The sequence below is a fragment of the Brevundimonas sp. GW821-FHT02A10 genome (genome assembly GCF_059422025.1).
Genome location: NZ_JBWKWC010000003.1, coordinates 444504 through 499925, shown reverse-complemented (window position 1 = coordinate 499925; position 55422 = coordinate 444504). Strand labels below are relative to the sequence as shown.

Sequence of the window (55422 nt, the reverse complement as noted above, 5' to 3'; positions counted from 1 at the left end):
GGACAACGCCTTCGACGTCCAGGACCTGCAGCTGGCCGATCTGGTCGAGCGCGAGGGCCGGGCCCTCGTCTATGTCGCCTCCAAGTGGGATCTGGAAGAGAACCCGCAAGCCCGTATGGCCGAGCTGAAGCGACTGGCGGACGACAAACTGCCCCAGCTGAAGGGTTCGCCCTTCGTCGCCCTGTCGGCCCATTCGGGACGTGGCGTCGAGCGGCTGATGCCGGCGGTGCTCAAGGCGCACGAGACCTGGTCGGTCAAGGTCAAGACCAAGGACCTCAACGACTGGCTGTCCATGGCCACCCAGAGGCACCCGCCGCCCGCCGTGGACGGCAAGCGCATCAAGACCAAATACATGGCCCAGACCAAGGCCCGGCCGCCGACCTTCGTGCTGTTCGCCAGCCGGGGCGGCAATCTGCCGGACCACTATCTGCGCTATCTGACCAACTCGATCCGCGAAAGTTTCGATCTGCCCGGCGTGCCGATCCGGCTGACCGTCAAGGGCGGTTCGGAGAACCCCTATGCGGCGGGCGGCGCCAAGTCGGGCCCCGAGCGCTACAAGGGCGACGCCAAGACCGCGCCGCGCAAGGTGCGCAAGAAGGAAGAGGAGGAGTCCCGTCTGCCCGGCAAGGCGCTGGAGCAGAAGAAGACCCGCGTCGCCAAGCCGCGCGTCATCAGCGGGGTGAAGGCGTCCTCGTCCAAGAAGGCCGGCTCGTCGGTCGCGATCCAGAAGGGCGCGCGCGGCGGGGCGAGGCAGGTCTCGCGTTCGGGCCGTATCCGAACGGGCCAGAAGCACGCGCCGAAGAAGTAGGGGCTGACATGATTCCGATCGTCGCTGCGATACTGCTGTCCGGCCAGGCGATCGAGGATTTGCCGGCCGACTGTTCAAAGGCGATGACGACCCCGGAGATCAACGCCTGCGGCTTGCTGGACGGCCAGCGTGAGACGGCGCGGATGGAGCGTTATCTCGCTGCTGCGGAAACGCGGGCGCGGGATCTGGATAAGGCCTCCGAGTCCGATCGGCAGCGGTCACATCTGGAGGTCTATCTTCAAACCAGTCAGAAGGCCTGGGAGGCTTACGCCGCTATCGTCTGTGACGGCGTCTACGACCAGTGGAAGGGCGGGACGATCCGCAACGCCATGTATCTGGGCTGCCAGACGGAGATGACGCGCGAGCGGACCCGCGTGATCTGGCGGGACTATCTGACCTACGCCGACTCCACGCCTCCGATCCTGCCGGAGCCGACCGATCCGGCCACGGATGCGCCCTCGACCAACGAGTGATTCAGGCTTCACCTTGCGGTTGACCACTGTTCAACCGTCGGCAAGATGAGCCGGTCAGTGGAGGGCTTATGGGTATCTCGTCGGGTTTGATCGCGGTCGCGTTTCTGGCGGCCGGGTGGCAAGAGGCTGGGCCACCGCCGCCGGCCTGTGTCGCACCGCAGGTTCCTCCGGTCGAACGGACGGTGAAGCCCACGCGTCCCGTGACGCCGTCGTGCGTGAATGAGGCGACCCATCGCCATACCTGCAGCAACCGGGTGATCAACGCCTATGAGGCGGCGATGGACGCCTATGGCGTGGCTTTCGATACCTATATCGCGACAATCAACGCCTATGTGCAGAAGCTCAGCGTCTATGCCCAGGCCGCCAACGACTATGGCCAGTGCGAGCAGAAGATCGTGGTGCCGACGCGGATCATCGAGCCCTGACGCTCATTCGGCGAAGGTCACATAGCCTTCGGGCGAGATCGGCCAGGCGGGGTTGAAGGCGATTTCCCAGGCGTGGCCGTCGGGGTCGGCGACATAGCCGTTGATCCCGCCCTGGGGCGGCTCTTCGGCCGCGCGCAGAATCCGACCGCCCGCTGCCGCCAGCCGGTCCATCAGTGGCGCGACGGCGTCCTTCCCGCCGACGTTGTGGGCCAAGGCGAAATCGCCTGACGTATTGGCCACAGGCCGCGCCGAATCCTTCGCCAGGGCCGTTCGGAGCCAGGTTCCCAGGACGAAGCCGTTCATCTGGTAGAAGACGACCTCACCATTGTCGAAAACGGGCGTCCAGCCGAAGCCCCCGGCGTAGAACCGCTTGGACCGGGCCACGTCGTCGATCCCGAGCGTGACGACAGACATCTGTTGTTGCACGGCTTCTCTCCCTTGAGCCCGATCAACGGGTGGATCAGCGCGCCTGTTCCCGCGCAAGAGCCGGCGTTTCGGGAACGATCCGCCCGCCCGCCCAACGGTCTTCGCCGCGTCATCGGCTTATGACGGAATAGCCATCGACCTGTGTTCGAAGTGAAGTCTGACCGCCCTAGGAGCGCCTTGTTGCACTGCACCAAGAAGGGGGCTTCTCATGCGCAATTTCCATTCGGTCCGTGGCTTCGCGGCCGGTCTTCTGGCCACCAGCGCCCTGTGCGCACCGGGTCTGGCCTTCGCCCAGCAGGTGGCGCCGACGCAGGACGCCGAGGCCTCCCAGGTCGATGAGATCGTGGTCACCGGCCAGCGCGCCGCCGTCCGCGCCGCCATCGCCGTCAAGCGCGCCGAGTTCGAGGTCATGGACGCCGTGTCGTCCGATGACATCGGCAAGCTTCCCGACCACAACACCGCCGCCGCCCTGCGCCGTATCCCGGGTGTCTCGGTGCAGGAAGACCAGGGCGAGCCACGTTACCCGGTCCTGCGCGGCCTGACCTCGACCTACAACCGCACCACCATCGACGGCGCCATCGTCGCCTCGGTCGACGAGAGCGCCCGCACCGTGCCGCTGGACATCGTTCCCTCGGTCATGGCCGGCCGGGTTGAGGTCATCAAGACGGTGACGCCCGAAAACGACGGCAACGCCATCGGCGGCGTCATCAACATCACCACCCGCAGCGCCCTGGACGTGGGCCGGCCCTTCTTCAACGGCATGGCCTCCTACGGCGTCTATGAGCAGCACGGCGACGTCCGCAACGACGATCCGTCCTACCGCCTCAGCTTCGCAACCGGCACGACCTTCGGCGCCAATGACGAATGGGGCGTGGTCGTCGGCGCCAGCCACGAACAGCTGGACTACGACATCCCGCAGATGGAGGTCGCCGACCCCTCGGTGCGCGAATACACCGCCGCCGGCGCCCCGACGACCTCAGGCGCCACGAACGGCAACGGCATCCAGGTGCCTACCCAGGCGCGCCTGTTCTGGTACAACAACACCAAGACCCGCGACGGCGTGAACGGCAAGATCGAGTGGCGTCCGAACGCCTCCTTCCACTGGGAGGCCTCGGGCCTGTGGGCCCATATGGAGGACGACGAGGAGCGGATCGAATACCGCATCGAGCCCGTCGGCAACGTCACCAACCAGACCGCCACCAGCGGCACCTTCGCCAGCGGTCGGGGCATCATCGGCCTGAATCAGCCGATCACCAAGCGTGAGATCAGCCTGGCCCGTACCGCCTTCCAGTGGGATGCGACCGACCAGTGGGCGATCGACGGCTCGCTGGTCTATTCGCACGCCAAGATGGAGCAGCCGAACACCTCGGTGACCTTCACCACCCGCGACGCCCAGGCCGCCAACTACGGTTTCAGCTATGACACCTCGGGCTTCTTCCCGGTGTTCACGCCGCGCACGACGGGCCTGACGACCGCCTCGAACTACTTCCTGACCCAGTACCGCGACACCTTGGTCCAGTCGTTCGAGAACACCACCCAGGTCAATCTGAACGCCGCCTTCGACGACGGCGGCGCCGACCGCAACCTGAAGGCCAAATTCGGTCTGGCTCTGCGCACCAGCGACCGCGACTATCAGAACGCCCGCACCGACTACGCCAACACAGCCTTCAACTTCGACTCGGTCGACCGTCCCGGCCCGACCGAGCTGATCCACGGTAATCTGGTCTGGGCCCGGATCGACGTCGCCTCGACCTACGACTACTTCAACGCCAACCGGACCTCATTCACCACCTCGGTGGCGGCGCGGACCGGCGACTATGATGTGAGCGAGGATGTCTCGGCCGGTTTCGGTCAGGCCAGCTACCGGATGGGCAATCTGACCATCCTCGGCGGCGTGCGCTACGAAAAGACCGAGGTGGAATCGCACGCAACCCAAGTCAAGACCACAGCGGCGATACCAGCCACCCCGACCACTCCGGCCGTTCCAGCCTCCACCACGGTCACTCCGGTCTCGAACGCAGGTGACTACGACAACTGGCTGCCGAGCGTTCACGTTCGCTGGGATGTGCTGGACAACGTTACCGTCCGCGCCGCCTGGACCAACACCATCGGCCGCCCTAACTACGCGTCGTTGGCCGGGGCCGAAAACGTGTCCGTGAACGGTGGAATCTACACCATGTCGCGCGGTAACCCGAACCTGCAGCCGCGCGAGAGCGAGGGTTTCGACCTGTCGCTGGAGTACTATCCGACCGACGGTCTGATCTCGGTGGCGGTCTTCTCCAAGGACATCAAGAACGAGATCTTCACCTCGACGTCGCAGGAGCAGATCGAGATCGACGGGCTGGTCCGCGATGTGACCGTGTCGACGCCACGCAACGCCAGCGGCGCCACCATTCGCGGTATCGAACTAGCCTTCCAGCAGGAGCTGTCCATGCTGCCGGCGCCGTTCGACGGCTTCGGCGTCAGCGCCAACGCCACCTTCCTGGACACCGACTTCGTTTTCATGACCAACAACGGCACGGTGGAGCGTCACCACTCCCTGTTCCTGCAGCCCGGCACGACGACGAACGAGTCGATCTACTACCAACGCGGTCCGTTCGAGGCGAAGATCTCGCACAACTACATCGGCGGCTTCCTGGAGACGGTGAACGACACCATTCCCAACGCCGACCAGTTCTGGAAGGGCCGCCACCTGTACGACGCCTCGGTCAGCTGGCGCACCGACCGCGGCGTCACCGTCTTCTTCGAGGCCCAGAACCTGTCGAACTCGGACCGCCAGGAAAACACCGGGCCGGGCGAGCGCTACCTGCAGGAATCGGCGGAATATGGCCGGACCTTCTGGGTCGGTCTGTCGGCCGCCTTCTGAGGAAACGGACGATGATCGCTTCGGCCCTTTTCGCCCTGGTCCTGTCGGGAGCCGTGCAAGCGGCTCCCACGCCTGCAGCTCCGGAACATCCTCCCATCCCGCTAGAGGGACAGGCGGAGACCCTGCGCCGTTATGACGCCCACGCCAGTCAGGGCGTCGCCGTGGGGCCGAACGACGTCTATGCCGTGTCGAACTTCACCCTGGCCCGTTTCGACAAGACCACGGGCGAGAAGAAGGCCGAGTGGGTGGGGGAGCGTAGCCGCTACCCCCACATCAACTCCTGCACCCTGATCGCGGTGGAGCGGGTCCAGCAGCTGGTCTGCGCCAGCTCCAATTATCCGGCCGTGCCGCACGTTTCGACGGTGGAGTTTTTCGACCCGGTCGACCTGCATCACATCCGCAGCGTGGCTCTGGGCCTCGGGACCGGTTCGGTGACCTGGGTGGAGCGGCACGACGGCTTCTGGTGGGCCATGTTCGCCAACTATGACGGCCGGGGCGGCGAGGCTCCGCGCGACCATCGCCACACGACTCTGGTCAAGTTCGACGACCAGTGGCGGCGGCTGGAGGCCTGGGCCCTGCCGGCCTCCATCCTTGAGCGGATCGCGCCGATGAGCATTTCGGGCGGCGGTTGGGGACCGGACGGGCGGTTGTATCTCAGCGGCCATGATCTGCCGGAGCTCTATGTCGTCGCCATCCCGAACGGCGGCGGCGTGCTGGAGCACGTCGAGACATACGGCATGGAGGCCGAGGGTCAGGCCATCGACTGGGACGAGAGCACGCCGGGCATGCTGTACGGCATCACCCGGTCAAGCCGCGAGATCCTGGCCATGCGGGTTCCGCTGCGCTGATCAGCGCCTGCCCAGCCGGGCGAGGACCGCGTCGCGGTAGCTGCGGCTGATCACCAGTTCGGCGCCGCTGTCGAGGGTGGCGCGCCAGGCGCCGTCGGCCAGCGGGCGCAGCTCGGCGACGTGGGCCAGGTTGATCAGGGTCGAGCGGTGGGCGCGGGCGAAGCCGGCGGGCGCCAGCCGCGCCTCCAGCTGCTGCAGGGGCTCGCGGAGCAGGCCTTCCTGATCGCGCCAGTGGACCACGGCGTAGTTGCCGGCAGAGGACACCCATTCGATGTCGGCGGGCAGGACCGGCGCGCGGCCGCGTCCTACCGAGACGATCAGGGGCGTGGGCGCGTCGGGTGCGTGGGCGGCAATGGCCTGTTCGCTGCGGACAGCGTCGAGCGCGCGCCTGAGGCTTTCCATCTCGCGCCGTTGAAGGTCCGTGCGCCGCCACCAGGCCGCGGCCAGCCCGGCCGCGACGACGGCGGTGTAGAGCAGGATGGCGACCGGCAGACGGTCGATGGCGCGGTTCAGCACCTCACCGAACGACCAGTCCGCGCCGCGCATAGCCCTATCGACAGCGGTCGCGGTCAAAGCGGCGAGGGGCACGATGGGAATGGCGAGGACCGTCAGGACTCCCATTGTCCGTGGCTGATCGCCCATCAGCTTCAGGATCGCCCAGACCATCAGCCCGACCGCGACCCAGGGCGAGAACAGCAGGGCCGCCCAACCGGTGGACGCCGCCAAGCCGAGACCGAAGTCGCGCCTGAGGAACCAGGCCGCCGAGACCGTCGTCGCCCCATAGCTATAGGCCGCGAAGGCGCCCAGCAGGACCGCGAAGGGCAGGCGCAATCTCATGCCGGAACGGGGGCCCGGCGCTTGCGGACCAGCAGGGTGACCAGCCAGATCAGACTCAACGACTGCAGGACGACCGTCGGCCAAAGGGCGCTCCAGGGCGAGGGGACGAAGGTCAGGAAGTTGCCGGCGAACGCCGACCAGACCGCACTATAGGCGCCCAGCATCTTCCAGAGATGCTCATAGGTCCACAGCTCCGGGCTGAAGGGCCAGTCCAGAGGTCGCGCGAACCGCCACAGGTCCCAGCCACCCAGCGACAGCGACCCATAGGCCAGGGCAATCAGGATCTGGGGCGGCGCGTCGCCTCGACCCGTAAGGGCCAACCAGATGGTGAGACAGCCGATGCCGACGGCGCCGAGCGTGGCGACCCAGTCGATCGGACGGGCGCGGTCGGTGGCGCGCAGGTCCGGCCGCTTGCGCCCCAGCACGCGCAGTCCGGAGAACAGCCCCAGCGACGCCGCCGAAGACAGGGCGAGGAAATAGGCGTTGGGCCTCAGCGCCGTCATGCCCCAGGCGCAGACCAGAAGCGTGGTCATCAGCACTGCGAACACCCGGCCCGACAGCCGATGCAGCCGCGAGCCCTTGCGGGTGAGGATCGGCATGACGCCGATCAGGACGGCGCAGAAGCCGGTGCTGATGTGGACGATCAGGAGCGGGAGGAAAGGATCGGGAAAGGTCATGCCCGACCCGTGCGGCGTCGCCCCGCGTTCGCCCAGTCCGAAGGGACGAACGGCGGCTCTCCGGGACGAAGGTCGCCCTAGACCAAGGCCTCGCCCGAAATGCCCTCGCGCCATTCCTTGAACGACACGGTCAGGGGCGGGGTCAGGTCGGCGCGGGCCAGTTCGACGATCAGGGGGGCGAGCTCCGACGGATGGGGCACGGTCTCGGGGTCTTCGCCGGGGAAGGCCTGCCCACGCATGGCGGTGCGCATCCGGCCGGGGTCGAGGACGGAGACCCGCATCGGGGTGGATTCGATCTCGTCGGCCCAGGCCTTCATCATCGCCTCGGCGCCGGCCTTGGTCGCGGCATAGGCGCCCCAGAAGGCGCGGGGGGTGGTGGCGAGGCTGGAGGTCAGGTGGATCACCCGTCCGGCGTCCGACAGGCGCAGCAGGGGCTCCAGCGAGCGGATCAGGCGGAAGACCGAGGTGAAGTTGGTCTTCTCGATCTTGGCCCAGCCGCGCGGGTCGAGATGGGCCACGGGCGTCAGGCCGGCGGCGCCGAGGGTGGCCGCGGCGTTGACCCAGATATCCAGCTTGCCGAAGCGCTCGAAAATGGCGCCGCCCAGCCGGTCGATGCCGCCGCCGTCGACCAGATCGAACGGAACGAGGGTCGCGTGCCTGCCGGTCTCGCGGAAGATGTGGTCGTCCAGCTCCTCCAGCCCCCCTTGGGTCCGGGCCGTGGCCACCACGTGGGCGCCGGCGCAGGCGAGGGCGAGCGCGCTCTCGTAACCGATCCCGCGCGAAGCCCCCACGACGAGGGCGATGCGGTCTTTCAGAGGCTGGGCAGAAGTCATGGCGCGCTGATAGCGCGGCGGCGCTTCAGGCGAAAGTCAGAACCCCGGCCCGGGCTGCCACAGGCTGAAGCTGAAGCCCTGGTCGTCGCAGACGGTGCAGGACAGGCCGGTGGCGCTTTCGGCCGGGATCGCGGCCTTGCCGCCCAGTTCGATGACGCGGGCGCAGGCCGCCGTGATGTCCGGAACCTTGAAGTAAAGGTTGGTCTCGCTGGCCGGGTGCTCAGCCTTCACGAAGCCGAACGCCGGATCGCTGTCGGCGACATGGGCATAGGTCGACTTGGAGGCGTCCTCGTCGAAGGTCCAGCCGAACAAGCCGCTGTAGAAGGCCTTGGCCTTGCCGATGTCGGCGGTGTCGAGCGTGAAATAGCCGAGCTGAACCTGCGCCATGATCGTCCTGTGCTTAAGCTTGCCCGGCTTAAGCGCTCACCAGCAGCGAAAGTTGCCGACCGACGGCGTCGCGGCCGCCTTCCTCGATTTCCCGGTCCACCAGACGGGTGGGGTAGTCGCCGGTGAAATAGTGGTCGGTGAACTGCGGGGTCTGGCTGTTGCGGCCGGTCTCACCCATGGCCTTGTAGAGGCCGTCGACGGACAGGAAACCGAGCGAGTCGACCTCCAGCATCTCGCGCATCTCTTCCATGGTCTTGTTGGCGGCGATCAGCTGGTCGCGTTCCGGCATGTCGATGCCGTAGAAGTCGGGCCACAGGATCGGCGGGCTGGCCGAGCGCAGATGGACCTCGGTCGCCCCGGCCTCGCGCACCGCACGGACCAGCTTCACCGAGGTGGTGCCGCGCACGATCGAGTCGTCGATCAGGACGACGCGCTTGCCCTCGATCACGGCCCGGTTGGGGCTGTGCTTCATGGCGACGCCCTTCTGGCGTGCGCCCTGGCTGGGCTGGATGAAGGTGCGGCCCAGATAGTGGCTGCGGATGATGCCCATCTCGTAGGGGATGCCGCTGGCCTGGGCGTAACCCAGAGCGGCGGGCACGCCGGAGTCGGGCACCGGCACCACGACGTCGGCGTCGATCGGGAACTCGCGTGCGAGGCCTTCGCCCATGCGCTTGCGCACGCCGTAGACCGAGCGGCCGTTCACGACGCTGTCGGGGCGCGAGAAGTAGACGTATTCGAACAGGCAGGGGCGCGCGGCCCGGGCCGGGAAGGGCTTGATCGAGCGCAGGCCCTCATGGTCGATCACGATGACCTCGCCATGCTCGACGTCGCGCACGAAGGTCGCGCCGATGGTGTCCAGCGCACAGGTCTCGGAGGCCAGCACCCAGGCCTCGCCGATCTGGCCCAGCACCAGCGGGCGGATGCCCAGCGGGTCGCGGGCGCCGATCATCTTGGTGCGGGTCTGGGCGACGAGAGCGTAGCCGCCCTCGATGCGCGCCAGGGCGTCGATGAAGCGGTCGACGATCTTGGCCTTACGGCTGCGGGCGATCAGGTGGAGGATGACCTCGGAGTCCGAGGTGGACTGGAAGATCGAGCCCTCGCCGACCAGCTGGTTCCGCAGATAGTGGAAATTGGTCAGGTTGCCGTTGTGGGCGATGGCAATGCCGCCCTGGTCCAGGTCGGCGAACATCGGCTGGATGTTGCGCAGGAAGCTTCCGCCGGCGGTGGAGTAGCGGGTGTGGCCCACGGCGGCCGGTCCGGGCATCCGCTCCTTGAGGTCCGAGCCGCCGAAGGCCTCGCCGACATGGCCCATGTGGCGTTCGGTGTGGAAGCGGGCCTCCTTGACCGCGGCGATCCCGCAGGCTTCCTGACCGCGATGCTGCAGGGCGTGCAGGCCCAGCGCCACGATGGAGGAGGCCTCGTCGTTCGAGGCGCCCCAGACGCCACAGACGCCGCATTCCAGGCGCGGATGGTCGTCATCCGCGTCTCGATGGTGCTCCCGGTGAACGACCGGGGAGGCGATGACGTGATCAAGGCTGCTCATCGTGGGGCTCCGATGATAGCGGGAAATTCAGGGGGCGGCGGCGTCGGGCGAAGTATTGCCTGTTTGGGGCTTACGCAAGGCGCCATCGTCGGAAAATCCTCTGCGGACAGAGGAATCGACGACGGGCGACAGGGCGTCCGCGCCCCGGCCGATGCCGGGCAGGATGATCTGAATGGCGCGGGCGGCGCCGGCGCTGACCGGACGCAGGGCCGCGTCCTGCAGCCAGCGCGGCGTTTTCTCGCCCGGCATGGCCGCGACGATGACCAGATGGATGGCCCCCAGCAGCACCAGCGACCGGCCCGCGCCGACGAAGACGCCGATGAACCGGTCCACGCCGCCCAGCGTCGGATGCGCCTGCGCCCGCTTGGACAGCATCGACCCGAAGATGCGGATGCCGAAATAGATGATCAGGAAGCCGGCGACCGCGGCGAAGATGGTGCCGGCCCAGTCCGGGTTGATCAGGGCCCGCCCGATGCGCGAGGTCAGGGGCAGGCTGACCAAGGCCAGGAAGGCCGCCAGGATGAAGCTAAGCAGGGTGATCAGTTCGCGCGTAGCCCCGCGAACCCAGCCGGCGGCGGCCGAGGCGAGGATGACCAGGATGGCGAAGGCGTCGAAGCCGGTCACGTCAGCGGGCGATCCTCAACAGGCACAACTGCCTAATACCTGTTCTCCGAGATTCGTTCGACGGCTTCCGTCAATCGGCTGACGCCTGTGACCAGAACGCCATCCCCCTTGACCGTCAGCGGATGGGACAGGACGTGGTCGAAGCCCAGTTTCTGGGCCTCGCGCAGGCGGGCTTCGGCGCGGCCGACGGCGCGGATTTCGCCCGACAGGCTGATCTCACCGAAGACGACGCAGCCCTGAGGCAGGGGGACGCCGGTCGCCGAGCTGATCAGGGCCGCCGCCGCCGCCAGATCGGCCGCGGGTTCGTTGATGCGCAGTCCCCCGGCGACGTTCAGATAGACGTCCTGATCCCCGAAACCGAAGCCGCAGCGGGCCTCGAGCACCGCCAGCACCATGGCGAGGCGGCCTGTCTCCCAGCCGATCACGGCCCGACGCGGCGTGCCATAGGCGGATTTGGACACCAGCGCCTGGATCTCGACCAGCACGGGCCGCGAGCCCTCGATGCCGGCGAAGACGGCGGCGCCCGGCGCGCGGTCCTTGCCTTCGCCGAGGAACAGGGCCGAGGGGTTGGAGACCTCGCGCAGGCCGGTGTCGCCCATCTCGAACACCCCGATCTCGTCGGTGGCGCCGAAGCGGTTCTTGCCGGCCCGCAGGATGCGGAAGGGGTAGCCGCGCTCGCCCTCGAAGCTCAGGACGGCGTCGACCATATGTTCAACCACGCGCGGTCCGGCGACCTGGCCGTCCTTGGTGACGTGGCCGACCAGGACGACGGCGGGGCCGCCCGCCTTGGCCATCCGCACCAGTTCACCGGCGCAGGCCCGAACCTGGGTCACCGAGCCCGGTCCTGCCTCATGGGCGTCGGACCACAGGGTCTGGACGGAATCGATGATGACGATGTCGAACTTCTCGCGCTTCAGCGTGCCGAGGATGTCGCGCAGGGCCGTGGCAGAGGCCAGGGCGACCGGCGCCTTCTCCAGTCCCATTCGTTTGGCGCGCGAGCGGATCTGCTCGATCGCTTCCTCGCCGGAGATGTAGGCCACGCGGGCGCCCGCGAGGGCCGCCCGACCGGCAACGTCCAGCAACAGGGTCGACTTGCCGACACCCGGGTCGCCGGACAGCAGCAGGGCCGAGCCCGGCACCACCCCGCCGCCGCAGACGCGGTCGAACTCGGTCACCCCGGTGATGATCCGCGGGGGTTCCGGCGCTTCCGACATCAGGGATTCGAACTGCAGGCCCCGGGTCTTGGAGGCGCTCAGCGGCTTCATAGCGCCGGGAGGGGCCGCGTGGCTCTCCTCGACGATGACATTCCACTGGTTGCAGGCGTTGCACTGCCCCGCCCATTTGCCGTGCACCGCCCCGCAGGACTGACACACATAGATCGCACCGTCTCTCGCCATGGACCCGGCTTACAGGAGTCGGTCTCGATGGGGCAGGGGGCTCACGGCGGCCTGCGACCGTTCCTGACGTCCGCTTTGCGGAACCCATCTTCAGCGCCCGAGCTTATCCGGAGAACCACAGTTTCCGGAGCGCCTCATGACCGACAATCCTCCCGCTATCGACCCATCCGTGATCGCCCGCGTGAAGGGGATTCTGCTGAACCCAAGGGCGGAATGGGACATCATCGATCGGGAGTTCGCGACGGTCCCGACCCTGTTCAGCCGCTATGCCATGCTTCTGGCGGCCATCGGTCCGGTGTGTGGCTTGATCGGTTCCGTGGTCTTCGGCCACGGCGATGTCATCGGCGCCCTCGTCGGGGCGGTCGTCGGCTACGCTTTGTCGTTGGCCGGGGTCTTTCTGCTGGGGCTGGTGATTGAGGGGCTGGCGCCCAATTTCGGCGGGACCAAGGACCGGCTCGCAGCCATGAAGGTCGCGGTCTATTCGGCGACGGCCTCATGGGTAGGCGGGGTGTTCAGCCTGATTCCGATGCTGGGCATTCTCGGCCTGATCCTGGCCCTCTATGGGCTCTACATCCTCTATCTGGGCCTGCCGGTCCTGATGAAGACGCCGCAGGACAAGGCTCTTGGCTACACCGCCGTGGTGATCGTCATCGCCATCGTCATCTGGTGGATCATCTTCGCGGTCGTCGGCGCGGTGATGGCCAGCTTCCTGATCGGTAGCGCCGTCGCGACCGGCGCGGTCTACTAGCCGAGGTAGGCGCGCGGCACCCGGGGCATGACCGAGGTCAGCATTTCATAGCTGATGGTGCCCGCCGCCTTGGCCGCGTCGTCGACGAGGCGGTTGGCGCCGAACAGTTCGATGGAATCGCCGACGGCGACGTCCAGGCCGGTGATGTCGACCGCGATGACGTCCATCGACACCCGGCCGAGGATGCGACGCGTCTCGCCGGCGACCCAGACCTGTCCCGAGCCGCTGGTCCCGGTCGCGCGGATCAGGCCGTCGGCATAGCCGGTGGCGCAGGTGGCGACGCGCACGGGCGCATCGGCGATGAAGCCGCGCGAATAGCCGACGCTCTCGCCCGCCGGTACGTCGCGGGTCTGGAGCACCTCAGCGGTCAGGGTGGCGACCGCAGCGATGCGCGAATCCGCCTTGGCCTCAGGGCCGCCGCCGTACAGGCCGATGCCCGGCCGGACCACGTCGAACTGGAACTCCGGGCCGAGGAAGCAGCCGCTGGAGTTGGCGAAGGACCGGGTCACGCCGGGATATTTCAGGGTCGCGGCGGCGAAAGCGTCGCGCTGGCGCCGGTTCATAGGCTCGGACGGCTCATCGGCGCAGGCCAGATGGGTCATGACCAGCGCAAGCCCCTCGAAGGGTTCGGGCGCTTCCTCCGGACGGAAGCCAAGGCGGTTCATGCCTGTGTCGATCTGCAGGCCGCAGGGGCCCCCGCCGACCGCCGCCCAGGCCGCCTGCTGCTGTCCATGATTGATGACGGGCCGGATGCCCGCTGCCTTCAGCGTCGCCGCCTGATCGCCGTGGCAGCCGTCCAGAACATAGATGACCGGCTCCGGCCCCAAGGCCTCGCGCAGGACGATTCCTTCTGTCCCGCGCGCCACGAAGAAGGTCCGCGCCCCCTCGGCCATCAGCCGCGTCGCCACGGCCGCGGCGCCCAACCCGTAGCCGTCCGCCTTGACCACCGGATGCACCGGCAGCCCGCTGACCCGACCCAGGGTCTGATAGTTCCGCGCGAGGGCGTTGAGGTCGACGGTCAGGCGGGCGGGGGCGTGCATGGCCGCCTTATGCCGCAAGTCGCGGCCGTCATCACTCCGGAATGTCGCCGAAGCTTGAGCCATACCCCTTGGCCAGGTTGCCGAAGCGGGTGGTGTCGGCATCGAAGCTGAGTTTGACGATGCCGATGGGGCCGTGGCGCTGCTTGCCGATGACGACTTCGGCCTGGTGCTGCAGGACGTCCATGTCCTCCTGCCACTTGAGGTGCTCTTCGGTGCCTTCGCGCGGCTCGGTCCGGCCCAGGTAGTAGCTTTCGCGGTAGACGAACATGACGCAGTCGGCGTCCTGCTCGATCGAGCCCGATTCCCGCAGGTCGGACAGCTGGGGCCGCTTGTCCTCGCGCTGCTCGACCTGACGCGACAGCTGGGACAGGGCGATGATCGGGACGTTCAACTCCTTGGCCAGGGCCTTGAGGCCGCCGGTGATCTCGGAGACTTCCTGCACCCGGTTCTTGTTGCCGTTGCCTTCGCCGACGGTGATCAGCTGAAGGTAATCGACGATGATCAGGTCGAGGCCCTGTTCCATCCGCTTCAGGCGGCGGGCGCGGGCGGCGAGCTTGGAGATGGCCAGACCGCCGGTGGCGTCGATGTAGAGCGGGCTTTCGCCGATCTCGATGGCCGCGTCGCGGATGCGGCCGAAGTCCGAGGCGTCGATCTCGCCCTTGCGCAGCTTGTCGGACGACACGCCCGAGGCGTCGGCCAGAATCCGCATGGCCAGCTGTTCGGCGCTCATTTCCAGCGAGTAGAAGGCGACGACGCCTCCGGAGACGGTCTTGCGGCCGTCCGGAGTGGGCTCCCAGCGATAATTCCTGGCCACGTTGAAGGCGATGTTGGTCGCCAGCGCCGTCTTGCCCATCGAAGGACGGCCCGCGAGGATCAGAAGGTCGGAGGGGTGCATGCCGCCGAGTTTCGAATCCAGGTCGTCGAGGTGGGTGGCCAGACCGGCCAGCTTGCCCTCGCGCTGATAGGCCTCGCCCGCCATCTGAACCGCCCCGGCCAGGGCGTGGGAGAAGGTCACGAAACCGGAAGAGGGTGCGCCGCTCTCGGCCAGCGAATACAGGGTCAGTTCGGCCTGTTCGATCTTGTCGATGGCCGCCGTCTCGGGGTCCGGCGCGTCCTTGATCATGTCGCCGCCGATGCGGATCAGGTCGCGGCGCAGGGCCAGGTCGTAGACCACGCGGGCGTAGTCGGGCGCATTGGCCCCCGGAGGCGCCCGGTCCATCAGATCGGCCAGGTAGCGCAGACCGCCGAACTCGGCGAAGGCCGGGTCCTGTTTGAACCGTTCCATCAGGATGGTCGGCTCGGCCAGCATCCCCTGACGGATGTGGTCCTCGATGGCGTCATAGAGCCGCTGGTGGAAGGGCTCGTAGAAATGCGTGCCCCGCAGTCGGTCGGACAGGCGCTCGAAGATGGCGTTGTCGAACATCAGCGCGCCGAGCAGCGCCTGCTCGACCTCGAGGTTGTGCGGCAGGGACGGGACGGCGACCGTATCGGGGAAGGGGGCGTAAGCGTTCATTGTGTTAACGCCTTACCCGTCGCACGCTCCTGCGACATGCTCGGACGTCCCCGCATCCGTGGACAACCCAAGCCCTTCTGGGGACAGGGTGAAAATATCCAATCCTGTCAGAGAACGGAGCTTTCCGAAGGGCGGATCCTTGCGGCCAGGCCTTAAGGAAGAGCCCTTATGCCGGACAGGGATAGCGTTCGGCCATCCATTCGCGCAACGCCTGGGTGACGCTGATCTGGCTGCGACGGGCGGCGGGGATGGCGTTGAACCGGCCCAGGATCTCATTGGCGTTGAAGCTGACCTTCTCGGGCATGCAGGTCGCAGGTCGGCGGCCTGCGGTGCGGGCGGCGGTCTGTTCGGTGCGCACCGTCTGCACGGCGTCCCTGAACTCGTTCATCAGCCGACGGGTGTCGGAACGCAGCAGGGCGGTGGGGTTTTGCGGGATGCGGCTGGCCGTCGTCAGGAACTCCTGCACCGTCATGGCGCTGGCGGCCGTAGCGATCAGGGTCATGGCCAGAGCCAGGCCGGCGACACGTTTAAACATTGGACTTTCCCCTCGATCCGACGGTCAAGCTTGGCGGGACTTCGGTGGCCAAAGGATGACTGAAAACCGCCGAAACGGAAGCGGCTCAAACGAAAGCGGCGCGGGGATCGCTCCCCGCGCCGCGTCCGTCTGGCGTGTCGATGGCCCTAGAAGCTGTAGCTCAGGCGGCCGTAGAAGAAGCGGCCGTTGAAGCCATAGGGCGAGTATTGCGGGAAGCCGACCGAGCCGGTCGTGCCGTTGATCGCGGCCGGCGTGAAGATCGGATACTCGTCGGTCAGATTGTTGACCCCCACCGCTGCGGCGACGCCCCAGGGCAGCTGGTAGCGGCCTTCCAGATCCAGCAAGGTCGCGGAGCCGGTGGAATAGTCGAGGCTCGCCGCGTTGTTGGCGATCAGGACGCTGTCGTAATAGGTCGCCTTGGCCGTGACCCCGAACCCGCCGTAGGTCCAGTCAAGGCTGCCGAGAACCTTCCGTTCGGGCGTGCCTTCCTCGAAGGCCCGGACGTTGGCCCGGTCAAACAGGAAGCCCGGGGTCGTGGCGATCGTGGCGCCGCCCGGAATGGTGATGGTCGGGTTGGACGGCGTGCGGGTGACATCCGTGGTGTTGAAGTTGGCCGCGACCGTGAAGTCGAAACGGCCGAGGGAGTCGGTCGGAAGACGGTAACGCCCCACGATATCCACGCCGCTCGTTGTCGTATCGACGCCGTTGAGGAAGAAGCGGGCCGCGCTGATGCCGAAGGTCGAGGTCAGATAGGCGTTGATCGCCGCCGCGGTGGCCGCCGACTGGCCGTCGCGCGAACCGGTCCCGCCCAGATTTTCCGAATAGACGATCCGGTCCTGGATCTCGATGCGGTAGGCGTCGATCGTGAGTTCGAAGCCGCCGCCGCGCACCACGAAGCCGGCCGAGTAGTTGGTCGACATCTCGGGCTCAAGCGGCTTGGCGCCCAGGGCGATCGCGGTCGGCGAATTGACGCGGAAGGTGCCCGCCTCGATCAGGGAGGTGCCCGCCGTCGTCGTCGTCAGGTTGGTTGAGGTGTAGCTGAAGTACTGCTGCTGGAGGGCCGGCGCCTTGAAGCCGGTCGAGATGGCGCCGCGAACGGCGAAGAACGGATTCGCATCGAAGCGCGCCGACAGCTTGCCCGTGAGGGTGTCGCCGAAGTCGGAATAATCTTCGTACCGCACCGCGCCGCCCAGGGTGAACTGCTCGCTGAACTTACCCTCCAGGTCGGCGTAGACGGCCCAGTTGTGACGGTCGACGTCGATAGCCGTCGAGGGGCTGAAGCCCGGGAACCCTTGGGAGCCAAGGGCCGCGCTCAACGGGCCCTTGTTGTAGGAAGCGGCTTCGCCTGGCGTCATGCCGAAGCTCTCACGACGGTATTCGGCCCCGATCGCCAGGTTGAGCGGCTCATAGAGGCCCACCTCGAGCGGCCTGACGGCGTCCACGCCAATGGTCAGCTGGTCGTAGTCGAGACCGCCCGCCTGGAAGAAGGTCTGGGACGCGGCGCCGTAGGAGGCGTTCAGGGAGTTCAGGACGGTGTAGGCGAGTTCGTTGCGCCCCCAGCCCACCGAGACATCGACGTCGAAGCCCGCCGCCTGACCCTTGACGCCGCCGTACAGGTTGTAGTCGTCAATCTCGGCCCCGATCACGGGGGTGAAGCCGTTCGGATAGATGGCGGCGACGTTACGGGCGTCGTTATAGGGACGGGCCGTGGCCGCCGACTGCGAATAACGGTGCTGATAGCCGCCGAAGCTATAGGCTTCCCAGCCTGCCGACAGCGGTGTGCCGGCGTTGTACCAGATCGAGCCAGACTTCAGCTTCGGGTCGCCGAAGCGCGCCAGAACCGTGGTCGAGGATCCGCCGTTGACGGCCGCCGGGGCCGCGTAGTCGGAGCGGTTGGTCGGGTCGCGCTGCTGCAGTTCGCCCGAAACAGTCAGGAAGCCTTCCGACCCCAGGGGCAGGCCGACCCAGCCGGCGATCGAGGTCGTCTCGCCGTCCTTGCGGCTGTGCGAGCCGCGGGCCGTATCGAAATCGGTGTCGTAGACGCCATAGTTCAGGGTCAGGCCGCCGCCATGGTTGGCCTCGCGAAGGCGCAGGTTGATCACGCCGGCGATGGCTTCGGAGCCGTACTGGGCCGAAGCGCCGTCGCGCAGCACCTCGGTCGAGCCGAGCGTGACGGTCGGGACGGTATTGAGGTCGAAGGCCGTCGAACCCCGTCCGATCGCGCCGTTGACGTTCAGCAGGGCCGCGATGTGGCCCCGAATGCCGTTGATGAGCACCAGGGTCTGGTCGGGGGCGAGGCCGCGCAGGGTCGCCGGACGGACGTGGTCAGAGCCGTCCGAAATGGCCGGACGCGGGAAGCTGATCGACGGCGCGGCGGCGGCCAGGGAGGCGGCCAGCTCGGTTCCGGTGCCCGAGCGTTGCAGGGTCTCGCCCGAGATCACGTCCACCGGCGCGACGGTGTCGAGCCGCGAACGGCCCGCCACGCGGGTCCCGGTGACGACCACCTCCTCGACCGTGGAGGCCTCGTCCTGGGGCGTCGCCGTCTGGGCGGAGGCCACGAGCGGGCAGGCCAGCAGTGCGCCGGCGGAGGCGAAAGCCAGAAGGAGAGTGCGGGATGAACGAACGTGCATGATGCGCCTGGAAACCGAGGAAAGGGCCGACGTGTGAGCGCCGGGTGTGATCGCCTGATCCCTGGATCCGGCGGAAGGCCGGGATGTTTCCCTTTGGTCGGTCTACGGAGGAGGTTGCCGCAAAATCCTTGCTGCAAGCCCCCAAATGCCGCTCTTGAGAACAAGCTGATTGCGCCCGTGTGTGCGGTCAAGCACGTCTTAACCGCTTCTCTTCAGCACGTTGCATATTTGACATATCGATGACATGCATCGGGCGATGAAAACTCCGGCGCCGTCTGGTCGGCCGGTTTTCCCTTTCGGACCAAAGTTATAGGCGGCGGTCCAGCGACTGCAGGGCGCCGGGCAAAGAAAAAGGGCGCGTCCCGAAGGACGCGCCCCTGATCTTTCAACCGTCAGGTCGATCAGGCTTCGGAGCCGAGACCGTCCTGTTGGCCGGCGCCGCCCTCGACCATGTCGCGGGCTTGTTCGGCGGCGGCTTCACGATCTTCGTCGTAGGCCGACTTGATCACGTCCTCGCCCTTCGCCTGACGTTCGGCTTCTTCGGCCGAACGGGCGATGTTGATCTTGACCGTGGCCGAGACCTCGGGGTGCAGGCGAACCAGCACCTCGTGGACGCCCAGGGTCTTGATCGCGGTGTTCAGCACGACCTGCGAGCGTTCGACCTTGCCGCCTTCAGCCTGAATGGCTTCAGCGACGTCGCGACCGGCGACCGATCCGTACAGTTGACCGGTTTCGCCGGCCGAACGGATCATGACGTAGAACTGACCGTCGATCTTGTCGGCGACCTTCTGGGCCGCGTCCTTGTTCTTCTCGTTGCGCGCCTCGATGGCGGCGCGGTCGAGCTCGAACTTCTCCAGGTTCTTCGACGTGGCGCGCAGCGCCTTGTCGCGGGGCAGGAGGAAGTTGCGGGCGAAGCCGTCCTTGACAGTGACGACGTCGCCGATGGCGCCGAGGTTATCGACGCGTTCCAGCAGAACGACCTTCATCTTACTTCACCACATAAGGCAGGAGGGCCAGATAGCGGGCGCGCTTGATGGCCTTGGCCAGTTCGCGTTGCTTGATCTGGGAAACGGCGGTGATGCGCGAGGGCACGATCTTGCCGCGTTCGGAGATGTAACGCTGCAGCAGCTTCACATCCTTGTAGTCGATCTTCGGCGCGCCTTCACCCGAGAACGGGCAAACCTTGCGGCGACGATAGAACGGACGGCGGCCGGCGGCGCCGGAGCCCGCGGGCGTGCCCGGGACGTTACGGGGAGCAGTGGTATCGGTCATGTGATCTGATCCTTACGCTTCGACCGCGGCGTCTTCACGCGCGGGACGATCGCGATCGCGTTCACGCTCGCGTTCACGGCGGGCCAGCAGCGGCGACAGTTCCAGGTCGAGTTCCTCGACGCGGACGGTCAGCCAGCGCAGCACGTCTTCGTTGATGCCCAGCTGACGCTCGACTTCGGCCATGGCGGCCGGAGGCGTGTCGATGGCGAGCAGGGAATAGTGCGCCTTGCGGTTCTTCTTGACCCGGTAGGTCAGGTTGCGCAGGCCCCAGTATTCGATCTTGGCCACGGTGCCGCCGCCGGCGACGATGAGGTCCTTGATCGTGTCGTTGAGGGCTTCGGCCTGTTGCGCGCTGATATCCTGGCGCGTCATGACCGTGTGCTCGTAAAGAGCCATTCGTCAGTCTCCCTTGTGGGGCGTCGGCGCCGACGGACCGGGTAAGTCGCGTCTGCGATGGCTCCTGAAGCGGCGGCCGGGATGACTTCCCGAACCCTTTGGCGTTCCGCATCAGGACCGAAGCCCTGGAAAGGCGGGGCGTATAGGGGAAAAGGGACGTGAGGGCAAGCGTGGCGCGGCTCGGCTTGCCCTGAGGGAATGATCGGCCTACGCCTCCGCTCCTGATTCAACGGCCCTACGGACGGTTCAATGACCCTCGCCCTTCTGTTTCCCGGACAAGGCAGCCAGTCGGTCGGCATGGGCGCGGCCCTGGCCGAGGCCTTCGCCAGTGCGCGCGACGTCTATGCGGAGATCGACGAGGCGCTGGGCCAGAACCTGTCGCAGCTGATGCGCGAAGGTCCCGAGGACCAGCTGACCCTGACCGAGAACGCCCAGCCGGCCCTGATGGCCGTGTCGGTGGCGGCGGTGCGGGCGCTGAAGGCCGAGTTCGGTGTGGACGTCACGGCGGCAAGCTTCGTCGCCGGCCACTCGCTGGGCGAATATTCGGCCCTGTGCGGCGTGGGCGCGATCTCGCTGGCTGACACCGCCCGTCTGCTCAAGCTGCGCGGTCAGGCGATGCAGCGCGCCGTGCCGGTGGGGCAGGGCGCCATGGCCTCCCTGATCGGTCCCAAGACGGATCTGGCCCTCGCCGAAGAGGCCGCCAAGGCCGGTTCGGAAGTCGGGATCTGCGTCGTCGCCAATGACAACAATGCGGGCAATATCGTCATCTCGGGGGACAAGGCCGCCGTCGATCGCGCCATCGAGAAGGCCAAGGAGCTCGGCGCGCGGGCCATCCCGCTGAACGTCTCGGCGCCCTTCCACTGCCCCCTGATGCAGCCCGCCGCCGATGAGATGGCCACGGCTCTCGCCACCGCCACCATCCTCGCCCCGGCTGTGCCGGTCGTCGCCAATGTCACCGCCGGACCGGTCACCGACCCGGAGATGATCCGTCGCCTGCTGGTCGAACAGGTCACCGGCCGCGTGCGCTGGCGCGAGAGCATGATGTGGATGGCCGCCCCGGTTAGCGAGAATGGGGGAGGGGTCACCCGCTTCGCCGAGATCGGTTCGGGCAAGGTCCTGACCGGCATGGCCAAGCGCATCGCGCCCGACGCCGATGCCGTCGCCCTGAACACGCCGGAAGAGCTCGAGGCGTTCGCGCAGTCGCTGGGCTGAAGGTCTTGATCCGGGGCGGCGCGATCCTTTGGGGCTGGGCGGCGAGCATCGTCCTAGTCTGGTTTCTCGTCGCGCTGGCTCTGGGGCAGCCGTTCTGGGTGCGCCAGCACTCTGTCGACCTGACGGCTTTCGGAGCGTTCAAGGGCCAGACCCTGACCCTGACCGATAGCTGGAAGCTGCTGGCCTCGCAGTGGCTGCATGTGAAGTTCGCTCACATGCTGTTCAACGCCGCGATCGTCGGCCTCGTCGGCGCCGCCCTGACGCGGCGGCTGGCCTGGCCGCTCGTTCTGGCGCTGGGAATAGTCGGCGGCGCCTGCGGTCAGCTGGCCTCAGCCCTGGGGCAGCCGGACGCCTATGTCTCCGGAGCGTCCCAGGCCTATCTGGCGCTGTGCGGCGCGGGGTTGCTGGTCATCGGCTGGAAGCGCCCGGGCTGGTGGGCCGCCGCCGTGGGGCTGGTGGTCAGTATCGGTCTGGATGTGGTCGTCAGCGGCCATTCGGGTATCAAGCCCGGTCATTTTGTGGGGTTCGTCGTCGGTTTGATCGCCGGCGGCGTTCTTCTAGTCTTGGATAAACATCGCTCCGGACGGGCGATTCTTCGGAGGAACTGATGTTCAATCTCACCGGCAAGACCGCCCTCGTCACCGGCGCCACGGGCGGTATCGGCGGGGCCGTCGCCCGCGCCCTGCACGCGCAAGGCGCCACCGTCGTCCTGTCGGGCACGCGCGAAGCCGTGTTGGCGGATCTGGCCAAGGAACTGGGCGAGCGCGCCCACTTCGCCACCGCCAATCTGTCGGACGCCGAGTCGGTCGACAATCTGGTCAACGCCGCCGAGGAAGCCGCCGGCGCGCCGCTGGACATTCTGGTCGCCAACGCCGGTATCACCAAGGACGGCCTGCTGATGCGGATGAAGGACGAGGACTTCCAGTCCGTCCTGACCGTCAATCTGGAAAGCTATTTCCGCCTGTCGCGCGCCGCGATGAAGGGGATGATGAAGCGCCGCGCCGGTCGCATCATCGCCGTCACCTCGGTCGTCGGCGTCACCGGCAACCCGGGCCAGACCAACTATGCGGCCTCCAAGGCCGGGATGATCGGCTTCTCCAAGTCGCTGGCCCAGGAAGTCGGTTCACGCGGCATCACGGTGAACTGCATCGCGCCGGGCTTCATCGCCTCGCCGATGACCGACGTCCTGAACGACGCCCAAAAGGACGCCATCATGAAGAACATCCCGATGGGCCGGCTGGGTCTGGGCGACGAGATCGCCGCCGCCGCCGTCTATCTGGCCTCCGACGAAGCCGCCTACGTCACGGGTCAAACCCTGCACGTGAACGGCGGGATGGCGATGATCTGACCGATCAAACGATGTAATCGCCCCTTTCCAGCCTGTGCGGCTGTGCTAAAGGGCGGCGCAACCGCTTGCCGCGTGGCCCGTTAGGGTCTTGCACAAGCGTCGCCGTCGTGAGACGGCAGGATTTGAGACAACAGCCGCTTCTCGCGGCCTCATAAGGCAGAGACACCCATGTCCGACACCCTGGAACGCGTCCGCAAGATCGTCATCGACCACCTGGACGCCGATCCGGACAAGGTCACCGAAAAGGCCAGCTTCATCGACGACCTGGGCGCCGATTCGCTCGACAACGTCGAACTGGTCATGGCCTTCGAGGAAGAATTCGACATCGAGATCCCGGATGACGCCGCCGAGCACATCCAGACCGTCGGTGACGCCGTGAAGTTCATCTCGGAAAAGACCGCCGGCTAAGCCCGGCGTCCTGACCCCGAAAGGGGCGTGGACGACAGATCCGGCCGCCCGATGCTCCCAGTGGAGCGCGGGCGGCCGTTTTCGTTTGGACCCGGATAAAGCGGTGATCGGCGCTCGCCCTAGCGAGTCGGGCCCGCGCTCACTATGATTTACGGCTTGAGTCTCAACAGTCATGGAGCGCAGGGCATGCGCCGCGTTGTCGTCACCGGCCTTGGACTGGTCACCCCCCTGGGCTGGGGCGTCGAACACACCTGGAAGGGCATCGTCGAGGGACGTTCGGGCATCGGTCCGATCACCACCTTCGATACCGAAGGCTATGGCTGCACCATCGCGGGTGAAGTGCCCAGCGTGGACGGCCGTGGTCAGGGCGGTCCTGACGTTCCGGGCAGCTTCGATCCCGATCAGGTCATGTCGGCCAAGGACAGGAAGCGCGTCGACGACTTCATCCTGTTCGGCATCGCCGCCGCCGACGAGGCCCTGAACGACGCTGACTGGCATCCCGAGTCCGACGAGGACAAGGAACGGACCGGTGTCATGATGGGCTCTGGCATCGGCGGCCTCGGCCCCATCGCCGACACCTCCATCATTCTGAAGGAACAGGGACCCCGCCGGGTCAGCCCCTTCTTCATCCCCTCGGCCCTCATCAACCTGACCTCGGGCCAGATCTCGATCCGCCACGGGCTCAAGGGTCCGAACCACGCGGTGGTCACCGCCTGCGCCTCGGGCGTCCACGCCATCGGCGACGCGGCCCGGATGATCGCCTTCGACGACGCCGATGTGATGGTGGCGGGCGGGGCGGAAAGCTCGATCGTGCCGATCGGCATCGCCGGCTTCCTGGCCTGCAAGGCCCTGTGCACCGCCTATAACGACACCCCGGAAGCGGCCTCGCGGCCCTACGATCGGGGCCATGCCGGCTTCATCATGGGCGAGGGCGCGGGCGTCGTGGTGCTGGAAGAGTACGAACACGCCAAGGCGCGCGGCGCGAAGATCTATGCCGAGGTCGTCGGCTACGGGATGTCCGGCGACGCCTATCACATCACTGCCCCGTCCGAGGACGGCGACGGCGCCTATCGCGCCATGAAGGCGGCCGTGAAGCGGGCCGGGATCGCCATCGAGGACATCGACTACGTCAACGCTCACGGCACCTCGACCATGGCCGACTGGATCGAGCTGCGTGCGGTTGAGAAGCTGGTCGGCGACCACGCCAAGAACATCGCCATGTCCTCGACCAAGTCGATGACGGGCCACCTGCTCGGCGCCGCCGGGGCCATCGAGGCCGTCTTCTCGGTGTTGGCCATCCGCGACCAGATCGCCCCGCCGACGATCAACCTCGATGACCCGGAACACGAAACCGCCATCGATCTCGTGCCACACAAGGGCAAGCCGATGGAGATCGATGTGGCCATGTCCAACAGCTTCGGGTTCGGCGGCACCAACGCCTCGATCATCTTCAAGAAGGTGGCCTAGTGCTCAAGGGTTCGGGGGGACCCATCAAGGGGCCGGTGAAGGGGCCGAGGCCGGCCCTGCGCGGCAAACGGTCGGGCACGGTCGCGGCGCTGCTGGCGGCGTCGGCGACGTTCAGCCTGTTTCTGATCGCGGCCCTGGTCTGGGCCTGGAGCGTCTATTACGCGCCCGGGCCGTCGGCGCGGGCGGGGGAGTCCACCGTGGTCTCCCTGCCCAGCGGATCAGGCGTCTCGGCCATCGCGGCCCAGCTGAAGAGCGCGGGCGTCATCCGCTCGACCGACATGTTCAAGGCCGCCGCCACCCTGACCGGCGCCGACCGCAAGCTCCGGGCGGGCGAGTATCAGGTGCCGACGAAAGCCTCGTTGCGGTCGGTGCTGCGGCTGCTGACCGACGGCCGGGTTGTGCGCCACTACGTCACCATCCCCGAGGGCTGGTCCTCGCTGCAGGCCGTGGACATCCTGAACAAGGAAGACGTCCTGACCGGCACGGTGGAGACACCTCCGGCCGAGGGCTCGCTCTGGCCCGACACCTATGAGGTCTCGCGCGGCGAAACTCGCGCCTCCGTGGTCGCCCGGATGCAGCGGGCCATGACCGAGAACCTGGCCAGACTGTGGGCGACCCGCAGTCCGGCGACGGTCGTCCGTTCGCCCGAGGAAGCCGTCATCCTGGCCTCCGTCGTCGAGAAGGAAACCGGTCTGGCGGCCGAGCGCCCGCGCGTGGCGGCGGTCTTCTCCAACCGGCTGCGCATGGGCGTGCGGCTCGAAAGCGATCCGACCATCGTCTACGGCATCACCCACGGCCGACCTCTGGGACGCGGCATCCGCCAGTCCGAGCTTCAGGCCGACACGGGCTACAACACCTATCTGATCGACGGCCTGCCGCCGACGCCCATCGCCAATCCGGGCAAGGACGCCATCGCCGCGGTCCTGAACCCGCCGCGCTCGAACGACCTGTTCTTCGTCGCTGACGGCACCGGTGGCCACGTCTTCGCCAGCACCTATGAGCAACATCTGGTCAATGTGGCGCGTTGGAGGGAGATCGAGCGCAGGAAGGCGAACCTTCCGCCCGGCGCGACCCCGCCCGCCGCCCCCGGCGCCCTCGCGCCCGGGACGGCCCCCACGGACCAGCCCCTGACCGGAGAGGCCGTCATCACCATGCAGCCGCCCGGAACCCTGACGCCGTCACGGCCCCTGCGTCCCGCCACGGCCGATCCGCGATGAGCGCGATATCAGGCATGACCGGCTTCGGTCGGGCCGACGGCGCGCTGGACGGCTGGAGCTGGAGCGTCGAGGCGCGCTCCGTCAACGGCCGCAATCTGGAGGTTCGCTTCCGTGGCCCCAACGGCTTCGACAACCTCGAACGCCTGACCAAGACGGCGGCGCAGGAGCGGCTGAGCCGGGGTCAGGTCACCGTCGGGGTCCAGGCAAGGCAGGCGCAGGCCGGCGCGGCGGCGCTCAAGGTCAATGAGGCGGTGCTGCTGCGCTATCTCGAACTGGCCAACCAACTGACGATGGAAGGCGCGACCCCGCCGTCGGCCGACGGTCTGCTGGCCCTGCGCGGCGTATTGGACACGCCTGAGGAGGACGCCGACGCGGAAGCCCGCGCGCCCATCGAGGCCGCCATGGCCGCGACCATCGCCGAGGCCCTCGACGCCCTGAAGCTTTCGCGTGAGCGGGAAGGGGCACAGCTGACGCCGGTCATCAGCGACTTCATCGACGCCATTGAAGCTCTGGTCTCCCGGGCCGAGGGCGAGGCCCAGGCCCAGACCGACCACATCCGCGAACGCTTCGCCCGCCGCATGGCCGAACTGGCGCCCGACGCCCACGGCCTCGACGACCGGATTGTGCTGGAAGCCGCCGCCCTGGCGACCAAGGCCGATGTCCGCGAGGAGCTGGATCGGCTGACCGCGCACGTCGCCTCGGCCCGCACTCTGTTGCGACAACCGCCCGCCGGACGAAAACTCGACTTCCTGATGCAGGAATTCATGCGCGAAGCGAACACACTGTGCTCGAAATCGGCTACGACGCCGCTCACCGCCATCGGACTCGATCTGAAGGCGGTGATCGAGCAACTCCGAGAACAAGTCCAAAATGTCGAATGACCGCACGCCGCGCCGGGGCGTCCTCCTGATCGTGGCCAGCCCCTCGGGCGCCGGCAAGACCTCCCTGTGCCGCCGTCTGATGGCCGACCACGGCAATCTGGAACTGTCGATCTCCATGACCACGCGCGGCATCCGCCCGGGCGAGGTCGCCGACCGCGACTATCACTTCGTCAGCCCGGAAGAGTTCCAGGCCCTGATCGATCAGGACGCCTTCCTGGAGTGGGCCGACGTCCACGGCAGCCGCTACGGTTCGCCCCGCGCGCCCATCGACAAGGCGCTGGAAGAGGGCCGCGACGTCCTGTTCGACATCGACTGGCAGGGCGCGGCCCAGATCGCCGAGAAATGCCCGGGCGACGCCGTGCGCGTCTTCATCCTGCCGCCCAGCCTTGAGGAATTGCGCCGCCGTCTGGTGACCCGGTCGCAGGACGCGGAAGAGGTCATCGAGCGCCGCATCAAGAACGCCAAGGGCGAGATCGAGCACTCCGACGTGTTCGACTATGTCTTCGTCAACGACGACTTCGACCGCTCCTACGCCGAACTGGCCCACATCTATCACGCCGAGCGCAGCCGTCGGTTCCGCAACGTCTGGGTCGAATCCTATCGCGACGACCTGCTGCAGGAAGATGTCTGAAATTTAAGGTGAACGCCGGTTGGCGACTGTCCGCCGGCGTGCATTACTGATCCTGACACGGGGGTGTTGGGAGACTTCGGATATGACCACCTTCAAGCCCGCCAGGCTGGCTGTCATCGCTCTTCTCGGCGTGATGGCCATCGGCTCGACCGCCTGCGCCTATGACGACTATCGCGACCATCATCGGGGCCACGACCGGGGCGGTCACGGCCCGCGCGGCGATCGCGATCACGGTCGCGATCACGACGGCCACGGCGATCATCGTGGCGGTCACTGACTAACGACGACGAGCCCGCCGTTCTACGAGGGGCGGCGGGCCATTCACTCCGGGGGGAGAGACATGCTTCTTACTATGTTGCTGGCCCAGGCTCTGGTGCAGATGCCGATCGTGTCGCCGGTGGAGCCGGTGTTCCCGCCTGCAAATCCCGCGAAGCTCAGCCTGGTGCTGGTTCAGACAGTGTCGGAGACCGATCCCCAGCCGCTGTGTCCCCAGCCGAACTGCCTGTCCATGTTCCTGGGTCACTACAAGGACGCGGTGACCTTGGCTGGACCGCCCCTGTCGGCTGAGTTTTCGGCGCGCATCGCCATGGGGTCCCCGTGGAATATGCCCTACCGTCTCGCCCTGATCGTCGAGCAGAGGGACGGGCAGGAACCGCTGGTTCGGGCCGAAACCGGCTTCAACGTCCGCACCGGTGAGGGCTGTTTCGAGGTCAAGGACACCGAACCGCTGAACTGGCGCCCGCTCGGCGAGGGATTCCGTTGGGAGAGGCGGGCCCTCTGCCTGAAGGATCCGGCCTTCAAGCCCGAATGATCAGACCGCGGCGCGCGCCGCGAACCACGGTCTCAGCCGCTCCAGCGCCTGCTCGATCAGCGGCGTGGACACTGCGAAGCTGAAGCGCATGAAGCGGTGGCCATCGACGGGGTCGAAGTCCACGCCGGGTGCGGTCGCCACGCCCGTATCGCGCAGCAGCTGTTCGCAGAAGGCCACGCTGTCGTCGGTCAGATGGCCGATGTCGGCCCAGACGTAGAAGGCGCCGTCGGGCGGGGCGATGGTCTTCAGGCCGAGCGAGGGCAGGGCGGCCAGCACCAGCTCGCGGTTCTTCCTATAGACCTCGATATGGCCCTCGAGCTCATCGACACAGTCCATGGCGACCAGTCCCGCATGTTGGCTCAGCGACGGCGGGGTCAGGAACAGGTTGCCGATATAGGCCCTGGCCGCCGCGATATGGTCGGGCGGAACCAGCAGCCAGCCCAGCCGCCACCCGGCCATGCTCCAGTATTTGGAGAAGCTGTTGATGACGAAGGCCTCGGGCTCGAACTCCAGGATCGAGGGCGTCGCACTGCCGTAGCTGAGGCCATGGTAGATTTCGTCCGAGACGACGACGATGCCGCGCCGACGACAGACGGCGGCGATGGCGCCCAGTTCCTCGGGCGCGATGATAGAGCCGGTCGGGTTGGCGGGGCTGGCGATGATTACGCCGGCGGGCGCGGGCTCGAGCGCTTCGAGCGCGGCGGCGGTCAGCTGATAGTGTTCGGCGGGACCGCAGGCGATCTCGACCGGCGTCAGGTTCAGCGCCTTCACCGTATTGCGATAGGCGACATAGCCGGGGCGTGCCATGGCGATCCGGTCGCCCGGCCTGAACCGCGACGACAGGGCCAGCACCAGCGCCGGTGAAGCCCCGCACGTCATCAGCAGCCGGTCCGGATCGACCTCGACGCCGTAGCGGTCCTGATAGAGGCGGGCGATCCGCGCCTTTAGCGGCGTGCTCTCCCAATAGCCCATGCCGTCGGCGTCCAGCACCCGGTGCGCCTCGGCGATGGCGGCGGCCGGGGCCCCCGTCGAGGGCTGGCCGAACTCCATATGGATGACATCACGCCCCTCGGCCTTCAGGGCATGGGCGATACGGCTGATGGTGATGGCGCGGAAGGGTTCGATGTCGGTCATCGAGCTCTCGCCTGCAGGGCGTCGGCGAGGCGCAGGAAGCCCGCCACGTCGACGGTCTCGGCGCGGGCGTCGGGGTCGATGCCGGCGGCCTCGCACAGGGCGCCGCCGCCGAGCTGTTTCAGGCTGGAGCGCAGCATCTTGCGGCGCTGTCCGAAGGCGGCGGCGGTGACGGTCTCCAGTCGCTTCAGCGTCGCCCGGTCGGGCCGGTCGGCGCGCGGAACCAGATGCACCACCGCCGAGGCCACCTTGGGCGGCGGGGTGAAGGCAGCGGCGGGCAGGTGCATGACGATCCGCGCCTCGGCCACCGCCTGCGAGATGACCGCCAGCCGCCCATAGGCGTCGTCGTTGGTGTCGGCCACGATCCGCTCGGCGACCTCCTTCTGGAACATCAGGGTCAGGGCGCAGGGCGTCCACGGCCCGGTCAGCCATTTGATCAGCAGGGCCGTTCCGACGTTGTAGGGCAGGTTGGACACCAGATGGGTCGGTCCCTCCGCCAGTTTCGCCTCATCGACCTTCAGGGCGTCGGCCTGGATGATGGTCAGGCGGCCGTCGCCAGCGTCCAGCTCCTCCAGCAGGGGGACGAAGCGGGGGTCCTTCTCGACCAGGGTCACTGGACCGGCGTCGCTCTCCAGGATGGCGCGGGTCAGGCCGCCGGGACCGGGACCGACCTCGATGACGGCGCGGCCCTCGAACGGCCCGGCCAGACGCACGATCTTTCGCGTGACGTTCAGGTCCAGCAGGAAATGCTGCCCGAAGCTCTTCTTGGCCAGCAGCCCGTGGGCTTCGAGGGATTCGCGCAGGGGCGGCAGGTCGGAACTCATGCGCCCTTGAACACCGCCAGCCTCGGGAAAGCTAGCCGCCAGCGCGCGCCGCAGCCATCCCGGCGGCCAAGCGGATGGCGGCGATCAGGCTGTCGGGGCGGGCGACGCCCTTCCCGGCGATGTCGAAGCCGGTGCCGTGGTCGGGCGAAGTGCGGACGATGGGCAGACCGAGGGTGGCGTTGACCCCGCCCCAGAAGTCCAGCGTCTTCACCGGGATCAGGGCCTGATCGTGATAGAGGCAGATGGCGGCGTCATAGGTCGCGCGCGCCTCGGCATGGAACAGGGTGTCGGCGGGCCGGGGATCGGTGATCGTGATGCCCTCGGCGCGGAGGGCCTCAACCGCAGGGGCCAAGACCTCGATCTCCTGCAGACCCAGCGCCCCGCCTTCGCCCGCGTGCGGGTTTAGGGCGGCGAGCGCCAGACGCGGGCGGGCGATGCCGAAGTCACGCTTCATGGCCTCGTGCACGACCCGGGCGGTGCGGATCACCCGCTCGCCGGTCACGAGCTCAGGCACCTGATCCAAAGCCACGTGGATGGTCACCAGACAGGCCCGGAGGTCCTTGGCTGTCAGCATCATCACCGGACCGCGTGTCCCGGCGAAGGGGGCGTCGGCGGTCAGTTCCGCGATGAACTCGGTATGACCCGGAAAGCGGAAGCCGGCGGCGTAAAGCGGCGCCTTGGCGATCGGGGCGGTGACGAGGCCCGACGCCTCGCCCGACAGGCACAGGTCGACGCCACGCTCGATCCAGTCGGCGACCACCCCGGCGTTGGCGGGATCGGGGCTGCCCACCACGACCGGGGCCGGGACGGGATGGCTGAGCACGGGCAGGGCGCGGGTGAAGCGGCCGGCGGCGTCGGCGACCTGACCGATCTCGATGACCGGCACGCCTTGCGCCTTCAGCAGGCCGGGATCTCCGATGACCGCGAAAGGCGCGCCTTCGGCAGAGAGCGCGCGCCAGGCGCCGGCGATGATCTCGGGACCGACCCCGGCGGGCTCGCCCATCGACAGAACCAGCGGCCGGGGCGCGGCCATCGGGTTACTTCAGCTCGATGAGGGCGTCCGACCGCAGATCGCGGATGTAGCGACGCGCCAGCATGGCGAGGTTCTGGTTCTGCAGCCGGCTTTCGACCTGCTGGAAGGTCGGGGCGTCCGGGCCGCCGACGCGACGGCCGCAGACGGCCAGCAGGTGGACGCCCAGGGGGGTGCGGACCGGCGAGCTGATCGTCCCGACCTCGGCGGCGCGGGCGACCTGCTGGAACTGGGGCGCCAGGTTGGCGATGTCCGATTCACCCAGGTCCGAGCCCAGCAGGCCTTGTTCCGAGGTGGCGCGTTGCAGGATGTTGTCGCAGGTCAGTTGCGGCTTGATGGCGTTCAGGCGGGCGGTGGCCGCGGCGACCTCGGCTTCGGTCGCCGTTTCGGGGACCTCGACCATGATCTGCTTCATCGTCACCAGGCTGGTGGCGGCGCCCGAGCGCTTGTCGCGCATATAGACGATATAGACCCCGCCATCGACCGGGATGGGGCGCGACAGCTGGCCGACCTGGAGCTGGTCCAGCGCGTTCTGCAGGGCGGGCTGGACGGTGCCCTGGACGACCCAGCCGGCGTCGCCGCCGCGCTGCGCCGACGGAGCGGCCGAGAACTGACGGGCCACCGCCTGGAAGGGCGCGCCCTGAACCATCTGCTGGACCAGTTGCTCGGCGCCGTTCATGGCGGCTTGCTGACCGCCGACACGGGCGGCCTCGATGTAGATTTCACCGATCAGGTACTGGGGCTTGGACGCGGTCTCGGTGATCTGGCGCATGGCCTGTTCAACGGCGGCGTGGGAAACCTTGGCCCGGCTGTTGAAGCGACCGCCGACCAGGGCGCGCCAGCCGATCTCGGTCCGCAGCTGCTCGCGCATGTTCTGCGGGCGGATGCCGCCCTGGGCCAGGAAGTTCATGTAGTTGGCGGGCGTGGTGCCTGCTTCCTGGGCCATGGAGGCGACCTCCTGGTCAACCTCCTCGTCGCTGATCACCAGATCCTTGTACTTGGCGAGCTCCTGGTTCTGGAGGCGCTCCTCGATCAGGGCGTTCAGGGCCTGCTGCTGGATCGCCGGGATGTTCTCCTCGGTCGGCTGCACCTGGCTCATGGCGATGATCATCAGCATGCGCTGGCGCAGGTCGAAGCTGGTGATGACCTGGTCGTTCACCGTGGCGATGACGCCTTCGGAAATCTGGAACTGGGGCGGCGCCGCAGCCGGGCGGGCGGGCGCCTGTTCGGCGGCCGGGTTCAACTGCCCGGCGGCAGGCGAGGCGGCCGGGGCCGCCGGAGTCTGGGCCGGAGCGGGCGCGGGAACCGGGGCGGTCTGGGCCCAGGCGGGAGCAATAGCCGTGCCCGCGAGAAGCGCGGCGATCGCGACGCCCGTCGTGTTACGCATCAAAGGCATAGTCAGTCCTGAATCCTAAAGAAGCGCCGTCTCGACCCCATTGTGCGGGGAGGTCGCGCCCCTGCAAGCGATGTGTTCATCGGCTGCTGTTTCGTCCGTAGCCTGTACCGCCAAAAGTGGCGAGGTTTAGGCGCACATAAACCCCCTCGGACGGGCCGGAAGGCCGTACGCGGGTATTGTCCTGCCGGAAACCCAGCTCGAACCGGAAGCAGTCGTCGTCGAACAGCAGACCGACCTCGGAACGGGTGATCAGGTCCCGCTCCAGATCGGCGATGCCTGTGACCGCCACGCCCCAGTTTCCATAGACGAACTGCTGGCCCTGAAGCTGGACGAACTCATAGTTCCGGTTGTTGTCCCCGGCGAGGGGATTCGAGCGGTCGACGATATAGCTGACGGTGGCGACGTTGCGGCGACCCCAGGTCCCGTCCACAGCGGCTTCGGCCCGGCGGATGTCGCCCGACCCGTCGATGGTGGCGTGGCCCCAGGCCCGGAACCGGTCGGTCGGCGAGACGCTGGCCTGAACCACCCAGTCCGAGGTCTGCGACGCCAGTCCCGATGGGTCGTAAAGCTTGCTCGCGTCGTCGGGAATGGTGGTCAGGAAGGCGTCTTCGTCATAGGACCGCATGCTGCGGCCGACGAAGATGCTGGCCTTGCGGATGTCGTCCCACCGCAGGGTCGCGCGTGCGCCGGCGGTGAACCGCGAGCCTCCTTCGTAGAAGTCGTACCCCGGCAGGCGATCGGTGCGGAACAGGGAGCTTTCGTCCAGCTCAAAGGTCTGGGTGTCCTCGATCGGAATGCGCGGATCGAGGTTGGCCTTGTTGGAAATCGACAGCTGGGCCATCGGCTCGATGATCAGGTCCGAGGTGGCGCTGAGGCGCTTGATCATCGGATAGCTGACGTCGATCCCGGCTGTAGCCCGGCCGCGCGTAATGATGTCCTCGGATTCGCTGCCCGGCATCGGCGGCAGGTCCGAGACCGAATAGGCGTCAAAGCGGCCGTCGATGAAGGGCTCGAGCCGGATGCCGGAGGTCGTGGTGAAGGCCCGGCGCCATTCGCCCTGCAGGGTGATGCGGCGGCTGTCGACGCCGCCGAAGCCGTCGGTCGAGCCCGCCGGGATGACCTCGGGCCGCAGCACCGGCGCGCCGACATAGGCATTTCGCGACAGGGACACCGCCGACAGCTTCAGGCGCAGGCGCCCGCCCAGGATCGGGTCGGCCGGCTCCCAGCGACCGTCGATCAGCGGCGCCACCAGCGGCAGGGTCTTGTCGTTCTCGAAGGCCTTGTATCCGTCCGGATCGCGGAAGTCGGTGTCGGCGTAGGTCTGATCGAGGCGCAGGCTCTGGATCGAGAACGTCGCGATCGACAGATAGGAGCGTTCGGTCTGGCGCTCGGCATAGATCTGGCTGATCAACCGGCGCTGGTCGCCGTAGTAGAGGCCATTGTCCTGATAGGGGTCGCGAACGTCGTAGCGGTCGAACAGATTCTTGTCGGAGGTCCGTTCCGCCGTGAAGCCCCAGCGCCAGGGACCGGCGGGGTCGAACGCGCCATAGGCCAGAATGTAGCTGCGGCTGGTGCGATCGCCGAACTTGACGTTGCTCTCGGTTATGAGGTCGCCGTCCAGATCGAAGTCGCCGAAATTCCGCTCATAGGTATAGCCGCCGCGGGCGACGATCGTGCCGTCGCTGAAACGGCGACGCCATTGCAGGTTCACAAAGGGCGCGACCTTCGTGTTGATCTGCGGGCTGACAATCCAGTCCTCGGACGGGGAGACGACGTGCAGATACGGCATCTCGACCGAGAGGCCGCGTCCTTCGTCGTAGTTGATGATCGGGATCAGCAGGCCCGATGCGCGTTCGACCGTCGGGTCAGGCACCGCGAAGACCGGCAGCCAGAACAGCGGCACGCCGCCGACCACGAAGGTGGCGTTGCGGAACAGGATGGCCCGCAGTTCCTCGTCCTGGACCACCTTCTCGGCCTTGACGGCGATGCTGGGTGTCTTGGGCGCGCCGTTCACGTCGCAGATCGCGCAGGGGGTGAACAGGGCGTAGTTCAGCTCGCTGACGTTCTCCGACCGGCGCACGGCCGTGGCGGCCATCAGGCTGGACCCGTTGGACAGGCGGGTCGCGAGGTCAACGACGACCCCGGCCTTCAGGTCGGAATCGAGCTCGAGGTGGCTGGCGTAGACTACATCGCCGGCCGGGCTGGTCAGCTCGACCTGACGATCGGCGCCCCCGACGCCCTTTTCCATGTCGTAGGTGACTTCGCCGGCGCGCAGGGTATGGCCCTGGAAGCGTGCGAGAACCCGTTCGAACCGGCTGCTGGCGGTGATCACGTCACCGGTGCGGGTCGCTTGTTCGGCCTGGATGTAGACGGCCTTGGGCGGCAAGCCGTCGGGACCGGGCGCGTTCGAATCGGCCGCGGTCTGAATGGCCGTGGGCGCCGGGGCGGGCGCCGTCTGGGCGGCGGCCTGACCGGGCAGCCAGGGCGCGCAGGCGATCAGGGCGGCGCCGGCCAGAAGCCGGGTCCGCAGGCCTGTGCCCGGTCCAGTTTCCTGGGAGGCGCCGCGTTCAGTCTGCATGCCAACTCAATCCGTAAACCCTCGGCCCCCCGCCGACGGGTCGCTTAGCCGTCTTCGGTATAGAACAGCAAGGTAAAGGCGGCGAGCGCCGTCAGCATCGCCGGCAACCAGGCTGCGACGAACGGCGGAACCACTTCGGCCGAACCGAAGGCCGAAGACGCCTGGTTCAGGAAGAAGAAGGCGAAACCCAGCACCACGGCGCCGACCGTCATCTTGGCGAGGTCGCCCAGACGCATCAGGCGCAGGGAGAAGGCGGCGGCCAGGATCGACATCGCCGCGAACATCAGGGGGGTGGCCAGAAGCTGCTGCAGCCGCAGCCGGTAGGCGGTCGAGGAGAATCCGGCGGCCTCGATGCGGCTGATCTGGGCGGGCAGGGACCAGAAGGAGGTCGCCTGCGGCCGGGCGAAACGCTCGAAGGCCTCGTCGTCGGCCAGGCTGGAGGGCAGGTCGAGGGTGGCGTAGCGCACGGCGCGCTGGCCGGTCTGGGCGCCGACGGCATTGATCAGCCGCCAGCGGCCCGCGCTGAGGCTGGCGGCCGGGGCGTCGATCCGTTCGCTGAAGGCGCGGCGGCCCTTGGGATCGGTCGTATAGATGAAAAAGGTCACGTCCAGCAGCCGGGCGTTGGCCCGGTCCTGCCTGCCGGCGCGGATAACCATCTGACGCGTGTCCTCGCCCTCACGCAGCCAGATCGCCTGGTTGTCTTCCGCCGCGCCGAGGGCCGAGCCCGAGATGCGCGCGCGCTCGCGCTGGAAGAGGTTGTCGCCCGCCGCCGCGAGGGGGCCGATGCAGGTCACCGTCAGGACGCCGAGCACCAGGGCCATTCCGGCCGCGGGCAGGACGAAACGCCAGGCCGAGATGCCCGCCGCCCGCATGGCGATCAGCTCCGAGCGCCGGTTCAGGCTGACGAAGGCCGAGAGGGTGCCGAACAGGAAGACGAAGGGCAGGAGCTGGACGATCACCTGCGGCGACTTGATCAGCATGAGGCCGACGATGCGCAGGGCCGACAGATCGGTCTCGGAGCCCAGGCCGCGTGAAATCTCGACGAAGTCGATCAGCATGACCAGGGCGCTGATCACCGCCAGGGCGACGCCCAGGGCGCGCATCTGCTGGACCAGCACATAGCGTTCGATCCGACCCAGCCGGATCGGCTTGCTCGTATCGCCGGCGCGAAGGGAGAGTTTCATGCGAACCGCGCCTTCAGCTGCTCGAGCATCGGCCATGTGCGGCGTCGGCGCGGCTTCAGCGCGCGGAACAGCAGACGCAGGGCCAGGGCGGCCGAGACAAGGGGCAGGATGTACTGGAACACGTTCAGCCAGCCGTTCCAGGCGCTGGCGGCGACGATGCCGTAGCCCATGATCCGCACCAGCAGAAAGACCCCCGCCGCCTTGGCGATGCGAAGGCTGTAGCCCGAGCGGCTGAATTGGCCGCCCATGATGGCCGCCAGCGCCATGGCCATGGCCGTGAGGGCGTAGAGCGGTGACGACAGACGGTTGTTGGCCTCGGCCAGCAGCTCGCCGCGCGATCCGCTGTGGCCGATCAGGTCGGGCGTCGGATTGAGCAACTGCGACATCCACAGGTCGGCAGGCTTGTAGCGGATTTTCTCCGAGCTCTCCGTATAGGGCGACAGGTCGAAGGGCAGGCGGTCGAAGGACAGCTGGTTCAGAACGCCGTCCTTGGAATATTCCTGGGCCGACCCGTCAACCAGGGTCAGGGTCGGGGCGCCGTTGATCCGCTCGAACCTGGCCTCGCTCGCGTCCCAGGTCCGCACCGTCTTGCCGTTGTCCAGATAGACGAACAGGTTCTTGAGCAGGCCGTTCTGCTCGATCTGCTGCACATAGACCGTCAGGCCGTCGGGCCCCTGGACGAACCGGCCCTCCTCGACCAGCAGGGCGGCCAGGTCGGTGCGGATGGCGAAGGCTTCCTGACGCGCCGTGCGCTGGGCCCAGGGCTGGGCGAACAGATTCGTGAACAGGGCCGCCAACGCCACGATCACCGCGATCCGCACCGCCGGCGAGATCACCTGCCAGCGCGTCATGCCGCTGGCGAAGGTGGCGGTCAGCTCCTGCTCGCGTTGCAGTCGGGTCAGGGCGATCAGGGCGCCGACGAACAGGCCGATCGGCAGGATGACCGAAAACAGCTGCGGCAGGGCCAGCAGCGTCAATTTGATCATAACCAGAACGCTTTGCCCGCGCTCGACGATGACCTGCAGTTGATCCAGGCTTTGGGACAGCAGGCCGATTCCCGCCAGGGCGCCGCACGCCGCGGCGACGGGCAGGGCGATCTGTTTGAAAAGATAGCGTTGAATCAGGGTCATGCGGCGGCCGGCGAACACCCAGGTTGCGGGCGCGCGTGATGGAGAGCATCTAATACACATCCGGACGCCCTGCGGACAACCGCGCGGCCTCCCTCCCGAACTGTAGCAAACGACCGGGGCCTCAATCCCGGCTGGAGTCGCGTTTCATGAAGATCGAATTTGTCGCCCACGCGGGCGCGTCGGAAGTCCTTGCCGTTCTGGTCGGCGAGGGCCGCGCCCTGGCCGGGACCGGTCCGGCCCTGGACATGGCGGCCTCCGGCGCCCTGACCAAGGCGATGACCGCCAGCCGTTTCACCGGCGCCGCCAACTCCACCCTGACCGTCGCCGCCCCTGCGGGCGTCGAGGCCGCGACCGTCCTGCTGGTCGGGTCGGGCAAGGATGCGCTGGACGACAAGGGTGTCGAGACCGCCGCCGGGGCCGCCTACCACGCGGTCAAGCTGTCGGGCGCCGAGACCCTGACCCTCGATTTCGGTCACCTGACCCCGGAACAGTCGGCCCGCGCCGCTTTCGCCGTGCGTCTGGCCGCCTACACCTTCAACAAATACCGCACGACGCTGAAGCCCGAGAAGATCGCCTCGATCAAGACGGTTCAGGTCGTCACTTCGGACCTGCGCGCCGCCGAAGCCGCCTATGAGCCGATGTCGGCCGTCGCCGACGCCGTGGTCTTCGCCCGCGACCTGGTCTCCGAGCCCGCCAATGTCCTGTACCCCGCCGAGTTCGCCAAACGGGTCAAGGATCTGGAGCGCCTCGGCCTGAAGGTCGAGATTCTCGGCGAGGCCGAGATGGAGAAGCTGGGCATGTGGACCCTGCTGGGCGTCGGCCAGGGGAGCCGTCGCGAAAGCCAGCTGGCCGTGATCCAATGGAACGGCGGCGAGCCGGGCGCCCAGCCCCTGGCCTTCGTCGGCAAGGGCGTCTGCTTCGACACCGGCGGCATCTCGATCAAGCCGGCCGACGGCATGGAAGACATGAAGTGGGACATGGGCGGCGCCGCCGCCGTGGCCGGCCTCATGCACGCGCTGGCGGGCCGCAAGGCCAAGGTCAACGCCGTGGGCGTGCTCGGCCTCGTCGAGAACATGCCTGACGGCAACGCCCAGCGCCCGGGCGACGTGGTCATTTCCATGTCCGGCCAGTCGGTCGAGGTCATCAACACCGACGCCGAAGGCCGCCTCGTCCTCGCCGACGCCCTCTGGTACACCCAGGACCGCTTCAAGCCGAAATTCATGATCGACCTGGCCACCCTGACGGGCGCCGCCATCGTCGCCGTGGGTCTGGACATCGCTCCGCTCTACGCCAACGACGAAGCCGTCGCCGGTCCGATCCTGGCCGCCGCCGAGAAGGTGGGCGAGAATTTCTGGCGCATGCCGCTGCCGCCCCAGTACGAGCAGCACATTGATTCCAAGATCGCCGATGTGAAGAATACCGGCAACGGCCGCGCCGGCGGCTCGATCACCGCCGCCCTGTTCCTGCAGCGCTTCACCAACGGCGTGCCGTGGGCCCACCTCGACATCGCCCCGACCGCATGGGTCAACAAGTCGCCGAGTCCCACCGTTCCGGAAGGCGCCGTCGGCTTCGGCGTGCGCACCCTCGACCGGATGGTGGCGGACAGCTACGAGTCCAAGTGACCGACGCGACCGGCCCGGAAATCTGGTTCTATCACCTGGAGCGATCGACGCTCGATCAGGTGCTGCCGGAGCTTCTGGGCCGGACGCTTCAGCGCGGCTGGCGGGCGCTGGTCCGCGTCGCGGAAGAGCGCCGGCTTGAGGATATCGACGAGCGGCTGTGGACGTTTCGCGAGGACAGCTTCCTCGCCCACGGCCGCGCCGACGAGCCGAATGCCGAGCGCCAGCCGATCCTGCTGACGCAATCGATGGAGAACCCGAACGGCGCTCAGGCGCTGTTCATCGTCGACGGCTCAGAACTGGGCGCCACGGAGAGTTACCAGCGATGCTTCATCATCTTCGACGGACGCGACGACACGGCGTTGACCGGCGCACGCGAGCGCTGGAAGCATCTGAAGGGGCAGGGCGCCAACCTGGCCTACTGGAAGCAGACGGACGAGGGCTGGCAAAAGGCGGCCTGATCGTCGCCGGTCTTGCGCTGCTGGCCGCCTGTTCGACGCCAGCGCCCGCCGCGAAGCCCGCGCCGGCCGTAGTGGCTGATGCCCAAATCTCCCAACCCGTCGGCACCCGCATGCCCCAGAGCGGTCAGGACTTGTGCAAGGCCAACGACCTGCAGTGGCTGGTCGGCCGCAACAAGACGGAAATTCCGGTTCCCGTAGACGTGATCAACCGCCGCGTGGTCTGCACCAGTTGCGCCATCACCGAGGACTACTCCCCGTATCGCCTCAATATCTTCTTCAACGCCCAGACCGAAACGGTCGAACAGGTCCGCTGCGGCTGACCGAACACAGGAGACGACGCCCGTGAAAACCCCCACGAAATCCGCTGCGCTTCTCTCGACCCTGATCGCCTTTTCCGCCCTTGCGGCCTGCGCTCCCGTTGGGGGCGGCGGTGCGACCCCGCCGCCGCCGTCCAGCGAACTCGGCCAGTGCAAGGCCGACGCCTATCGCAGCTACATCGGCAAGAACCGCTCGGAACTGCCGGCGGCGCCCGCGGGCGAAACCCGTCGCGTGGTCTGTTCGACCTGCGCGGTGACGATGGACTTCAACCCGAGCCGGGTGAACATCGTCTATGACACGGCCAGCAACCTGATCACGGAAGTGAAGTGCGGGTGAGGGCGCTGGCCCTTCTCGTCGCCGGTGCGGCCCTGACCGGCTGTATGGCGACGCCGCCGGAGACCGGCGGTCCGACGCCGCCGCAGCGATGCGACGCCTCGGCCGCGCAGTCGCTGGTCGGCTCGCACGTCGGCGCGGTCGACTTCGCGGCCGGCGCCAATGTGCGGATCGTCTGCACCACCTGCGCCACGACCCGCGACTACCGGCCGGACCGGCTGAATATCCGGTTCGACCAGCAGACGGGGATCATCAAGTCGGTGGACTGCGGCTAGTTACCGCGTCCGCGCGGCATAGAGCTCGCTCAGCCGGTCCGGCGTGCCCGGGATCCGCTCCAGGTGCGGGTAGCGCAGGCCGCCGTGGTAATCGAGGCTGACAGTCCGGTAGCGGTCGCCGTCCTTGACGATCAGCTCGATCGGCGTGGTCGTGTCCTTGGCCGCCTTGATGGCGTCGGTCAGGTTCGAGGCCGAGGCGGCCTCGCCGTTGACGGCGACGATCGACATGCCGATGGCCAGACCCGCCTTGAAGGCCGGGCCGTCCCACTGCACCGCCGAGATGCCGTTCTCGCCATTGGTCTGCAGGCCGATGGAGTACATGAAGTTGTTGCGCTTCAGACCGCCTTCCAGCGTCTTCTGCCAGGGGCTCTTGGTGTCGGTGTAGACGAGGCGGTAGCCGCCGCGCGCCAGACCATCCAACGGCGCGCCCGGGCCATGGCCGTCCAGACGGGTACGCAGGAAGGTGGCCCAGTCGTTCTCGACCACCCCGTTCAGCGCCGCGACCACGTCGTCGAAGGTATAGGGCGCCTCGTTATATTCGCCGTCGTGAGTGCCGAAGAAGGCTTTCGCGAAGTCGTCGAGACCCTTGCGGCCGTTGGTCTTCTCCCGGATCAGGGTGTCGGCGTCGAGCCAGATCAGCTGGCCCTCGACGTAATAGTCCTCGTCGCGCTGCTCGCTCAGCCAGCCCTTGGGCCGGCGCATGGAGATGATCGGGTCGTTGACCGTGTCCTGCATCGCCCGCCACGACCGGCCGGCGCGGTTGTCATAGGTGGCGGCGTCCATGGCCAGGGCGTCGAGCGCCTGATCCTTCGTCATCAGGCCCGAGCGCGCGGCCAGCACCTTGCCCCAGAACTGGGTCTGGCCCTCATAGACCCACAGCAGTTCGTTCTGCAGGGGGGTGTTGTAGTTGGGGACGTACTGGCCGGCCGGACGTCGCCACTTGCCGTTCCAGGAATGGGTGTATTCGTGGGCCAGCAGGTCGCGGTCGCCGAACTGGTTGTCCCAGTCGGTGAAGAACTCCGGATCGACGCTGTCCTCGGACGAGCGGTGGTGTTCCAGCCCGATCCCGCCCAGCCGGTCGGTCATGGCCATCAGGAAGTTGTAGTGGTCAAAGTGGCGCGCGCCGTACAGGCGGTCGGCCTGGGTCACGAGCGCCCGCAGGATGGCGATCTGGTCGTCCGTCGGGGCGATGTTCGAGGCGCTGTCCGCGAAGATGTCGAGCTTGACCGGCGAGCGGCCGCCCGGATCCAGATCGATCTGACGGAAGTGGACCCCGGCCATCAGCGGGCTGTCGATCAGGACGTCCAGGGTCACCGGCTTGAAGGTGGTGATGTCGCCTTCCGTCGAGGCCGTCTCCAGCGCCGTGCCGAAATTCCATCCGGACGGCAGCTTCACGCTGGTCTGGGTCGTGATGTTGTGGTGCCAGCGGCCCGCCGGGTAGAGCAGCATCTTCTCCCACTGGGCGTTCAGCATCTCGGCCGTCATGGTGATGCGGCCCTGGGCGTCCGCCGTCGGCGACAGGTGCTGGAAGTCGGCGGTGATCTCGGTCACGCCCTCGGGCACGACCAGATGGAAGGCGAAGCTCTCGACCGGATCGCGGGTCCACTCGATGCGCTGGCCGTTGGCGGTGAAGATCAGGCCTGCCAGCTGGGTGATCGGGCCATCGGGTCCGTGGTCGCCGGGCAGCCAGGCGGGGAAGAAGAGGGTCAGCGGACCCGCGCTCTCGACCGGAATGGTCTCATGGACGCTGAAGATGCGACGGTTCAGGTCGGTCGCGTCAACGTCCAGCTTCACGACGCCCGGCCAGGGCTTGTCCACCACCGCCGGGATCGGCGCCATCGTCGTATAGGGCGTCGCGGCGGGCGCGGCGGTCTGGGCAAACGCGGGCAGGGCGGAGGACGCCAGCAGCAGGGCGGCGAAGGCGGGTCGGGCGAAGCGGACCATGAACACTCTCGGGGGAACGGACGGCGGGGGAGGCGCGAAACAACGCCCCGACTCCTCCTGCGTCAAGTCGCCGCGCCTCACGAACTGTCACCGGCGACTGTTTCAACGCGGAAATCTGCTTGCATCCGGTCACGCTTCGGGGCGTAGCTTCGCCACCTCGCTCTTCAGGATCACGCCATGTCGAAGCCGCTTCTCCTCGCCGCCGCCGTCGCAGCCCTGGGGGCGACGGCCCTGTCCGGTTGCGTGATCGTCTCCAGCAGCGGGGATGAGAAGACTATTGTCGCCATGCCGGGCGAGCAACTGACGCGGGTGGAGGAGAACGCCTACGCCGCCGCCATCGCTGATCCGCTGCGCCCCGCCGAGGAGGTCGCGCGCGATCCGCTGCGCAAGCCCGCCGAGATGATGGCCTTCGCCCAGCTGGACGCCGGAGACCGGGTCGCCGACATCCGGCCCGAGGAAGGCTACTTCACCCGACTGTTCGCCAAGGCCGTCGGTCCGTCGGGCCGCGTCTACGCCTTCGTGCCGAACCAGACCGCGGGCAAGGAGAACGCCTACGGCGACACGCTCGCCGCCGCCTATCCGAACGTGAACCGGATCACCGGCAGCCTCGACACCATGACCTTCCCCGAGCCGCTGGACGTGGTCTTCATGGGGCAGGAGTACCACGACTTCACCATCCCCCGTTTCGGCGTCGATGTGGCGAAGATGAACGCGGCGGTGTTCGCGGCGCTCAAGCCGGGCGGCCTCTATGTCATTCTCGATCACCAGTCGGCGCCGGGCGCGGGCATCAGCGTATCGGGCACGCTTCACCGCATCGAGGGCGCCGAGCTGCGCCGTGAGGTCGAGGCCGCAGGTTTCATCTTCGCCGGCGAGACCTCGGCCGTGGCCAACCCCGAGGACGACCATACCCTGACCGTCTTCGAACCCGCCATTCGCGGCAAGACCGACCAGTTCGTCTATCGCTTCCGCAAGCCGGGCTAAGCCCAAAAGGTAGGGGCGTAACTTCGGCGGTTCGCGGGCGTAATCAATCAAGCGCCGCTCAAGGCGTATGGGAGGCTGACATGAAGCGTTCGGTGTATTTCGCGGCGGCAGTGATCACCGCCTTTGTTGGCGGCGACTGCCTGGCGCAGTCGAATATCGACTACGCCGTCAACTCGATGGCGAATGCGGCGGCGTCGCTCGCTCAGGACAACGCTTACGCGTCGGCCCTTGCCAGCCCGATCCGCACGGACGCCGACAAGGCTCGCGATGAGGCCCGCCACACCGCTGAAACCCTGGCTTTCGCCGAGGTGAAGCCGGGGCAGACCATCGGCGACATGATCATCGGCGGCGGCTATTTCACCCGCGTCTTCGCCGCCGCCACCGGTCCGTCCGGCAAGGTGATCGCCTGGCAGCCGGCCCAGTTCATCGGCTTCCAGGCCAGCTATGCCGACGCCATCACCGCGGCCGACGCCCTGCCGAATGTCGAGGGCATCCGCTCGCCGCTCGGCGCGCCCGAGTTCCCGACCGGGATGGACCTGGTCTTTACCGCCCAAAACTATCACGACCTGCACCTGAAGCCCTTCGCGGCCGATACGGCGGCGAAGACGAATGCGGCGGTGTTCGCGGCGCTGAAGCCGGGCGGCCTCTATGTCATCGTCGACCACTACGCCGCCGCCGGCTCGGGCCTGGCCGCCGCCGACAGCCTGCATCGCATCGACCCGGCCATCGTCAAGGAAGAGGTCGAGGCCGCGGGCTTCGTGCTGGAAGACCAGAGCGACATCCTGAAGAATGACGCCGATCCGCTGACCGCCAACGTCTTCGACCCGGCGATCCGGGGTCACACCAGCCAGTTCATGCTCAAGTTCCGCAAGCCGGCGTGATCAAAAGCGTCCTCGCTGCCGCTCTCCTGCTGCTGACAGCGGCGGCTGAGGACCGTCCCGCGCCCTATACGGTCGCGCCCGGTCTGTTTGATGCGTCAAAGCCCGATCTCGGTCTGACCCCGGCGCCGGGCGCCGAGACCTTCACCGTCTTCCGACCGGAGGAGGGGACCGACCACTTCAGCAACGGCGTCTCCCTGATCGCTTTCGGGGGGCGGCTCTACGCCCAGTGGCAGTCCTCGCCGCGTGACGAGGATTCGCCCGAGACCCGGGTGATGTTCGCCTCCAGCGCTGACGGCGAACGCTGGACCGCGCCGGTTGAACTGGCCCCGCCCGGAGAAGGCGGTCGCATGGTCTCCAGCGGCGGCTGGTCCACGGACGGCCGAACCCTGATCGCCTACCTCAACGTCTGGCCCAACGGCTTCCAGTCAGGCGACGGCGGCCAGACCGAATACCGGACCAGCAGTGACGGCCAGAGCTGGTCTGCGCCCAGACCGGTTCTGGCGGCGGACGGGTCGCCCATCGACGGCGTCATCGAACAGGATCCGCACCGCTTCGGCGACCGGATCATCGGCGCCTTCCACATGCGTCCGGGCATGATCGCGACCCCGGCCTTCACTGACGATCCTCTCGGCGTCTCGGGCTGGACGCTGGGCCGCATGACCCATCTGAAGCGGGCGCCGACTCCGGCGGGTGCTCCCGTCCACGAAAGCCGTCTGAGCCGCGAGATCGAGCCCAGCCTGTTTCAGGCCGGCGACTGCGCCGTCATGGTCTTCCGCGACGAGGACCTGAGCTTTCGCCAACTGGCCTCCGAAAGCTGCGACCGGGGCGTCAGTTGGTCCACGCCGGCGGTCACCGTCATGCCCGACAGCCGCGCCAAGCAGAGCGCCGGCAACCTGCCGGACGGGACGGCCTTCCTCGTCAATGCGCCGAACAGCGACCGTGTCCGCACGCCGCTGGCGGTGACGGTCAGCCGCGACGGTCGGAGCTTCGACCGGTCCTTCCTGCTGCGCGGGCAGGGCGATCTCCAGTCCCTGCGCTATGAAGGCCAGTACAAACGGCCCGGCTATCACTACCCCAAGAGCACCGTCTGGAACGGCTTCCTCTGGGTCGGCTACGCCACGAACAAGGAAGATGTGCAGGTCACGCGCGTCCCGTTGAGCGCGCTGACCGGCGATTGAGAACCGTTATCAATTAGCGGTTTAGGACAATTTGTCCTTGTCATCGCGTGGACACCCGGGGTCAATCGGCGCAAATACCCGCCACGTTTTCGCGCGAAAGTCCGCCCAGTTGTACGACTACAAGGCCGCCTTCGAATCCGCCGTCGACCAGGTGAAGAGCGAGGGGCGTTACCGCGTCTTCGCCGATCTGAAGCGCGTGCGCGGCCAGTTCCCGAAGGCGGTTCGGCGTCGTGAGGACGGGTCCGAGCAGGACGTCGTCATCTGGTGCTCCAACGACTACCTCGGCATGGGCCAGAACCCGGTCGTGCTGGAGGCCATGCAGGCCGAGCTCGACGCCGTGGGCGCCGGCGCCGGCGGCACCCGCAACATCTCGGGCACGACGCGCTCGGCCGTGGATCTGGAGGCCGAGCTGGCCGCCTGGCACCAGAAGGAAGCCGCGCTGCTGTTCACCTCGGGCTATGTGGCCAATGAGGCGACCCTCACGACCCTGCAGCGCATCCTGCCGGGCCTGATCATCTTCTCCGACAGCCTGAACCACGCCTCGATGATCGCCGGCATCCGCAACGGCGGCTGCGAGCGGCACGTCTTCATGCACAACGACCTGGCGCATCTGGAGCAGCTGCTGGCCGCCGCGCCAGCCGATGCGCCCAAGCTGGTCGCCTTCGAGAGCGTCTATTCCATGGACGGCGACATCGCCGACCTGGCCGGAACCATCGCCCTGGCTCACAAGTACGGGGCCCTGACCTACCTCGACGAAGTCCATGCGGTTGGCCTGTATGGCGCGACCGGCGCCGGCGTCGCCGAACGCGACGGCGTGCTGGACGGCATCGACATCGTCGAATGCACCCTGGGCAAGGCTATCGGCGTCATGGGCGGATACATCGCCGCCGACGCGGTGATCGTCGACGCGGTCCGCAGCTGGGCCTCGGGCTTCATCTTCACCACCAGCCTGCCGCCGGCCCTGACCGCGGGCGCGCTGGCCTCGGTGCGTCACCTCAAGGCCCATCCGGAACTGCGTGTCGCCCATCAGGAGCGCGCCCAGACCCTGAAGGATCGTTTCGCCGCCGCCGGTATCCCGGTCATGCCGAGCGAGAGCCATATCGTCCCGGTCTTCGTCGGCGATCCGGTCCACACCAAGATGATCTCGGACATGCTGCTCGAAGAGTTCGGCGTCTATGTCCAGCCGATCAACTACCCCACCGTGCCCAAGGGCACCGAGCGCCTGCGCTTCACGCCCTCGCCGAACCACGACGACGGCATGATGGACGCCCTGGTCAGCGCCATGGACCAGCTCTGGACCCACTGCCACATCGCCCGGATGCCTTCGGCTGCCTGATGTCGGAAGGTGGCCTCGGACAGGTCATCGTCGAGAAGACCCGCAACGGAACCTATCTGAAGGTCACCGCCGTCCATGTGGCGACCGGCACCGAGGCTACGGCCGTCGGCCCGGCGATGGAGCCCAGGGCCGTCGAGCGGCTGGCGGTCGCGAAATTGCGACGGATACTCGGTGTCTGACGTCACGTGGCCGACACAAGATGTTGTGGTTGACCCCTCTCAGGACTAGATAGGGCGCCTTCAGACAGCCGGGGACGCTCGTGACCATCACCACCCACGCCGACTATTTCTCGAAGTCTCTCGCGGACGCCGATCCCGACGTCTTCAAGGGCATCCAGGGCGAGCTGGGCCGTCAGCAGGAACAGATCGAGCTGATCGCCTCCGAGAACATCGTGTCCAGGGCAGTGCTGGACGCGCAAGGGTCTGTTCTGACGAACAAATACGCAGAGGGCTATCCCGGTCGCCGCTACTACGGCGGCTGCGAATTCGTCGACGTCACCGAGGATCTGGCCCGCAATCGCGCCAAGGAACTGTTCGGCTGCGCCTTCGCCAACGTCCAGCCCCACTCGGGCGCCCAGGCCAACCAGGCGGTCTTCTTCGCCCTGCTGCAGCCCGGCGACACCTTCCTCGGCATGGATCTGGCCTGCGGCGGCCACCTGACCCACGGCTCCCCGGCCAACCAGTCGGGCAAGTGGTTCCGCCCCGTGACCTACAAGGTCCGCGAGGACGACAACCTGATCGACTACGACCACGTCGCCGAGATGGCCGAGAAGGAAAAACCGAAGCTGATCGTGGCCGGCGCCTCGGCCTACAGCCGTCACATCGACTTCAAGCGCTTCCGTGAGATCGCCGACAGCGTCGGGGCCTACCTCTTCGTCGACATGGCCCACTATGCGGGTCTGGTCGCCGGCGGCGTCTATCCCGACCCGCTGCCGCATGCCCACGTCGTGACCACGACCACCCACAAGACCCTGCGCGGCCCGCGCGGCGGCATGATCCTGTCCAACGACGTCGAGCTGGGCAAGAAGATCAACTCGGCCGTCTTCCCCGGTCTGCAGGGCGGTCCGCTGGAGCACGTCATCGCCGCCAAGGCCGTGGCCTTCGGCGAGGCGCTCAAGCCCGAGTTCAAGGTCTATGCGAAACAGGTCGTGGCCAACGCCCAGGCCCTTTCGGCCGTTCTGATCGAACGCGGCCTCGCGGTCGTCTCGGGCGGCACCGACAGCCACATCGTTCTGGTCGACCTGCGTCCCAAGGGCGTGACCGGCAAGGCGACCGAGCTACAGCTCGAACACGCCCTGATGACCTGCAACAAGAACGGCGTCCCCTTCGACACCGCGCCCTTCACCGTGACCTCGGGCGTCCGTCTGGGTACCCCGGCCGGCACCACGCGCGGCTTCGGCGTCGAGGAGTTCAAGTCGATCGGTCACTGGATCGCCGACGTCGTGTCCTCGATGAACGGCGGCGACGAGGCCGATCCGGCGGTCATCGCCGAGGTCGCCGGCAAGGTGCGCGAGCTCACGCGCCGCTTCCCGATCTACGGATAAGCGCCTGATGAAGTGCCCCTTTTGCGGACATCAGGACACCCAGGTGAAGGACAGCCGGCCGTCTGACGACGGCTCGGCCATCCGACGTCGCCGGTCCTGCCCGAACTGCAACGGGCGCTTCACCACCTTCGAGCGGGTGCAACTGCGCGAGCTGATGATTCTGAAGCGCAACGGCCGTCGCACGCCCTTTGACCGTGACAAGCTGGAGCGGTCGCTGAACGTGGCCCTGCGCAAGCGGCCGGTTCAGGCCGAACAGGTCGAGCAGCTGGTCAGCCGCATCACCCGCCAGCTGGAAAGCCTGGGCGAGACGGAAATCCCGTCCAGCATCGTCGGCGACTTCATCATGAAGGCGCTCAAGTCGGTCGATGAAGTGGCCTATGTCCGCTACGCCTCGGTCTACAAGGATTTCCGCCACACCGGCGACTTTGCTCGCTTCCTCGGCGACGAAGGCCTGGACGAGACCTGATGCGGCCCCGGATTACCTTGAAGATCGCGACCTCGCTGGACGGTCGTATCGGCACCTCGACGGGCGAAAGCCAGTGGATCACAGGCCCCGAAGCCCGACTGCAGGGCCACCGGCTGCGCGCGGCGGGCGACGCTATTCTGGTCGGGGTCGAGACGGTGCTGGCCGACGATCCGCGCCTGACCGTGCGCCTGCCCGAAACGGAAGCCGGGGTTCGCATCCAGAAGGCCGATCCCCTGCGCGTCGTGCTGGACAGCCGTCTGCGCACGCCTTCGTTCGCCCGACTGGCCAAGGCCGGCACCCTGATCATCACCACGCGTGAGCCCCAGCCGGTTGGCGGGGCCGAGGTGGTGCAGGTCGCGGGCGACGCGCAGAACCGCCCGACCATCGAGGCCATTCTGGATCTGCTCTACGCCCGCGGCGTGCGCAGCCTGATGATCGAGGGCGGCGGCCGGGTCGCGGCGGCCTTCGTCACTGCGGGCGTCGTCGACGCCATCGACTGGTTCCGGGCCCCCATCCTGCTGGGCGGAGATGGCCGTCCGGGCGTCGCGGCGCTGTCGCTGGCCCGTCTTGCGAACGCTCCGAAGTTCCGGCGCCTTGCGGTGGAGGCTCTGGGTGACGACCTGTGGGAGCGCTACGAAAGGGTCTCCTGAATGTTCACAGGCATTGTCACCGACATCGGCCGCGTTCGCGCGGTCACCGAGACCAATCGCGACCGCCGCTATGAGATCGAGACCGTCTGGGACGTCTCGGGCATCGACATGGGCGCCTCGATCAGCCACGCAGGCTGCTGCTTGACCGTGGTTGAGAAGGCCGATGGCTGGTTCGCGGTCGAGGTTTCCGACGAGACCCTGTCGAAGACCAACCTCGGCAGCTGGAAGACCGGCGACCCGGTCAATCTTGAGCGCGCCGCGAAACTGGGCGACGAGATGGGCGGGCACGTCGTCTCGGGCCACGTCGATGGCCTGGGCAAGGTCGTGTCGATCGAACAGGTCGGCGGATCGCACCGGATCGTGGTCGAGGCGCCCGCGCCCCTGCATCGCTACATCGCCGCCAAGGGCTCCATCACGGTCGACGGCGTGTCCCTGACCGTCAACGCCGTGGACGGCCAGAATTTCGACCTGAACATCATCCCCCACACCTGGGAGGCGACGACGCTGGGCCGCTTGCAGCCCGGTGACGCCGTGAACCTCGAAATCGACATGCTGGCGCGCTATCTCGCACGCTGGCAAGAGACCGCGTAATGACCAACACCATCCAGCTTTCCTCGGACATGTTCTCCAGTCCGATCAGTCCGATCGAGGACATCCTCGAGGACGCCCGCAACGGACGCCCCTACATCCTCGTCGACGCCGAGGACCGCGAGAACGAGGGCGACATCATCATCCCGGCCCAGTTCGCGACGCCCGACCAGATCAACTTCATGGCCCGCCACGCGCGCGGCCTGATCTGCCTGGCCATCACCGCCGAGCGCGGCCGCCAGCTGCGCCTGCCGCCGATGACGGCCGACAACCGCACCTCCATGGGCACCGCCTTCACCGTCTCGATCGAGGCGAAGGAAGGGGTCACCACCGGCATCAGCGCCGCCGACCGCGCCCGCACGGTCCAGGCCGCCGTCGATCCGAACAAGGGCGCCGACGACATCGTCTCGCCCGGCCACGTCTTCCCCCTGATCGCCCGCGACGGCGGCGTTCTGGTCCGCACCGGCCATACCGAGGCGGCCGTGGACATCAGCCGCATGGCCGGCCTGACCCCGGCGGGCGTGATCTGTGAGATCATGAACGAGGACGGCACCATGGCCCGGATGCCGGACCTGGTCGCCTTCGCCCAGCTGCACGGGCTGAAGATCGGCACCATCGCCGACCTGATCGCCTATCGCCGCCGCACCGAACGTTATGTCGAGCGGGTCATGGACCAGCCCTTCGAGAGCGTCCACGGCGGCCCGTTCCGCCTGATGCTGTACCGCGACACCATCGAGGGCGGCGAGCACGTCGCCTTGGTCCACGGCCGCATCGAGCCCGGCAAGCCGACCCTGGTCCGCATGCACCAGGTCGATTTCGCCGCCGACCTGCTGGGCCACCGCGAGGACCGCCAGAATTATATTCCCGCCGCCCTGAAGCAGATTTCCGCCAGTGGCGAGCCCGGCGTCGTCGTCTTCCTGCGCGACCCGTCGCTGCAGGGTCTGGCCGAACGCCTCGCAGGCGCCGACAAGCCGGTGACCAACGACCGCGCCATCAAGGCCTATGGCCTGGGCGCCCAGATCCTGCTGGACCTCGGGGTCCGCGACATGATCGTGATGAGCTCGACCCGCCCCGAGCCGACCGCGCTGGAAGGCTACGGCCTGCGCATCGTCGGCTGGCGCGGCATGAACGGAGAAGACCAATCCTGACCGAACCGATCCGCGTCCTCATCGTCGAGGCGCGCTACTACGACGAACTGGCTGACGCCCTGCTGGACGGGGCGAAGGACGCCCTGCGTGCCCAGAACGTGGCCTTTGACGTCGTCACCGTGCCGGGCGCCCTCGAGGTCCCGACCGCGATCGCCCTGGCCGACGAGGCCGGCAAGTATCCGACCGCGCCGCGCTACGACGGCTTCGTGGCGCTCGGCTGCATCATTCGCGGCGAGACCTATCATTTCGAGATCGTCTCGGATCAGTCGGCGGCGGGCCTGATGCAGCTTGGCCTCAAGGGGCTGGCGATCGGCAACGGCATCCTGACGACCGAGGACGAGGACCAGGCCTGGGCCCGTGCGCGCCTCAGCGAAGGCGACAAGGGCGGCGGCGCCGCGCGGGCTGCTCTGGACCTGATCGCCTTGCGCAAACGGCTCCGGCATGGTCTTGCGGCGCAATGACCGAACCCAACAGCATCCAGGCCGTCCTGCAGCAACTCGCCGAGAGCGAGAAGGAACGCGCTGAACCCTCCCTGACCTCGCGCCAGCGCCGCGCCCGCACCGTCGCGCGTCTGGCTGCCGTCCAGGCCCTGTACCAGATGGAACTGGCTGGTGAGGGCGCGGAGACGGTCATCACCGAATTCTCGAACCACCGCTTCGACGCCGACATCGAAGGCGAGCCCCTGGCCGAGGCGGACGAAGAGTATTTCGCCGGCATCGTGCGCGGCGTGATCGAGAACCAGCGCGAGATCGACACCGCCGTGAAGGCTCGTCTGGCCTCCAACTGGCGCATGGAGCGTCTGGACGCCACCCTGCGCGCCCTGCTGCGCTGCGGGGCCTGGGAGCTGGCTCACCAGCCCGAGGTGCCGCGCGAGATCGTCATCGACGAATATGTCGAGCTGGCGAAGGCCTTCTTCGACGAAGCCGAGGCCAAGTTCGTCAACGCCGCCCTGGACGGCGTCGCCCGCGACGTGCGCCCGAAGGCGTAAGATCATGCCCGCCGTCGACGTGTCCGGCGAGTTCGAGACCATCGCGAAACTGCTGGCGCCCCTGGCCCATCCCGAATGGGGCAGGGGGCTGGTCGACGACGTCGCCGTCGTGCCGACACGGCCGGGTTACGATCTGGTCCTGACCAAGGACGCCATGATCGAGGGCGTGCATTTCCTGGCCACCGATCCGCTCGACACGGTGGCGCAGAAGCTGCTGCGCGTGAACCTGTCCGATCTGGCCGCCAAGGGCGTCGAGCCGTTCGGCTATTTGCTGGCCTGCCACTGGTCGCAGCGCTGCGGCTGGCCCGAGCGTCAGGCCTTCGCCGAAGGGCTGGCGCGGGACCAGAAGGAATTCGGCATCCACCTGCTGGGCGGCGATACGGTCGTGACGCCCGGTCCCGCCTCCTTTTCCGTCACCCTGATGGGTTGGGCCAGGGCGGGCAGGGTGGTGGCCCGTGATGGTGCGCGACCCGACGACGCCGTCTTTGTCACCGGCCAGATCGGCGACGGCTTCCTCGGCCTCAAGGCCGCGCAGGGGGTGCTGACCCTGGCGCCCGAACGGATCGAGGCCCTGACCGACCATTATCGCCGTCCCATGCCGCAGACGGCTTTCGCCGAGGTCGTTCGCGACATGGCCACGGCTTCGCTGGACGTCTCCGACGGCCTGATCGCCGACATCGGCCATATCGCCGAGGCCTCGGGTGTGGGGATCGAGATCGATCTGGAGCGGACGCCGGTGTCCCTCGCCGGTCAGGCCTGGCTGGAGACCCGCGTCGACCGGCAGGCGGCCTTCGAACAGCTAGCCACCGGCGGGGACGACTATGAGATCGCCTTCACCGCTCCCGCATCCGATGAGGCCGCCCTGCGCCGCGAGGCCGAGCGTCGCCACATCCGCCTTACCCGAGTGGGGCAGGTCGTGGCGGGAACCGGCGTGCATGTCCGTTTCGAAGGGCGTCTGGTCGAGGTAGCTCGCTCCGGCTGGACCCACGGCTGACAGCGGTCGCTGAAACCGAATCCTAACCCCCGCCGGTTAGGGTTACCCCATGCGCCGCAGAGACCTCATCGCCGCCGGAACCGCCGTCGCCCTTTCGGCGCCGGTCATCGCCGCCACGCCCGCCCTCGCCAGCGGCCCGAAGAAGCCTGAGGAAGGCGCGCCTCCGGCCGACAAGACGGTCAGCATTCGCGCCGTGGGCCTGCCGGTCATTGTCGACGGCCGCATCCGCAACTATGTCTTCGTCAATCTGAAGCTGCACCTGGCGCCCGAGCCCAAGGTGGAAGACATCCAGAACAAGGAAGCCTTCTTCCGCGACGCCCTGGTGCGGACCGGACACGGCGCGCCCTTCACCCTGCCGGACGACTGGAACACGCTCAGCGACAACAAGATCAACGCCGCGATGATGGCCATCGCCGGCGTCGTCGTCCCCCATGCGGTCATCAAGGCCGAGGTTGTCCGTCAGACGCCACGCCGCCGCATGAACACGCCTGTGGCCGAGACTGTTCCGGACCCCTACCTCACGCCCGACGGCTCGGACATCGCGGCTCCGGACGCCGCCTCGACCCTCTAGGCGTTTCCGCGCCCGAAAGGCCCTTCAAAGAGCACGGTTGCGTCATCCCGGCGCATGCGGCACGCTCATTCGGCAAATCCCGAGTGACCGCAGTTCTGCGGTCGTTGCGCACGGGGGAGCCGGAAGGCGGATAGAGGCCAAAAGGCCCGCCGCGCCAAGGAGCCGGGCGCCTTTTGCAAGGGCATGGAAACGCCAATGAATCATATACTTACGCTGGTCTTTGGGGCCGGCGTCCTGGGGGTGCTGTACGGCCTCGCCCAGACGGCCGTGCTGATGAAGGCCGGCACCGGCAACGACAAGATGCGAGAGATCGCCGCCGCCATCCAGGAAGGGGCCTCGGCCTATCTGCGGCGGCAATACACCACCATCGGCATCGTCGGGGTGGTCATTCTGATCGCCGCCTACCTGCTGATCGGCCCTTATGCGGCAGTCGGCTTCCTGATCGGGGCGGTGCTTTCGGGCGCCGCCGGCTATGCGGGGATGCTGATCTCGGTGCGCGCCAACGTCCGCACGGCCCAGGCCGCGTCGGAAAGTCTGGCCAAGGGTCTGAACCTCGCGTTCCGCTCGGGCGCCATCACCGGCATGTTCGTCGCCGGAGGGGCCCTGCTGGGCGTCTCGGGTTATTTTGCGGTCCTCGTCCTGCATCTGGGCCTTGAGCCGACGAGCCGCGAGGTCGTCGACGGCCTCGTCGCCCTGGGCTTCGGCGCATCCCTGATCTCCATCTTCGCGCGACTGGGCGGCGGAATCTTCACCAAGGGCGCCGACGTGGGCGGCGACATGGTGGGCAAGGTCGAGGCCGGCATTCCGGAGGATGATCCCCGCAACGCCGCGACCATCGCCGATAACGTGGGCGACAATGTCGGCGACTGCGCCGGCATGGCCGCCGACCTGTTCGAGACCTATGCGGTGACCACGGTCGCCACCATGGTTCTGGCCGCCATCTTCTTCCGGGGAACAGAGTACGTCGGGACGATGATGCTGCTGCCGCTGGCCATCTGCGGCATCTGTATCGTGACCTCGATCATCGGCAGCTTCTTCGTCCGCCTGGGCAAGAAGCAGAACATCATGGGCGCCCTGTATCAGGGCCTGATCGTCACGGGCGTCCTGTCCGTGGGTGCGGTCTGGTGGGTGATCACCACCCTGGTTCCGGCATCGGTCACCACCGGCGACGGTCTGGTCATCACGCCGATCAGCCTGTTCTACTCGGGCCTCGTCGGTCTCGCGGTCACCGCGGCCATCGTCGTGATCACCGAATACTATACCGGCTCCAACTTCCGTCCCGTGCGTTCGGTGGCGAACGCCTCGGTGTCTGGCCACGGCACCAACGTCATCCAGGGCCTGGCCGTCTCGCTCGAGTCGACCGCGCTTCCGGCCCTGACGATCATCGTCGGCATCGTGGCCAGCTACCAACTGGCCGGTCTGTTCGGCATCGCCATTGCCACCACCACCATGCTGGGCGTGGCGGGGATGATCGTGGCGCTGGACGCCTTCGGTCCCGTGACTGACAACGCCGGCGGCATCGCCGAGATGGCCGGACTTCCCTCGGAAGTGCGCCACTCGACCGACGCCCTCGACGCCGTCGGAAACACCACCAAGGCCGTCACCAAGGGCTACGCCATCGG

Annotated in this window: 59 protein-coding genes (2 of these 59 running past the window's edge); 36 read left to right on the top strand and 23 right to left on the bottom strand. The window is 67.5% G+C overall.

What is annotated here, in order from left to right:
• From der to AC07U0_RS12015, 3 genes are all read left to right on the top strand, one after another.
• Positions 1-808, top strand: partial view of a ribosome biogenesis GTPase Der gene (gene der, locus AC07U0_RS12025; RefSeq protein WP_494720231.1) — the 3' portion only. It extends 806 nt beyond the left edge of the window; the window shows 808 of its 1614 coding nt (coding positions 807-1614); its start codon lies beyond the left edge, outside the window; the stop codon is at positions 806-808.
• Positions 809-816: 8 nt separating this feature from the next.
• A complete protein-coding gene (locus AC07U0_RS12020; RefSeq protein WP_494720230.1) occupies positions 817-1281 on the top strand; it encodes a lysozyme inhibitor LprI family protein in 465 nt (154 codons plus the stop codon).
• Positions 1282-1463: 182 nt separating this feature from the next.
• Entirely contained in the window at positions 1464-1706 is a 243-nt protein-coding gene (locus AC07U0_RS12015) for a hypothetical protein (protein ID WP_494720229.1), read from the top strand.
• Positions 1707-1709: 3 nt separating this feature from the next.
• On the opposite strand, the gene AC07U0_RS12010 is transcribed toward AC07U0_RS12015, so the two are convergent.
• Positions 1710-2132 carry a VOC family protein gene (locus AC07U0_RS12010; RefSeq protein WP_494720228.1) on the bottom strand — a complete coding sequence of 141 codons (423 nt, stop codon included), beginning with the start codon at positions 2130-2132 and terminating at the stop codon, positions 1710-1712.
• 208 nt (positions 2133-2340) lie between these two features.
• Here AC07U0_RS12010 and AC07U0_RS12005 point away from each other — a divergent pair, with 208 nt between their 5' ends.
• Both AC07U0_RS12005 and AC07U0_RS12000 read left to right on the top strand, forming a co-directional pair.
• The gene (locus AC07U0_RS12005) at positions 2341-4998 is read left to right on the top strand and encodes a TonB-dependent receptor (RefSeq protein WP_494720227.1); all 2658 of its coding nucleotides are present in this window, start codon (positions 2341-2343) and stop codon (positions 4996-4998) included.
• 11 nt (positions 4999-5009) lie between these two features.
• The gene (locus AC07U0_RS12000; RefSeq protein WP_494720226.1) at positions 5010-5846 is read left to right on the top strand and encodes a hypothetical protein; all 837 of its coding nucleotides are present in this window, start codon (positions 5010-5012) and stop codon (positions 5844-5846) included.
• Here AC07U0_RS12000 and AC07U0_RS11995 read toward each other — a convergent pair whose 3' ends face one another.
• The 7 genes from AC07U0_RS11995 to radA all read right to left on the bottom strand — a co-directional run bounded on the left by AC07U0_RS11995 (position 5847) and on the right by radA (position 12144).
• The gene (locus AC07U0_RS11995; RefSeq protein ID WP_494720225.1) at positions 5847-6683 is read right to left on the bottom strand and encodes a LytR/AlgR family response regulator transcription factor; all 837 of its coding nucleotides are present in this window, start codon (positions 6681-6683) and stop codon (positions 5847-5849) included.
• The gene (locus AC07U0_RS11990) at positions 6680-7360 is read right to left on the bottom strand and encodes a DUF2306 domain-containing protein (protein WP_494720224.1); all 681 of its coding nucleotides are present in this window, start codon (positions 7358-7360) and stop codon (positions 6680-6682) included. The genes AC07U0_RS11995 and AC07U0_RS11990 overlap by 4 nt, the downstream gene beginning before the upstream one ends.
• A gap of 77 nt (positions 7361-7437) precedes the next feature.
• Positions 7438-8193, bottom strand: a complete 756-nt coding sequence (locus AC07U0_RS11985) for an SDR family NAD(P)-dependent oxidoreductase (RefSeq protein WP_494720223.1) — start codon at positions 8191-8193, stop codon at positions 7438-7440.
• A 36-nt stretch (positions 8194-8229) separates the two neighbouring features.
• A complete protein-coding gene (locus AC07U0_RS11980; protein ID WP_494720222.1) occupies positions 8230-8580 on the bottom strand; it encodes a VOC family protein in 351 nt (116 codons plus the stop codon).
• A gap of 28 nt (positions 8581-8608) precedes the next feature.
• On the bottom strand, positions 8609-10123 hold the full coding sequence (purF, locus tag AC07U0_RS11975; RefSeq protein WP_494720221.1) for an amidophosphoribosyltransferase: 1515 nt from the start codon (positions 10121-10123) through the stop codon (positions 8609-8611).
• A 27-nt stretch (positions 10124-10150) separates the two neighbouring features.
• On the bottom strand, positions 10151-10747 hold the full coding sequence (locus tag AC07U0_RS11970; RefSeq protein ID WP_494720220.1) for a CvpA family protein: 597 nt from the start codon (positions 10745-10747) through the stop codon (positions 10151-10153).
• Positions 10748-10779: 32 nt separating this feature from the next.
• Positions 10780-12144, bottom strand: coding sequence for a DNA repair protein RadA (radA, locus tag AC07U0_RS11965; protein ID WP_494720219.1), 1365 nt, complete (start codon positions 12142-12144; stop codon positions 10780-10782).
• 136 nt (positions 12145-12280) lie between these two features.
• Between radA and AC07U0_RS11960 the strand changes: the two genes are divergently transcribed.
• Positions 12281-12892 carry a Yip1 family protein gene (locus AC07U0_RS11960; protein ID WP_494720218.1) on the top strand — a complete coding sequence of 204 codons (612 nt, stop codon included), beginning with the start codon at positions 12281-12283 and terminating at the stop codon, positions 12890-12892.
• On the opposite strand, the gene alr is transcribed toward AC07U0_RS11960, so the two are convergent.
• The 7 genes from alr to rpsF all read right to left on the bottom strand — a co-directional run bounded on the left by alr (position 12889) and on the right by rpsF (position 20278).
• Complete coding sequence (gene alr, locus AC07U0_RS11955) at positions 12889-13932, bottom strand: alanine racemase (protein WP_494720217.1); 1044 nt, start codon at positions 13930-13932, stop codon at positions 12889-12891. The two genes, AC07U0_RS11960 and alr, sit on opposite strands and share 4 nt — an antisense overlap.
• A 31-nt stretch (positions 13933-13963) precedes the next feature.
• A complete protein-coding gene (locus AC07U0_RS11950) occupies positions 13964-15445 on the bottom strand; it encodes a replicative DNA helicase (protein ID WP_494720216.1) in 1482 nt (493 codons plus the stop codon).
• Between the two features lie 166 nt (positions 15446-15611).
• Positions 15612-15980 (bottom strand): hypothetical protein, encoded by a 369-nt coding sequence (locus AC07U0_RS11945; protein WP_494720215.1) that lies wholly within the window; start codon positions 15978-15980, stop codon positions 15612-15614.
• 146 nt (positions 15981-16126) lie between these two features.
• Complete coding sequence (locus AC07U0_RS11940) at positions 16127-18610, bottom strand: TonB-dependent receptor plug domain-containing protein (protein WP_494720214.1); 2484 nt, start codon at positions 18608-18610, stop codon at positions 16127-16129.
• A 401-nt stretch (positions 18611-19011) separates the two neighbouring features.
• Positions 19012-19596, bottom strand: coding sequence for a 50S ribosomal protein L9 (rplI, locus tag AC07U0_RS11935; RefSeq protein WP_494720213.1), 585 nt, complete (start codon positions 19594-19596; stop codon positions 19012-19014).
• Between the two features lies 1 nt (position 19597).
• Complete coding sequence (gene rpsR / locus AC07U0_RS11930) at positions 19598-19882, bottom strand: 30S ribosomal protein S18 (RefSeq protein ID WP_207932220.1); 285 nt, start codon at positions 19880-19882, stop codon at positions 19598-19600.
• Positions 19883-19894: 12 nt separating this feature from the next.
• Positions 19895-20278 (bottom strand): 30S ribosomal protein S6, encoded by a 384-nt coding sequence (gene rpsF / locus AC07U0_RS11925; RefSeq protein WP_494720212.1) that lies wholly within the window; start codon positions 20276-20278, stop codon positions 19895-19897.
• Positions 20279-20527: 249 nt separating this feature from the next.
• On the opposite strand from rpsF, the gene fabD reads away from it, so the two are divergent.
• From fabD to AC07U0_RS11875, 10 genes are all read left to right on the top strand, one after another.
• Entirely contained in the window at positions 20528-21490 is a 963-nt protein-coding gene (fabD, locus tag AC07U0_RS11920; RefSeq protein ID WP_494720211.1) for an ACP S-malonyltransferase, read from the top strand.
• Positions 21491-21495: 5 nt separating this feature from the next.
• Positions 21496-22098, top strand: a complete 603-nt coding sequence (locus AC07U0_RS11915; RefSeq protein WP_494720210.1) for a rhomboid family intramembrane serine protease — start codon at positions 21496-21498, stop codon at positions 22096-22098.
• Positions 22098-22838 carry a 3-oxoacyl-[acyl-carrier-protein] reductase gene (gene fabG, locus AC07U0_RS11910; RefSeq protein WP_494720209.1) on the top strand — a complete coding sequence of 247 codons (741 nt, stop codon included), beginning with the start codon at positions 22098-22100 and terminating at the stop codon, positions 22836-22838. The genes AC07U0_RS11915 and fabG overlap by 1 nt, the downstream gene beginning before the upstream one ends.
• A gap of 168 nt (positions 22839-23006) precedes the next feature.
• Complete coding sequence (locus AC07U0_RS11905; RefSeq protein ID WP_131249014.1) at positions 23007-23246, top strand: acyl carrier protein; 240 nt, start codon at positions 23007-23009, stop codon at positions 23244-23246.
• A 186-nt stretch (positions 23247-23432) separates the two neighbouring features.
• Positions 23433-24713 carry a beta-ketoacyl-ACP synthase II gene (fabF, locus tag AC07U0_RS11900; protein WP_494720208.1) on the top strand — a complete coding sequence of 427 codons (1281 nt, stop codon included), beginning with the start codon at positions 23433-23435 and terminating at the stop codon, positions 24711-24713.
• Between the two features lie 35 nt (positions 24714-24748).
• A complete protein-coding gene (gene mltG, locus AC07U0_RS11895) occupies positions 24749-25930 on the top strand; it encodes an endolytic transglycosylase MltG (protein WP_494720288.1) in 1182 nt (393 codons plus the stop codon).
• Complete coding sequence (locus tag AC07U0_RS11890) at positions 25927-26811, top strand: YicC/YloC family endoribonuclease (RefSeq protein ID WP_494720207.1); 885 nt, start codon at positions 25927-25929, stop codon at positions 26809-26811. The genes mltG and AC07U0_RS11890 overlap by 4 nt, the downstream gene beginning before the upstream one ends.
• A complete protein-coding gene (gene gmk, locus AC07U0_RS11885; RefSeq protein ID WP_494720206.1) occupies positions 26801-27442 on the top strand; it encodes a guanylate kinase in 642 nt (213 codons plus the stop codon). The genes AC07U0_RS11890 and gmk overlap by 11 nt, the downstream gene beginning before the upstream one ends.
• An 82-nt stretch (positions 27443-27524) precedes the next feature.
• Positions 27525-27719, top strand: a complete 195-nt coding sequence (locus tag AC07U0_RS11880) for a hypothetical protein (RefSeq protein ID WP_494720205.1) — start codon at positions 27525-27527, stop codon at positions 27717-27719.
• 63 nt (positions 27720-27782) lie between these two features.
• Entirely contained in the window at positions 27783-28253 is a 471-nt protein-coding gene (locus AC07U0_RS11875; protein WP_494720204.1) for a hypothetical protein, read from the top strand.
• On the opposite strand, the gene AC07U0_RS11870 is transcribed toward AC07U0_RS11875, so the two are convergent.
• From AC07U0_RS11870 to AC07U0_RS11840, 7 genes are all read right to left on the bottom strand, one after another.
• Positions 28254-29387: a pyridoxal phosphate-dependent aminotransferase gene (locus AC07U0_RS11870; protein ID WP_494720203.1), complete on the bottom strand. Its 1134-nt coding sequence runs from the start codon at positions 29385-29387 to the stop codon at positions 28254-28256. It abuts the gene before it with no gap.
• Positions 29384-30208 carry a 16S rRNA (adenine(1518)-N(6)/adenine(1519)-N(6))-dimethyltransferase RsmA gene (gene rsmA / locus AC07U0_RS11865; RefSeq protein ID WP_494720202.1) on the bottom strand — a complete coding sequence of 275 codons (825 nt, stop codon included), beginning with the start codon at positions 30206-30208 and terminating at the stop codon, positions 29384-29386. Before rsmA ends, AC07U0_RS11870 begins: the two co-directional genes overlap by 4 nt.
• A 31-nt stretch (positions 30209-30239) precedes the next feature.
• Positions 30240-31241: a 4-hydroxythreonine-4-phosphate dehydrogenase PdxA gene (gene pdxA / locus AC07U0_RS11860; protein WP_494720201.1), complete on the bottom strand. Its 1002-nt coding sequence runs from the start codon at positions 31239-31241 to the stop codon at positions 30240-30242.
• 4 nt (positions 31242-31245) lie between these two features.
• A complete protein-coding gene (locus tag AC07U0_RS11855; protein ID WP_494720200.1) occupies positions 31246-32625 on the bottom strand; it encodes a peptidylprolyl isomerase in 1380 nt (459 codons plus the stop codon).
• Between the two features lie 85 nt (positions 32626-32710).
• Entirely contained in the window at positions 32711-35212 is a 2502-nt protein-coding gene (locus tag AC07U0_RS11850) for an LPS-assembly protein LptD (RefSeq protein WP_494720199.1), read from the bottom strand.
• A gap of 44 nt (positions 35213-35256) precedes the next feature.
• Positions 35257-36396, bottom strand: a complete 1140-nt coding sequence (gene lptG, locus AC07U0_RS11845; protein WP_494720198.1) for an LPS export ABC transporter permease LptG — start codon at positions 36394-36396, stop codon at positions 35257-35259.
• Entirely contained in the window at positions 36393-37526 is a 1134-nt protein-coding gene (locus AC07U0_RS11840; protein ID WP_494720197.1) for an LptF/LptG family permease, read from the bottom strand. The genes lptG and AC07U0_RS11840 overlap by 4 nt, the downstream gene beginning before the upstream one ends.
• 146 nt (positions 37527-37672) lie before the next feature.
• On the opposite strand from AC07U0_RS11840, the gene AC07U0_RS11835 reads away from it, so the two are divergent.
• The 5 genes from AC07U0_RS11835 to AC07U0_RS11815 all read left to right on the top strand — a co-directional run bounded on the left by AC07U0_RS11835 (position 37673) and on the right by AC07U0_RS11815 (position 40532).
• Positions 37673-39148, top strand: coding sequence for a leucyl aminopeptidase (locus AC07U0_RS11835; protein ID WP_494720196.1), 1476 nt, complete (start codon positions 37673-37675; stop codon positions 39146-39148).
• Positions 39145-39606 (top strand): DNA polymerase III subunit chi, encoded by a 462-nt coding sequence (locus AC07U0_RS11830; protein ID WP_494720195.1) that lies wholly within the window; start codon positions 39145-39147, stop codon positions 39604-39606. The genes AC07U0_RS11835 and AC07U0_RS11830 overlap by 4 nt, the downstream gene beginning before the upstream one ends.
• Positions 39607-39677: 71 nt before the next feature.
• Positions 39678-39926, top strand: a complete 249-nt coding sequence (locus AC07U0_RS11825; protein ID WP_494720194.1) for a hypothetical protein — start codon at positions 39678-39680, stop codon at positions 39924-39926.
• Between the two features lie 22 nt (positions 39927-39948).
• Positions 39949-40260 (top strand): I78 family peptidase inhibitor, encoded by a 312-nt coding sequence (locus AC07U0_RS11820; RefSeq protein WP_494720193.1) that lies wholly within the window; start codon positions 39949-39951, stop codon positions 40258-40260.
• Positions 40251-40532: an I78 family peptidase inhibitor gene (locus AC07U0_RS11815; protein ID WP_494720192.1), complete on the top strand. Its 282-nt coding sequence runs from the start codon at positions 40251-40253 to the stop codon at positions 40530-40532. The genes AC07U0_RS11820 and AC07U0_RS11815 overlap by 10 nt, the downstream gene beginning before the upstream one ends.
• Here AC07U0_RS11815 and AC07U0_RS11810 read toward each other — a convergent pair whose 3' ends face one another.
• The gene (locus AC07U0_RS11810) at positions 40533-42476 is read right to left on the bottom strand and encodes a M61 family metallopeptidase (protein WP_494720191.1); all 1944 of its coding nucleotides are present in this window, start codon (positions 42474-42476) and stop codon (positions 40533-40535) included. It abuts the gene before it with no gap.
• A 177-nt stretch (positions 42477-42653) separates the two neighbouring features.
• On the opposite strand from AC07U0_RS11810, the gene AC07U0_RS11805 reads away from it, so the two are divergent.
• From AC07U0_RS11805 to AC07U0_RS11735, 15 genes are all read left to right on the top strand, one after another.
• Positions 42654-43457 carry a class I SAM-dependent methyltransferase gene (locus AC07U0_RS11805; protein WP_494720190.1) on the top strand — a complete coding sequence of 268 codons (804 nt, stop codon included), beginning with the start codon at positions 42654-42656 and terminating at the stop codon, positions 43455-43457.
• 80 nt (positions 43458-43537) lie between these two features.
• Positions 43538-44338 carry a class I SAM-dependent methyltransferase gene (locus AC07U0_RS11800; protein ID WP_494720189.1) on the top strand — a complete coding sequence of 267 codons (801 nt, stop codon included), beginning with the start codon at positions 43538-43540 and terminating at the stop codon, positions 44336-44338.
• On the top strand, positions 44335-45516 hold the full coding sequence (locus tag AC07U0_RS11795) for a sialidase family protein (RefSeq protein WP_494720188.1): 1182 nt from the start codon (positions 44335-44337) through the stop codon (positions 45514-45516). Before AC07U0_RS11800 ends, AC07U0_RS11795 begins: the two co-directional genes overlap by 4 nt.
• Before the next feature lie 109 nt (positions 45517-45625).
• A complete protein-coding gene (gene hemA / locus AC07U0_RS11790) occupies positions 45626-46852 on the top strand; it encodes a 5-aminolevulinate synthase (RefSeq protein WP_494720187.1) in 1227 nt (408 codons plus the stop codon).
• Positions 46852-47031 (top strand): DUF6898 family protein, encoded by a 180-nt coding sequence (locus AC07U0_RS11785; RefSeq protein WP_494720186.1) that lies wholly within the window; start codon positions 46852-46854, stop codon positions 47029-47031. The genes hemA and AC07U0_RS11785 overlap by 1 nt, the downstream gene beginning before the upstream one ends.
• Positions 47032-47111: 80 nt before the next feature.
• Positions 47112-48395, top strand: a complete 1284-nt coding sequence (gene glyA / locus AC07U0_RS11780; RefSeq protein WP_494720185.1) for a serine hydroxymethyltransferase — start codon at positions 47112-47114, stop codon at positions 48393-48395.
• Between the two features lie 7 nt (positions 48396-48402).
• Positions 48403-48861, top strand: coding sequence for a transcriptional regulator NrdR (gene nrdR, locus AC07U0_RS11775; RefSeq protein WP_207932194.1), 459 nt, complete (start codon positions 48403-48405; stop codon positions 48859-48861).
• Positions 48861-49511, top strand: a complete 651-nt coding sequence (locus AC07U0_RS11770; protein ID WP_494720184.1) for a RibD family protein — start codon at positions 48861-48863, stop codon at positions 49509-49511. Before nrdR ends, AC07U0_RS11770 begins: the two co-directional genes overlap by 1 nt.
• Positions 49512-50102: a riboflavin synthase gene (locus AC07U0_RS11765; RefSeq protein WP_494720183.1), complete on the top strand. Its 591-nt coding sequence runs from the start codon at positions 49512-49514 to the stop codon at positions 50100-50102. It begins immediately after the preceding gene.
• Positions 50102-51247 (top strand): 3,4-dihydroxy-2-butanone-4-phosphate synthase, encoded by a 1146-nt coding sequence (gene ribB, locus AC07U0_RS11760; protein ID WP_494720182.1) that lies wholly within the window; start codon positions 50102-50104, stop codon positions 51245-51247. The genes AC07U0_RS11765 and ribB overlap by 1 nt, the downstream gene beginning before the upstream one ends.
• A complete protein-coding gene (ribH, locus tag AC07U0_RS11755; protein ID WP_494720287.1) occupies positions 51244-51708 on the top strand; it encodes a 6,7-dimethyl-8-ribityllumazine synthase in 465 nt (154 codons plus the stop codon). The genes ribB and ribH overlap by 4 nt, the downstream gene beginning before the upstream one ends.
• Positions 51705-52235, top strand: a complete 531-nt coding sequence (gene nusB, locus AC07U0_RS11750; protein WP_494720181.1) for a transcription antitermination factor NusB — start codon at positions 51705-51707, stop codon at positions 52233-52235. Before ribH ends, nusB begins: the two co-directional genes overlap by 4 nt.
• Before the next feature lie 4 nt (positions 52236-52239).
• Positions 52240-53229 carry a thiamine-phosphate kinase gene (gene thiL, locus AC07U0_RS11745; RefSeq protein WP_494720180.1) on the top strand — a complete coding sequence of 330 codons (990 nt, stop codon included), beginning with the start codon at positions 52240-52242 and terminating at the stop codon, positions 53227-53229.
• Positions 53230-53278: 49 nt separating this feature from the next.
• Complete coding sequence (locus AC07U0_RS11740) at positions 53279-53800, top strand: hypothetical protein (protein ID WP_494720179.1); 522 nt, start codon at positions 53279-53281, stop codon at positions 53798-53800.
• A 195-nt stretch (positions 53801-53995) separates the two neighbouring features.
• Positions 53996-55422 carry the 5' portion of a sodium-translocating pyrophosphatase gene (locus tag AC07U0_RS11735; protein WP_494720178.1) on the top strand. Its footprint extends 721 nt past the window's final position, so the window shows 1427 of its 2148 coding nt (coding positions 1-1427); its start codon is at positions 53996-53998; its stop codon lies off the right edge, out of view.

What these genes read in the sequence shown, in the direction of transcription:
- AC07U0_RS12020 (WP_494720230.1), top strand. Translation starts at nt 817, where the DNA reads ATGATTCCGATCGTCGCTGCGATACTGCTGTCCGGCCAGGCGATCGAG.
- AC07U0_RS12005 (WP_494720227.1), top strand. Translation starts at nt 2,341, where the DNA reads ATGCGCAATTTCCATTCGGTCCGTGGCTTCGCGGCCGGTCTTCTGGCC.
- AC07U0_RS12000 (WP_494720226.1), top strand. Translation starts at nt 5,010, where the DNA reads ATGATCGCTTCGGCCCTTTTCGCCCTGGTCCTGTCGGGAGCCGTGCAA.
- AC07U0_RS11995 (WP_494720225.1), bottom strand. Translation starts at nt 6,683, where the DNA reads ATGAGATTGCGCCTGCCCTTCGCGGTCCTGCTGGGCGCCTTCGCGGCC.
- AC07U0_RS11990 (WP_494720224.1), bottom strand. Translation starts at nt 7,360, where the DNA reads ATGACCTTTCCCGATCCTTTCCTCCCGCTCCTGATCGTCCACATCAGC.
- AC07U0_RS11985 (WP_494720223.1), bottom strand. Translation starts at nt 8,193, where the DNA reads ATGACTTCTGCCCAGCCTCTGAAAGACCGCATCGCCCTCGTCGTGGGG.
- AC07U0_RS11980 (WP_494720222.1), bottom strand. Translation starts at nt 8,580, where the DNA reads ATGGCGCAGGTTCAGCTCGGCTATTTCACGCTCGACACCGCCGACATC.
- purF (WP_494720221.1), bottom strand. Translation starts at nt 10,123, where the DNA reads ATGAGCAGCCTTGATCACGTCATCGCCTCCCCGGTCGTTCACCGGGAG.
- radA (WP_494720219.1), bottom strand. Translation starts at nt 12,144, where the DNA reads ATGGCGAGAGACGGTGCGATCTATGTGTGTCAGTCCTGCGGGGCGGTG.
- AC07U0_RS11960 (WP_494720218.1), top strand. Translation starts at nt 12,281, where the DNA reads ATGACCGACAATCCTCCCGCTATCGACCCATCCGTGATCGCCCGCGTG.
- alr (WP_494720217.1), bottom strand. Translation starts at nt 13,932, where the DNA reads ATGCACGCCCCCGCCCGCCTGACCGTCGACCTCAACGCCCTCGCGCGG.
- AC07U0_RS11950 (WP_494720216.1), bottom strand. Translation starts at nt 15,445, where the DNA reads ATGAACGCTTACGCCCCCTTCCCCGATACGGTCGCCGTCCCGTCCCTG.
- AC07U0_RS11945 (WP_494720215.1), bottom strand. Translation starts at nt 15,980, where the DNA reads ATGTTTAAACGTGTCGCCGGCCTGGCTCTGGCCATGACCCTGATCGCT.
- AC07U0_RS11940 (WP_494720214.1), bottom strand. Translation starts at nt 18,610, where the DNA reads ATGCACGTTCGTTCATCCCGCACTCTCCTTCTGGCTTTCGCCTCCGCC.
- rplI (WP_494720213.1), bottom strand. Translation starts at nt 19,596, where the DNA reads ATGAAGGTCGTTCTGCTGGAACGCGTCGATAACCTCGGCGCCATCGGC.
- rpsR (WP_207932220.1), bottom strand. Translation starts at nt 19,882, where the DNA reads ATGACCGATACCACTGCTCCCCGTAACGTCCCGGGCACGCCCGCGGGC.
- rpsF (WP_494720212.1), bottom strand. Translation starts at nt 20,278, where the DNA reads ATGGCTCTTTACGAGCACACGGTCATGACGCGCCAGGATATCAGCGCG.
- fabD (WP_494720211.1), top strand. Translation starts at nt 20,528, where the DNA reads ATGACCCTCGCCCTTCTGTTTCCCGGACAAGGCAGCCAGTCGGTCGGC.
- fabG (WP_494720209.1), top strand. Translation starts at nt 22,098, where the DNA reads ATGTTCAATCTCACCGGCAAGACCGCCCTCGTCACCGGCGCCACGGGC.
- AC07U0_RS11905 (WP_131249014.1), top strand. Translation starts at nt 23,007, where the DNA reads ATGTCCGACACCCTGGAACGCGTCCGCAAGATCGTCATCGACCACCTG.
- fabF (WP_494720208.1), top strand. Translation starts at nt 23,433, where the DNA reads ATGCGCCGCGTTGTCGTCACCGGCCTTGGACTGGTCACCCCCCTGGGC.
- AC07U0_RS11890 (WP_494720207.1), top strand. Translation starts at nt 25,927, where the DNA reads ATGAGCGCGATATCAGGCATGACCGGCTTCGGTCGGGCCGACGGCGCG.
- gmk (WP_494720206.1), top strand. Translation starts at nt 26,801, where the DNA reads ATGTCGAATGACCGCACGCCGCGCCGGGGCGTCCTCCTGATCGTGGCC.
- AC07U0_RS11880 (WP_494720205.1), top strand. Translation starts at nt 27,525, where the DNA reads ATGACCACCTTCAAGCCCGCCAGGCTGGCTGTCATCGCTCTTCTCGGC.
- AC07U0_RS11875 (WP_494720204.1), top strand. Translation starts at nt 27,783, where the DNA reads ATGCTTCTTACTATGTTGCTGGCCCAGGCTCTGGTGCAGATGCCGATC.
- AC07U0_RS11870 (WP_494720203.1), bottom strand. Translation starts at nt 29,387, where the DNA reads ATGACCGACATCGAACCCTTCCGCGCCATCACCATCAGCCGTATCGCC.
- rsmA (WP_494720202.1), bottom strand. Translation starts at nt 30,208, where the DNA reads ATGAGTTCCGACCTGCCGCCCCTGCGCGAATCCCTCGAAGCCCACGGG.
- pdxA (WP_494720201.1), bottom strand. Translation starts at nt 31,241, where the DNA reads ATGGCCGCGCCCCGGCCGCTGGTTCTGTCGATGGGCGAGCCCGCCGGG.
- AC07U0_RS11855 (WP_494720200.1), bottom strand. Translation starts at nt 32,625, where the DNA reads ATGCGTAACACGACGGGCGTCGCGATCGCCGCGCTTCTCGCGGGCACG.
- AC07U0_RS11850 (WP_494720199.1), bottom strand. Translation starts at nt 35,212, where the DNA reads ATGCAGACTGAACGCGGCGCCTCCCAGGAAACTGGACCGGGCACAGGC.
- lptG (WP_494720198.1), bottom strand. Translation starts at nt 36,396, where the DNA reads ATGAAACTCTCCCTTCGCGCCGGCGATACGAGCAAGCCGATCCGGCTG.
- AC07U0_RS11840 (WP_494720197.1), bottom strand. Translation starts at nt 37,526, where the DNA reads ATGACCCTGATTCAACGCTATCTTTTCAAACAGATCGCCCTGCCCGTC.
- AC07U0_RS11835 (WP_494720196.1), top strand. Translation starts at nt 37,673, where the DNA reads ATGAAGATCGAATTTGTCGCCCACGCGGGCGCGTCGGAAGTCCTTGCC.
- AC07U0_RS11810 (WP_494720191.1), bottom strand. Translation starts at nt 42,476, where the DNA reads ATGGTCCGCTTCGCCCGACCCGCCTTCGCCGCCCTGCTGCTGGCGTCC.
- AC07U0_RS11805 (WP_494720190.1), top strand. Translation starts at nt 42,654, where the DNA reads ATGTCGAAGCCGCTTCTCCTCGCCGCCGCCGTCGCAGCCCTGGGGGCG.
- AC07U0_RS11800 (WP_494720189.1), top strand. Translation starts at nt 43,538, where the DNA reads ATGAAGCGTTCGGTGTATTTCGCGGCGGCAGTGATCACCGCCTTTGTT.
- AC07U0_RS11785 (WP_494720186.1), top strand. Translation starts at nt 46,852, where the DNA reads ATGTCGGAAGGTGGCCTCGGACAGGTCATCGTCGAGAAGACCCGCAAC.
- nrdR (WP_207932194.1), top strand. Translation starts at nt 48,403, where the DNA reads ATGAAGTGCCCCTTTTGCGGACATCAGGACACCCAGGTGAAGGACAGC.
- AC07U0_RS11770 (WP_494720184.1), top strand. Translation starts at nt 48,861, where the DNA reads ATGCGGCCCCGGATTACCTTGAAGATCGCGACCTCGCTGGACGGTCGT.
- AC07U0_RS11765 (WP_494720183.1), top strand. Translation starts at nt 49,512, where the DNA reads ATGTTCACAGGCATTGTCACCGACATCGGCCGCGTTCGCGCGGTCACC.
- ribB (WP_494720182.1), top strand. Translation starts at nt 50,102, where the DNA reads ATGACCAACACCATCCAGCTTTCCTCGGACATGTTCTCCAGTCCGATC.
- nusB (WP_494720181.1), top strand. Translation starts at nt 51,705, where the DNA reads ATGACCGAACCCAACAGCATCCAGGCCGTCCTGCAGCAACTCGCCGAG.
- thiL (WP_494720180.1), top strand. Translation starts at nt 52,240, where the DNA reads ATGCCCGCCGTCGACGTGTCCGGCGAGTTCGAGACCATCGCGAAACTG.
- AC07U0_RS11740 (WP_494720179.1), top strand. Translation starts at nt 53,279, where the DNA reads ATGCGCCGCAGAGACCTCATCGCCGCCGGAACCGCCGTCGCCCTTTCG.